This window comes from Pseudoselenomonas ruminis (assembly GCF_008271295.1).
In the GTDB taxonomy this organism is placed as follows: Bacteria; Bacillota; Negativicutes; order Selenomonadales; family Selenomonadaceae; genus Selenomonas_A; species Selenomonas_A ruminis.
Genome location: NZ_VTOY01000009.1, coordinates 1 through 57671 on the forward strand (window position 1 = coordinate 1; position 57671 = coordinate 57671).

Here is a 57671-nt window from a genome sequence, read left to right on the forward strand (position 1 = left end):
ATTTTTTTATTGTCCTCTTGACGGGGAGCAGTTCACTGGGCGTCATTTGGTATTATTTATTTTTCCTCGAGAAGCTCTACAAGTTCATTATAGTCTTGCTTGAGCTTATCAAATTCTTCTGCCAGCTGCAAGCAAGTCAACACCGCAATCTTGCGTTCATCAAAACTTCGCACTACCCGTGCCATCTGCTTCATGCGCTTATCGAGCTCTGCTGCCAGCTGGAGCATATGCTTCGGGTCATCGGTTTTCAGCGGATACGTATTGCCGTAGATTTCCACCAAGACCCGTTCCGCTTGTTTTTTTATCTCTTCTGCCATAATGTCCCTCTTATGCACGAAGTTCTGCCTGGAATTTTTCCTCAACGGCCTTGAGAATGCTGTTAAAGCCTGCATCGGCCTCCTCGTCGGTCAGCGTCTTGTCCTTGGACTGGAACTTGAGGTTGAACGCAAGACTCTTCTTGCCATCGGCCACATGCTCGCCCGTGTAAACATCGAACAGTGTTACGCCACAGAAGAACTTGCCGCCGTTCCTCTCAATGACCGTCTTGATTGCGCCCTCGGCCACCGACTCGTCGACAACGATAGCAAGGTCCCGCGCAATTGCCGGATATTTCGGCAGCGACTCATAATGGAAGTTCTTCGCCGTGTATTTCATCAGCGTCTCGACATCCATCTCGAAGAGGTAAACCTTCTGCTTGATGCCAAAGTTAGCGGCAACCGCCGGATGCAGCTCGCCCACCGTTGCGATTACTTCGCGGCCCTTCTTGAAGAGAGCCGTCTTGCCCGGATGCAGTGCGAAGTGCTCGCCAGCCTCAACCGTATAGCCGGAAATCGAGAGCGCGCGGAAGAGTTCCTCGACAATGCCCTTCATATCATAGAAATCAACCATCTCGTTGCTCTGGTTCCAGCCGAACGGATGACGGCGGCCCGTGATAAGGCCCGTGAGTTTTACGACCTCATCGGGAAGCTCCGTAACCGGCAGTGCCTTCGGATAGAATACCGGCGCCACATCGAACAGGCGGATATCGGTATTCTTGCGGGCAAAGTTGCGCACGGCATTTTCCATGATGCTCGTCAGCAAGCTCGTGCGGACCAGCGGTGCATCATCAGTCAGCGGGTTCATGATGGGGATAGCCTGACGCAGCATGCTGTCGGCCGGCACCTGCATCTTGTCAAACATCTCGGTGCTCGTAAAGCTGAACGACAGCTCCTCAGTCATGCCAAGGCTTGCGAGCACGTGCTTGATTTTATCGATGAAGTTCTGGCGAGCGCTCTGACGGCCCTGCATGACGCGGCCAAACGGCGTCGTCGACTGGATGTTGTCAAAGCCATAGATGCGCGAAACTTCCTCGGAAAGATCTTCCATATAAGTGCAGTCATTGCGCCAGGACGGAACCGTAGCCGTATAGACCTCCGCGCCTTTCTCCTCGATGGCAAAGCCAAGGCTTTCAAGAATCTCGACCATCTTAGCCCCAGCCAGCTTCGTGCCCAGGCGCTTGTTGATCTGCTCCGCCGTGAAGTCAATCTTGACCGGCTCTTTCGGCTGCGGATAAACATCGACGATGCCCTTCGTAACCGTGCAGGCGCCCATTTCCTGCAGGAGCTGGGCCGCACGGTCGAGGGCTCGCGGCGTATTCGTTACATCGACCCCGCGCTCGAAGCGGCCCGATGCCTCAGAATGCAGGCCGCAGCTGCGTGACGTACGGCGAATGTTCGGACCGTAGAACGAAGCTGCCTCGAGAACGACCGTCGTCGTCTTCTCGGTGACTTCCGTCTCGAGGCCGCCCATGACACCAGCCAGGCCAGCCGGCTTCTCATCGTCAGCGATGACGAGCTCCGTGCCCTTGGCTACCCGCGACGAATCGTCGAGGGTATGGAGGTTCTCGCCAGCCTTGGCGACACGAGCCGTCAGGTGATGGCCCTTGATTTCATCATAGTCATACGCATGCATCGGCTGGCCCAGCTCGATCATGACAAAGTTCGTGACATCGACGACGTTGTTGATGGCGCGGATGCCAGCCCCTTCCAAGCGCTGCTGCATCCATTCCGGCGACGGGCCTATCTTGACGTTCTTCAGCACGCGGGCCGAGAAACGGTCACAGAGGTCCTTGGCCTCGATATCAATCTTGACCATGTCCGCAGCACTTGCCGCATCGTCCTCGTTCACCTTGATTTCCGGGTAATGCGGCTCGTTACCCGTCAGCACAGCGGCCTCACGCACGAGACCCATGACGCTGAAGCAGTCGCCACGGTTGGCCGTGAGCTCGAATTCGAGCACGACATCGTCAAGGCCCAGCACATCTTTAGCCGGAACGCCAACCGGCGTATCAGCCGGCAGGATGTAGATGCCGTTCTTCTGCTCCTCCGGCAGCTTGTCGAGGTCCATGTGAAGCTCATCAGCCGAGCAGAGCATGCCGTTCGACGGCAGACCGCGCAGCTTGCCTTTCTTGATATGAAGGCCATTGGGCAGATGCGCGCCAATCATAGCCACCGGCACAATCTGGCCCTCTTTGACATTCTGCGCACCCGTGATGATCTGGATGAGCTCTTTTTCGCCCACATTCATCTGGCAAATCTGCAGATGATCCGAATCCGGATGTGCTTCGAGTTTTTCAATGCGGCCCGTGACGACCTTATCGAGTCCCTCATCCGCGCGAATGACGTTCTCGACCGGCACACCGGACATCGTATATTTATCGGCAAGTTCTTCTGCCGTTTCGTCAAATTTAATGTAATCGTTCAGCCATTTAATGGAAACCTGCATCGTATAACCTCCTCAATCTCAGAACTGGCTCAGGAAACGCATGTCGTTATCATAGAACAAGCGCAGATCATCGACACCATAGGACAGCATAGCGATACGCTCAACACCCATACCGAATGCAAAGCCGCTGACCTTTTTCGGATCATAACCGCTCATCTCGAGGACATGCGGATGAACCATGCCGGCACCGAGGATTTCCAGCCAGCCCGTGCCCTTGCAGACCTTGCAGCCTTCGCCGTGGCACATGACACAGGAAATATCGACCTCAGCCGACGGCTCCGTGAATGGGAAGAAACTCGGACGGAAGCGGACGCCGACATTCTCGTTGAAAATCTGATGCAGGAACAGCTCCAGCGTGCCCTTGAGGTCCGCGAGGCTGATCCCCTCGTCGATGACCAGGCCCTCAACCTGCGTAAACATCGGCGAATGCGTAGCATCGTACTCATCGCGGCGATACACGCGGCCCGGTGCAATCATGCGAATCGGTTTATTCGGTTCGTTGCTCTGCATTGTGCGGGCCTGAACCGGCGACGTCTGCGAACGCATAAGAATCTCTTCCGTGATATAGAAGGAATCCTGCATATCGCGGGCCGGATGATCCTTCGGCAGATTCAGCGCCTCAAAGTTGAAGTAGTCGCGCTCAATCTCGGGACCTTCTTCTACGCTAAAGCCCATGTGCACGAAAATATCCTTGATGCGCTCCAGTGTCAGCGTCAACGGATGCAGATGCCCCATCGGTACATTGCGGCCCGGCAGCGTCACATCGATGCGCTCACTGGCAAGACGTGCCTCGAGTTCCTTAGCTTCAAGCGTTTTCTTCTGCTCCCCGATGAGCGCTTCAATCTCGCCCTTGGCGGCGTTGACAATCGCGCCGACTTTCGGACGCTCCTCCGGGCTGAGGCTGCCCATGCCGCGCAGGATCGCGGTAAACTCGCCCTTCTTGCCCAGATATTTGACGCGGATATCGTTGAGGGCTGCCACATCGCTAGCGCCCTTGACGGCTGCGGCAGCTTCGGCCTTCAGCTGTGCAATCTTCTCTTCCATCGAATAACCTCCTACTATCAAAAAAGCCCTCGCCCCTTGCGCAACAGCGCACGAGGGGCGAAGGCATAAATTCGCGGTACCACCCTGATTTCTCACTCAAATGACTTTAACGCAGTCCTACGTCCGGCATTTCCTCCGAAAGACTCCAAAGCGAACGTTCAACCCACCACACCATCCCCTTTCCACCAGCCGGGGACTCTCTAAAGATGTTCTGCGAGCCTACTCTTCTTTTTCATCGTCACGATACGTTAAAGTGTAACATAGATACCAGCATTTTGCAAATCGCCAGCAGCAATCCCTATGATGTATTGAAAAAGCCAGCCAAAAGCCTTATAATGTAAATAGAAAAAGGCCACCGATAGACGGATTATTCCCTCGCTCGATGGTTAATGACTAAATATCTTTAGAAATAACCGCCGTTTTTCGAGGACAGGCGGTTATTTCTTTTTTACCTCTATAATGAGGAGCAGGAGAAGCAGGAGCTTCAGCGTGTCCGCATCTATCGGTAACACCTCCACTTCTGGTTGGCCAATCGACCGCGCTTACGCTTGGCCTCAAAGCACCTTTCTGCGAGGGTGTACGTTGCAAATAATCCGCCTACCGTATCTGGTGGCCTTGGCAGGCCAAGCCTGCCGCACACATTATATCATGCCCCGTCCAAGCGAACAACCTCAAAGTGAGTTGTTGCAAAAACAAAGCATACCAATTCATGATTTTATAGTGATGAATAATATTTTTTTACAAATGCCGCCATCAACATTCGACGCTGTCTAAGAAACTCTGCATAATCTTCATACGTCATTGTTGTTATTTTTTCTGGTATGGCATTCTCTTGCAAATTCATCCGCAATTGCGTTCTCTCAGTGATATTACCGATTTCTATCTTTTTAGTCTCACACTGTTTACTGATTTTCTGAAAATAAATATTAGGAGCATCATCACTAATCGCCTTATTGACTTGCGTATCCAAATAAGTATAGTTAGCTACCTGATTGTATTGGCTATTGCTTGTGATTCCATTACGCTTGAGGTAGGCCTTGGGGAAAATGTGATGGACATCGCCAGCAACATTCATCAAATCAGAAATCATCGTTCCATGCATGAATAAGGAATTGCTTCCCCGATTGATTTGTGCAGCCAAAAACGTATGAAAGGCGGGGCTACTTCCTGACGCTGTTTCCAACCGCTGAGGAAGCGTAATATCCCAATAAGTATCCGAAAGAACAGAAGCCTCGATCTCTTTCGCAAAGGTTAGAAACCCCTTTTCATTAATCATACGGATATCTCGGCTCATTACCGATTCTGGCGACCCCACATAACGGCCAGTTAGTGTCGATAAAACGAACCACTTTTGAACCAATCTCTTAATCTGTACTGAGGGAATTGTATTATCGTCCAACAAACGCAAATACAACATATAAGCAAAATCCAATGTCATTTGTGAGTTTAGCAGCTTACTAGATTTAAAGCCAGCACCTTTGATTGCCAGTACAAAGCCCTGGAAATTATTTTCATTTATGAACGCACGTATCCCTTCGCCTAAACGCCGGTATGAATCTGCAATAATATCTTCCCGGAATTCTTTCGTCTCAAAATCACGTCCAGATAACAGACTGACAAGATCTGCTAGTTTGCCACGGCTAAACTTATACATAAATGCCACGCGAAGCATATCGCCATAATCCGGTTCATATATTTCTTCATGGTCTTTAGCCAGCCATTTGATTTTATCTGCATACGGCGTAGCAATAAAATTTTCATCTTTAACCATCTGCGCATAAAAATCCGGTTTTACTGCCAAATGACAGAAATAATCTACAACTTTGCGCAGGAGATTTCCCTGATGAGCTGTATCCGAAGCCATTTTCGACATAACAAAGTCAGACTGGCTCAGTGATGTCCCTTTCGAATTAATTCGAATAAAAATTTCTGTTACCTCATCAATATCCAAAGACTGATCAAGTTCAATCACGCCAATTTGCCTGTCAGCAATCTTTTTGACACCAGTAATTGTCTCTGATAAATCATCAATATCCACCTCTGGATTATTGGCAGCATATTTATTTTCAAAGGCACGTTGCTTAAATCCCGCTTTAAATATCTCTGAAATATCCGGAATCCACTTCTTGTCCTTCAAGTGTGATGCATCCTGTACGGCAAAACGCTTAGATGAATCTTTTGCTTGTGGATTAAAAGCAATCTTAATGCGATCAAGATTAAAATCTTCATCCATCACCTTTTTCCCTGAAATAGCTGCCATTATAGCGGTAATACGCTGCTGACCATCAATCAAGATATGATTTCCACGTGACATACTACCATCCTTTGTACGTACATCCGGATTTTTCCAGGTGATGATATATCCAGTAGGATAGCCATTATAGAGCGAGTCGATCAAGTCGCGTACTTGGCTACGTCTCCAAACAAAGGGGCGTTGTATTTCAGGAATTACAAATTCCTCCGCATCAATCATCCCAAGGATTGAACCAATCCCCAATGAACGCAAGGTAAATTTTTCTGTTTGCATCCTATCTCCAACTTCCTGTTTTTAAATTCTGTCATGCTTTACCTAGGATAACTATTTATTCTTTAATTTTTGTAGTAATTTCTCCTTAATAGAACTTTTATAAAATTTGGCTTATCCACAAAAGAGCCGACGCTCTTTCTAAAACTTATCTCCTTCTGTTTCTTCCAGCAACTGCACTAACACCTTATAATCAAGATATCATCGACCAGATAGCCGCTCCCTTGTGTATGGAGGATATCGTAATTGGGAACAAGATACTCGTCGATGCAACCTGTTGCCTGAAGTTTTTGGTAAACCTGCTTAGGGGACAAATTCCACATATTCGCACAGGCATGAATCATATAAACAACAAATTCCATTGTAGTCTTGTTCATTTCCATTCCTCCTGCCTTAGTAAACCAATTATAATTTGCTGATAATAATTATACTATTTTTTCCTCTATTTAGAAAGATTTTATCCCTCGGCAAGAAGTTTTCTGCCCCCCACCAAAAGAGCCAGCAATCAGAGTTATCTAGTTGACCACTCTGATTGCCGGCTCTTTTTATCCTCTACCGATTGCTTCCCCTATTTATTTTGTTACCTAGTACCGCACCTGCTCCCGAAACGATTTCCAATCGATAAACGATTCGGCGTCGGGATGTTTGGTGTAGTAGTTTTGATGCTCTTCGGCGGCTTCGCGGAAAGTTTTCAGCGAGGTGGCTTTGGCGTAGCATTTGCGTACGGCTTTGCTGTTGGGGTCGTTGATGGTAAGGCCGGCCCCTGTTGCCGCTGGGGCTTTGCCGCGGCTTGCGAGGAAGTGCATGTAGAACTGCAAGTGCGGTTCGTCTTCGGCATCGGTGTACCAGACACCAGCGCGGAATTCTTTGCCAATCGCCTTGCCCTGGCCATCGGGACGGTATGGTGTCACGACGGCAAACAGGATATCCATGAGCATGGAGAGGTCCACTTTTTTCGGATTGTACTCGACTTCGATGCCATGCACCTCATCGTCGTTACCCTCTCCCGTCAGGTAGCCAACGCGCGTTGTTACGACGCCGGGCAGGCCGGAAAAAACCGCCTGCAACTCGTGGAAATCACCGCCCGAAAAGTAAATCTTTTTCGTATACATGCCTAGCGCCCGCCTCCTTTGTCTTCCCGCGGATGGAACAAATCGTCCTGCCTTGCGGCCGCCCGCTGCACGTCAAACATGTGGATGAGCTCGGCCACCGCCTGCGTCGGCGAAATCGTACCGCCAAGCACGGCCTCCTTGACCTCGGGCATCCTGCCCTTGATGACGGGGTCCTCGAGGAACAAATTGTGCAGATGCTCGTCAATCATGCTGTGCATCCAATCGAGCAGCTGTCCATCGCGGCGCTTTTGGAACACGCCGCTTTTCTTGGTCATCTGTTCAAAGGCCTGCATGACTTCCCAGAGTTCTTTGAGCCCGGTCTTTTCGATGGCTGAGGCCAGATACGCATGCGTAGGCCAGCCCGGTGTAGCCGGACGGATGTATTCAATCATGCGCTCGAACTCGCCGCGCGCCACTTTGGCCTTGGTGAGATTATCGCCATCGGCCTTGTTGACGACAATCGCATCGGCAAGTTCCATAATCCCCTTTTTGATGCCTTGCAATTCATCGCCAGCGCCGGTCAGCACGACGAGCATGAAGAAATCCACCATCGACCGCACCGTCGTTTCTGACTGGCCGACGCCTACGGTCTCGATGAGGATGATATCATAGCCAGCGGCCTCACACATCAGCATGGTCTCACGGCTTTTGCGGGCCACTCCCCCAAGTGTCCCGCCAGCCGGCGAGGGCCGGATAAAGGCCTCGGGCCGTCTTGAGAGCGTCCCCATGCGCGTCTTGTCGCCAAGGATAGAGCCCTTGGTGACTGAACTCGTCGGGTCAACGGTTAAGATGGCCACGCGATGCCCTTCATCGCAAAGCATGTTGCCGAGCGCCTCAATCATCGTGCTCTTGCCAGCCCCCGGCACACCGGTGATGCCGATGCGCAGTGCCTTGCCCGTGCGCGGCAAAAGCCGCTGGAGCACGCGCTGGGCTTTCTTGAAATGGCGCGGACTGTTGCTCTCGATGAGCGTGATGGCCCGCGACAACGTCATGCGGTCACCATTTGCCACGCCTTCGACATACTCGTCTTCGGTCAGCACCATGCGCCGCTTGGGCCGCAGTTTGCCGCTTTGGATGGCCGGATTGATATTGCCGACCGTCGTATCCTTGATGCCCTCGATGCCGCCCATGACTGAGCAGGCAAATTTTTCATCCTTTTCCTCTGGCACCCAGCTCGGCTTGCTGACCGAATATTTCTGTGCCATGCGTATTACCCCCCCTACTCTTCTGCGAGTTCTTCCTTCGCGCGGTCGATGAGCAGCGTCAGCAGCTTGCAGCCAGCCTCAGGGATATTCGTGCCTGGGGCAAAGATGGCGACGGCGCCATGCTCATAGAGGAAATCATAATCCTGTACCGGAATGACGCCGCCGATGGCGACCATGATGTCCTCGCGGCCGAGTTTCTTGAGTTCCTCGACGAGCTGCGGCAAAAGCGTGTTGTGACCAGCGGCCAGTGAACTGAAACCGACCATGTGCACATCGTTGTCGACGGCATCCTGCGCGGTTTCCTCCGGCGTCTGGAACAGCGGCCCGACATCGACATCCCAGCCCATGTCCGCAAAGCTCGAGGCGATGACCTTCTGCCCGCGGTCGTGACCGTCCTGGCCCATCTTGGCGACGAAGATACGCGGACGACGGCCCGTGAGCTCCTCAAATTCATCGGCCATGTGACGCGCTTTTTCCAGTGCGCTCTTGTTCGTGAACTCGGACGAATAGACGCCCGAAATCGTATGGATGACGGCCTGATAGCGGCCCGAAACCTTCTCGACTGCATCGGAAATCTCGCCGAGCGTACAGCGCACGCGGGCGGCTTCGACAGCACAATCGAGCAGGTTGCCGTTGTCACGGCTATCAGCGGCCTTCGTGATGGCTTCGAGCGCGCGGCGCACATCGTCGTCGTTGCGCTCACTGCGGCATTTTTCCAGACGCTCAATCTGCGCCTGACGCACAGCCGTGTTATCGATGGCGAGGATTTCGAGCGGGTCTTCCTTGTCGAGACGGTATTTGTTGAGGCCGACGATGGTCTCATTGCCCGAGTCGATTTTTGCCTGACGGCGGGCCGCCGCCTCTTCAATGCGCATCTTCGGCAGGCCCGTACTGATGGCCTTGGCCATGCCGCCCAAGGACTCGACTTCCTGGATATGCGCCCAGGCACGGCGGATGATTTCGTTCGTCAATGCCTCGACGTAGTACGAACCGCCCCACGGGTCGATTATCTTGCAGACGCGCGTCTCATCCTGAATGTAGAGCTGCGTGTTGCGCGCAATGCGGGCCGAGAAGTCTGTCGGCAGCGCGATGGCCTCATCGAGCGCATTCGTATGCAGCGACTGCGTATGGCCGAGCGCCGCGCCCATGGCCTCCATGCAGGTACGCGAAATGTTGTTGAACGGATCCTGTGCCGTAAGCGACCAGCCTGAAGTCTGGCAATGGGTACGCAGGGCCATGGATTTTGGATTCTCGGCACCAAACGATTTGACGATCTTTGCCCAAAGCACGCGGGCCGCCCGCATCTTGGCCACTTCCATGAAGTAGTTCTTGCCAATAGCCCAGAAGAACGACAGGCGTTTAGCAAACGCATCGACAGCCAGTCCCGCATTGATGCCCGTGCGCAGGTACTCGAGGCCATCGGCCAGCGTGTAACCAAGCTCGATGTCCGCCGTAGCGCCAGCCTCCTGCATGTGGTAGCCCGAAATCGAAATGCTGTTGAACTTCGGCATGTTCTTCGTCGTGTACTCAAAGATATCGCCGATGATGCGCATGGACATGTCTGGCGGATAGATATAGGTGTTGCGCACCATGAACTCTTTTAGGATATCGTTCTGGATCGTGCCCGCCATGATTGACTTGTCAACCCCCTGCTCGATACCAGACTGAATATAGAACGCGAGGATTGGCAGCACCGCGCCGTTCATCGTCATCGATACCGACATCTGGTCAAGGGGGATGCCCGAGAACAGAATGTTCATATCGAGCATCGAGCAGACCGAAACGCCAGCCTTACCGACATCGCCGAGCACGCGCGGGTTGTCGGCATCATAGCCGCGATGGGTCGGCAGGTCAAAGGCAATCGACAGGCCTTTCTGTCCGGCGGCCAGGTTGCGGCGGTAGAACGCATTGGATTCCTCTGCCGTCGAAAAGCCTGCATACTGGCGGACCGTCCAGGGACGGAATACATACATCGTCGAATACGGCCCGCGCAGACACGGCGGGATGCCGCTGGCAAAATCGAGATGATTCATGTGATCGTATTCGTCATGATTGTAGAACGGCTTTACCGGAATGTGCTCCATCGTGCGCGCAGTCATTTCGTCATAGCTGGCGCTGACCTGCTCTTCAAAGAGTTTCTGCCACTCTTCTTTCGTATGCTGCGGTGCCTCCCGCAGGTCCATGCTCGTAAAATCAGGATTCTTAAACGCTGCCATTATGCCATCATTCCTTTCTTCTGCTGCAGGAACTGCAGGATTTTGTAACAATTGGCCCGTACCGAAATGTAATCATCGATGCCCGCGGCGTTGTACGTCTCGAGCAAATCTTTCGGTGCGGCACCAGCCAGATAGACCGTTGCTTCTGGCAGCGCTTTATGAAGTTTCGGAGCTAAATCAGGAACGATGTCAGGATACGTCGCATCGGTCGAGCAGATGACCACAGCATCGGCGCCGGACTCAGCCGCAGCGGCCGCCGCCTCGTCCGTCGTCTTGAACCCATCGTTGCGCAGTACCTCAAACGCACCGACCTGCAAAAAGCCCGTCGTAAAATCAGCCCTTGCCTTATGCTGCGGAATCGGCCCCATATTGGCAAGGAAGATGCGCACGTTGCCGCCCTTTTCGGCCGCATATTGTTCCGTGCGGTGGCGCAGCGCCTCAAAGCGCTCGCTCCAGCGATGCGGCGCGATTTTCTCGACTTCTGGCACCGCGCCCTCTTGCGGCAAGGCGCCCCAGAGTTCCGGCAGCGTTGCGCCAGCCTCAGCGGCCGCAATCGCCGCCGTCACGCGATCGGTTGCCGTAGATAGTGCCGCGAGCTTTTCGTCGCGATACGCGCCGTCGATATCGGCAAGATACGCCTCGATGGCCTGCGCACGCTGCTTCTTGTTTTCTGCCCAGTCCTCGGTGCGCGGGTCGAGAAGTTTTTCAGTCATATTCGGATACATGTTGTTGCCGACGATGCGGTCACGTCTTAGCTCTGCGTTCTTGAACCGCTCGGCCAGCACCTCGCCGATGGCCTGCTGTGGCGTGCCCGCCTTTAGCGCCTCGACAATGCCGCCGGCGCTCTCGGCTTCCTGGAACGCCTGCCAGATTTTTTCCTTGACCTGCTTCGTCAGCGTTTCCACGGCCCACGAGCCGCCAGCGGGGTCAATCGGCTGCAAGAGGCCGAACTCCTCCTGCAGGATGATCTGCACGTTGCGCGCGATGCGGCGCGAGAACACGTCGCCCTTGCGAATCGGCTCGTCAAACGGCGCGTTCTCGAACGAATCGATGCCACCGACGACCCCCGAGAAGATTTCGGTCGTGTTGCGCAGCATGTTGACGTACGGGTCATAAACCGTCTTGAAGAAAAGCGCCGGCCTTGCATGGACGTGCATACGCTGTGACTCAGTATTGCCGCCAAAGGCCGCGATAATCTGCGCCCAGATTGGCCGCATGGCGCGCAGTTTGGCAATCTGCAGGAAGAAATTGGCGCCCATCGAAAAGCCGAACATGATTTGGCTCGCCGCCTCGTCAATGGAGAGTCCGCGTTTTTGCAATTCACGAAGATACGTGACGGCCGTATCAATCGTGTACGACGCCTCCTGGATATCGCTGGCACCGCCGCGGCTGTAAACATCACTGCGGACCATAATCGTGCGCAGGCCCGGGGCATTTGCCAGCGCCCACTTCGCACAATCGGCCATTTCCTCATAGCGGTTGTCAAGCGGTGCTTCAAGCGTCCCGCGCTCGGCGAGCTCGCCAATCGGGTCCGCGCCGATAAAGCCGCGCACCGCCTTCATATCCTTGCCCGAGGCCCGGCGCACCGCGGCCACCATTGCGAGCATCGGCAAGGCCGTCTGTCCGGCATAGATGTATAGCGGATGCTCGTCGAGCTTCAAGCCGTCGAGCAGTACATGAAGATCGTCAAGTGTCGTTACGCTGCAGCCCTCGTCGCCGGGCTTTGCCGCCTCGCGTGCATCCTGACCGGTGAGTGTTGACTGGTCAAGTTTGACATGATAAATCGTCGAGCCCTTTTCAAGCTCGTATTTTAACAGCTCATTGTTCTCGGCCGGCAGCGTTTCATCGCAGGCCTGCGCAATCCCCCAGGGCGACTTGATATAGCCGTTAGGCCGCGAGCCGCGCAGGAAATCATCCATGCCGGGGAAGGACGTGCGTGGAAGGATTTCCTCGGTCGTATTGCGGAAGTACATCGGGTCAAACGTGATGCCCTCGTAGGTCTTCGTGAACATCTTCTTTTCAAAGGGTGCTCCCTTCAGGAGCGTAATACAGTTCTCCTTCCATTCCTCATACGTCGGCGGGGTAAACTCGTCGAGCGGTACGTCGGGAAACTCGGTCTGCTGCTCGGCCTTCTTCAAGATGGCCTGCAGGTCAAGTTCCGACTCTGCCTGTGTCTTTGTGTCATTACTCATATACATTTCCCCCTTTAAAGGTAGAATAATATATGCTCCATTTCACCCGTCCAGGCAAAAAAAGAAGGTCTCGATCCTTCCACAAATCGAGACCCTTGCTGCAACAATGGCAGCCAATACATAGAACTGAATGAAATGTATGAGCAATTTCTTCCCCACAGAAGATTCCATGAGGAAAAACCTTTCGCCTAAAGTCAAGAACAGCGAGAATACATACCACAATGAGCCCATTTCCTGCTACTCGCGGAAATGGGCTCATCTTGAAAAACATTCAGTCCTAACGGTCAGGTAAACGCCTGACTCTTTCTAAACTAAATCGTCCAAGATCCCCATCCCCATCGCTCGCAGGTCAAACGGTGATCGTTAATCAGGCAGTTCTCCTGGCTCCAGTTCATCGCTCCTCCGCGCCTTCCCAAAGAGGCTTTTTCCCCCTCCAGTGACATATCTGCGGAGTTGCTCGCTGTTACAGTGGCGGGACCGCGCCGGATTTTACCGGCTTCCCTATTAAGTCTTGCGACACCTGATCCAATCGCGATATTCTTTTTTAACTGACACTTATTTTACTATTGTTTTCGCTTATTGTCAAATTTTATCGAAAAAAATCACAGATCAAAATCGTATCCCCCCCTGGGGCTTACAACTTTTGTGAAAATACTTTAAACTGAAACCGTATTAGGTCTTATCTATATCATATTTAATGTTAGGAGTTGATACTATGCACATTCCCGAAAACTATCTGAGCCCGTCCACCTGCGCCGTATTCGGTGCTGCCATGGCACCGGTCTGGTGGCTGGCCGTACAGAAAGTCAAACAGGAAGTTCCCAAGGAAAAGATGCCGATGCTGGGGATTGGCGCGGCCTTTTCGTTCCTCGGCATGATGTTCAACCTGCCGCTGCCGGGCGGCACGACGGGTCACGCAGTCGGCGCTGTACTGCTGGCCATCATGTTTGGCCCTTGGTCGGCCTGTCTGGCAGTCAGCATTGCCCTGTTCGTGCAGGCGCTCTTCTTCGGTGACGGCGGCCTGCTCGCCTTCGGCGCCAACTGCTTCAACATGGCGTTTGTCATGCCGTTTGCGGGCTTTGCCATCTATCGCGCCCTGAAAAAAGCCATGCCGGCCCATGAACTGATTGCCGCAGGCGCAGGCGCCTATGTCGGCATCAACCTGGCCGCACTCTGTGCCGCTATCGAGTTCGGTCTCCAGCCGCTGCTCTTTACCGACGCCGCCGGTCACGCGCTCTACTGCCCATATCCGCTTGCCATCTCGATTCCAGCGATGATGGTCGGCCATCTGACGCTGTTCGGTCTTGCCGAAGTCATCTTCACGACGGCTATCCTCGGCTATCTGAAAAAGGCTGCGCCCTCGCTTCTGGCCGATACAGCCCAGCAGGCAGGTGCCGGCCTGAAGACCATCTACGGACTGGTTGCCCTGCTGATTCTCGGCACGCCGCTCGGATTACTCGCCTCAGGCACAGCTTGGGGCGAATGGGATCCTGAGGAACTTGCCGAGCAGGACTTCCTCGGCTCGGCCCTCGGCTATACGCCAGCTGGCATGGAGGACGGCTTCTCCTTTGATGCCCTGTTCCCCGACTATGCCATCGCCGGTCTGCCAGAATCCTTCGGCTACATCCTTTCGGCTATCATCGGTACGGCACTTCTGATACTGACATTCAAGATCTTCGCGTCATTTATCCACACACCTACGAATTATGACGCCTCAATTGCCAAACACTAAGGGGCTTATTGCATGATAAAACTTCCACCATGGGTAACACAGGAAGAAAACTATCAGCCAAATCGGGACCGGGACTATTTCATCTCCCGGTCTCTTTTGCGTGTGATGACTGTGCTGCTCGCCATCCGCCAACAGGCAGAGCATTCCGCTTTGCGCCATATCTCGGCCTGCAGTGCGCTCTGTTTCCTGTTTTTCTGGCTGCTATTTTGCGTGACCGCGCATACGTCAGCGTTCCTGCTCTGCGAGCTCGCGCTGACGCTGGTGCTGCTCTGCCTGCTGCCCGGCCGTCTGGTATGGCCAGCGGTACAGGCCTCGCTTGCCGCCGCCTGCTTTTCCCTGCTGCTGATCCTGCCTGCTGCCCTAATCGGCAGCGGCCCGCTCGTCCTGCTGCTGCCCCTCAAGACCTTCCTGTCCGTTGCGGCCCTTAGCATCCTGCGCGCCATCCTGCCCTGGAATGAACTCACGTCGGCCCTGCGCAGGTTCCATGTGCCGCAGACCGTCATCTTCCTCTTAGACACCACGCTTCGCTACATCATCCTGCTCGGCGAAATCGCCCGCGACATGCTCATCGCCCTCAAGCTGCGCTCCATTGGCAAAAACCAGCACAAGCAGCGCGCCGCTGGCGGCGTGCTCGGCACCATGTTCCTGCGCTCTAAGGAGATGTCTGAAACCATGTACGAGGCCATGATCTGCCGCGGCTTTACCGGTGAATACCTTCCCGGACGTGAGCAGTCCTTCCGCCCAGGCGACAGCCTGCTCCTGCTGCTCATCCTGCTCTATCTCTATCTTTTCCTGCGACTGGAGGCTATCCTATGATTGACTTTGACGATGTCTGCTACGCTTACGATGGCGAGCCTGTCCTGCGCCACGCAAGTTTCCATATAAAAAAAGGCGAGACCGTCGTGCTGCGCGGGCCAAACGGCGCGGGTAAATCCACGCTGCTGCGCATGCTGAACGGTCTCATCTATCCAGAACTTGGTACTTATCAATTTTGCGGTACGGAAATCACTGCGGCCAAAATGCGTGAGCATCGCTACGCCAAATGGTTCCATCAGCAGATGGGTTTTGTCTGGCAAAATCCCGATGCCCAGCTCTTCTGTGGCAGTGTCGCCGAGGAACTCGCCTTTGGCCCTGAGCAGATGGGCCTTTCCACAGCTGAAGTCAAAAGCCGCGTTGAAGACGCGCTGGAGCTTCTCGGCCTTGCGCACTTGCGCGGCCGCGCGCCCTATACGCTCTCCGGCGGCGAGAAGAAAAAGACAGCGATTGCCTCCATCCTGACGATGAATCCGAGCATCTGGACCTTCGACGAGCCGCTAAGCGCCCTCGACGAAAAATCGCAGGCATGGCTTTGCGACTTCCTGCAGGCCTTAAAAGACGCGGGCAAGACACTAATCATCGCAACGCATGACGTTTCACTTGCCAGCACACTGGCCGATAAGACACTCACCATCCACGCCGACCATTCGGTCGAGCTGTCGGCGTAAAGCTGTGCGATCCACCTTGCCGCGGTCATTGAGCGGCATCTGCGGCAAGAACGTGATGACGCGCGGGACTTCGACCGGCAAAAGCGCCTGCCGGATGCTGTGGCGCATGGCTTTTGCTGTCACCGTCTCCTCCTTGACCAGGAAAGCCGCCAGCGTGCTGCCGCGCAAGCTATCGCTGACGGGCAGGACAACGGCCGCGCAGATGCCAGGGATTGCCCGCAGCTCATTTTCAAGCCGCAAGGTGCTGATTTTCACGCCGCCCTTATTGACCCAGGCATCGCGGCGCCCCGCAAAGATAAGCTCACCATCTTCATTGAGGCGGCCTGTATCCTTGACCGAAAACGGCACCGGCACACCGCTGACATGATACGGCGTATCGACATAGATAAGGCCATCACGCACCGTCACTTTGACGCCTGGAAACGGCCGGCCCAAATTGCACGGGTCACGGTCGGGGTCCTCACAGATGGCATACGTGATGTAGTTGAGCTCGCTCGCACCATAGTAGAGAACAAGCTCGGCCCCAGGCAGCAGCTGCTGCAGCTCGCGGATATTGCGCGCACTTAAAAGCTGCGAGCCCGTGAATAAACACCGTACCTTCGGCAGGACAGCCGGATGCGATGCCAGCAGCAGCTGCAGTTTCGTCGGAATCAGATAGATTACATCGACGTCCCACGCGCGCAGAAGCTGTCCCCAGCGGCGGCAGTGCATCCACTGACTCGTCACGATAGTGCCGCCCGCGTAGAGCACCGACTGCAGCGTATTGAGATTGCCGGTAAAGCTCAGACTCCCCTGCAGGAACAGCCGCGTTGCCTGCCCGACATGGAAGATGGGATTCTGCACAGGAAAAAAGCCCGCCCAGCTGTCATACGTGCGGTACATGACCTTGGGCGTGCCCGTCGAGCCCGAGCTCAGCACGCCAAGGATATCGGGTTCGCTATGCGGCACCATTTTGTTTCCAGTCCGTTTAAATGACCAGTCAAAATCTGACTGGTCATTTTTGTTTGCCGATAATACCAGCAGCCCCTGCAGACGATTCTCCTGCAAAATAGCCTGCACCTGCTGCGGCGGCAGGCCATGATGCATGAGGATTGGCCGCGCCTTTAGCGCCTGCAAAGCCAGAAAACCAGCCAGCTGGCCGGCAAACGTATCGGCCAGCAATAAAATATCGGCCCCAGACAGCTCCTTGGGCAGGCGTTCTGCGAGTTGACCAGTCAACTGCTGAACCAACATCAAAAACCGTTGATAGCTCCATTCCTCTCCATCCACAACGAGAAACAGTTTCTCCGGCTGGCGCGATGCCCCCTGTTGTAATAACGTATAATAATTCATTCTACCAGCTCCAATGCGATTGCTTCCCCCATACCGCCCGCACCAGCTATCGACAAGATGCCGCAACCGCCGCCTGCGGCCCGCAGGGACTCCACCAGATGCGCAAGCAGTATGGCACCCGACGCGCCATACGGATGACCATAGGCCAGCGCCCCGCCAAAGCGGTTGTAATTTACCACGCAGTCCGGATGCGCACGCTTAAACAATACATCGATGACCGCAAAGGCCTCGTTAAACTCGATGGCCTGCAAATCCTCGTAGCGCCAACCGAGCCGAGCCAGCAAAACATCGGCCGTGCGCATCGCTCCACGCGGACTCTGGGCGGGATTGCCGCCAACTGCCGCCGTCCCAACGATACGCGCAAGCGGCCGCCGTCCCTGACGCCGCACATAATCCCCTGATGCCAGCACCGCAAAGGCCGCTCCATCATTGATGCAGCAGGCCGTCCCCGCCGTAAGCGTCGTGCCTTCCCCCAAAAGCAGCGGCAGACGGCTGAGCAACCGCTGGCTCATGCGCGGACGGATGCCGTCATCTTTCGACCAGCCTTGAACCGGCACAATCCTATCCTTTAAGACGCCAGCCTTTACGGCAGCTGCCGCGCGCGCGTGCGACCGCAGAGCCCATGCTTCAAGCTCTGCGCGCGTGACGCCTTCCTCAGCCGCCACGCGCTCCGCGCCACGCAGCATCGTATCGGGCGCCATATCCCCAGGCGCAAACTGCGCCGTATAATATTCCCCATTACCATCCGGCACAAGTTTATAGCGCTCATCAGCGGGTGCATACGTCCGCAGTGGCTGCAGCGATGAGCTTTCCATACCGCCTGCAATCCACACATCGCCTTGACCACTTGCCACATTTGCATAGGCCATCGCCATAGCCGCGGCTGCTGACGCGCACTGCATGTCAACGGTGCAGGCTGGCACCGCTTCGGGAAGTCCCGCCAGCAGTGCCATAAGCCGCGTGATATTGCCGCCCGTACCAACGGCATTGCCGCCGAGGATGCCATCGACTGCCGTAAGACCGCAGCGCTGCACGAGTGATTTTACAACCTCAGCGCCCAGCACCTCGGGCCGTATCGCCTTAAACTTTCCGTTCTTGCCGACAATCGGTGTCCGTAGCACATCGAGTACATATACGTCCTGCATGCTTAAAGATTCTCAAGCATCTTATTGACGCGCACACCGATAAATGCCGCCAGCAGCGCCTTCATGATATCGCCGGGGATAAACGGAAATACCGCCATAATAAGCCCCTGCCACAGACCGACTTTCATGACGAGCATCATCGAGATAAGGCCGCCGACATAGGTGAGCGGCACACCGGCGAGCACAGCTGCCAGCGCATAACGGCGAAATGAAATGGCCTTGCCTTTGAGTAGGCTGACGAGCAGGCAGACAAACGGCCAGCCAAAGTAAAAGCCGCCCGTCGGCCCTAAGAGACGGCCCAGGCCGCCCATGCCGCCTGGGAATACCGGCAGGCCCACCGCACCTAAGAACACATAGGCCGCAATCGTAATAAACGTAAGCTTTGGCGGCAGCACGAGTGCCGTCACCGTCAGCGCCACCGTCAGCGCCGTCACGAGTCCCGGCGTGAACGGAAGCGGGAACGAAATAAATGCCGACACACAGCAGAAGGCCAAACAAAGTGCCATCTTCGTCAGCTGCCGCGTCGTAAATTTTTCTTCTGTTAACGTCATGGTTGTTTCTCTCTGCATGTCAAAAACCTGCCTTTATCCTCAAAAATAAAATCAATGCCTCGTTACTGCCAACGAAAAGCCGCCGTCATTTTCTCCTGCTGGAAAAATTTTCCCGCGGACCAGTCAACCAAAACAGTTCCGGCTGTCATCGCATGATAAAACCGCAGCGAAAGCAGCTTTTTTCCTGCCGGGCGCTCGCCTAGCAGCTTTTCCATGAGCAAAAGCCCCGGAATAACCGGCCGCTCCCCTTGATGAATCCAGTTCGTATCGCCAACGGCCTCCGTAAACGCCTGCACCGCTGCCGGTTCCACCTGCCAATTTGACAAGTCATTTTGACCGGTCAATTGACTTGTCAAATTTGACTTGTCAGGCAGCTGCTTTTGATAGCGGCCTAACAGCATCGTCACCTCAAGCACTTCCTTTCCAGCTGTGCATCGCACCTGGAATAATCCATGCCGGTCCTTTAGCACCTCCAAGCCAGCCGTCGCCACGGATTCATCCTCCATCAGCTGCCAATCGGCCCGCATGATAACTGCGCCAGCAAACCGTCCGCCTTGCAGGCGCGACAACGTCCGCGCCAGCTCGCGAAAAAAGTTTTGTTCCATAATGACCTCCCGCAAACAATTTTCATTATAAACATCTCCGCCTATATCGTCAACTAATTGTTTTCTCTTTGGTTTACCTTAAGTTTTTTCCTTTACTCTCTGCCTAAAATTTACCATTTCCCGATTTCCAAGAAACTTTTAAAGTTCTTCAAGGGTTGTTTTTAATCTTCCATGCTACTTTTAACTATGGACTTTATTTTTATAAAGGAGTGTTTCAATTATGTTCTGTAAAAATTGTGGAGAACAGCTCCCCGACAATGCCCTTTTCTGTAAAAAATGCGGCACAAAAGTCGTCGATACACTTTCTTCCCCACCCGCTATGCCGTCAAAAAAAATTATCCCAGCTAAACCATATTCCACGGGCAAAAAAATTATGCTGGGAATCCTCGTACTTATTATCCTTATTTTCGGCTCCATCGGAATCCATAACAAAAAACATGCCGAGGAACCGGCAGCACAGCCAACAGCCGAAGAACAACAGCAGCAGCCTAAGCAGGAGCAAAAAGAAACTCCGAAAAAGGCTCAGCCAGCGCCCAATACACCACAAATCGCGCTTGACGGCATTCAAATCAAAAAAAATTCCTGGGGTGAACCGCAGCTGCACCTCGATATCCGCAACACCGATGCCGAAAAGACCATCGATAAATATCGCATCGTTGTCTATGCCTTCGACAGTAACGGCCTGCTATTAAAGAGCAGTATCAATGAGGCTACCTGTTACCACGGCAGCGGTGAATCGCCAATTGCTCCGGGCGAAACGCTGAAAAACACCAGATCCTGGACCCTTCATGGCTTCGACAACGGACAAAAATTCCGGGCCAAGGTCATCTACCTCCACTACACAGACAACACCAAATGGAAAGCCGCCAGCGGCCAGGATATCAGTCTGACTGGCACCATCAGCTGACATTTTCCCCTTGCAAGCTTCTGCCCCAGCGGCAGAGGCTTTTTGTTTTCCCCCGCATTTCTGCTTTATCCTTTCATATATATTGAAGCTCGTTCCTTTTCCTGTTATACTTATGAATTAGGACTATCATATATAGATATCATTTATTTTAAAAGGAGTAACTTACCTATTATGATTTTAAATCGTAAATCTGTTGAACTTCTGGCACCAGCGGGCACTTGGGATGCGCTCGTAGCTGGTGTTGAATCCGGTGCCGATGCCTGCTACCTCGGCGGCAAGCACTTCAATATGCGCATGCACGAAGGCGACTTCAACTTCGACGATGAGATGCTCAAGAAGGCCATCGCCTACACCCATGAGCACGATGTCAAGCTCTACATCACGCTCAACAACCTCATCAGCGACGAAGAGGTTCCGGCCCTGCGCGAGTACCTCGCCTATCTCAATGAAATCAAGCCGGACGCACTGCTCGTCCAGGATTTTGCCGTACTCGAGCTCGTTCACGAAATGGGCATCGACATCCCCATCCATACGTCGGTCATGATGAACACGCACAACGAGCATGCCATCGAAAAACTCAAGGAATACGGCATCACGCGCATCGTCGTCGGCCGCGAGATGACGCTCTCTGAGCTCAGCCTGTTCCGCGAGCGCACGGGCATCGAGGTCGAGTATTTCATGCATGGCGATATGTGCATGAGCGAAAGCGGCCAGTGCATCCACTCTGGTGTCATCTTTGGCCAGAGCGGCAACCGCGGCCGCTGCCTCAAACCCTGCCGCTGGGCCTACTCGCTCATCGACGAGCAGACGGGGGAAGTCCTCGACAAAGACAGCGACGGCGCTTACAAGCTTGCGCTCAAGGACATGTGCATGTACCGCTCGATTCCGCAGCTTATCCAGGCTGGCGTCTTCTCCTTCAAGATTGAAGGCCGCATGCGCCCGGCACCGTTTATCCGCCGCATCGTATCCACGTACCGCAAGGCCATCGATGCCTATATCGCCGATCCGATGGGCTATAAAGTTGATGAAGAAGGCTGGAAGAGCCTCTATGAGAACCGTGCCCGCGACTTTACGACGACCTTTGCCTTCGGCTCCCCGACGAAACAGGATATCGGCATGACCGGCGAGCGCGAACCGCGCTTCTTCAGTGACGCCGTCAAAGAAGCCGGCTTCCAGGATGAAATCCTCAAAAAAGAGCGCGACATCAACAAAGAAAACGACGCGCACCGCACGCTGAGCGTCCGCGTCAATACCATCGATTCCGCCAAGGCAGCTGTCGATAACGGCGCTGATGTCATCTACGTTGGCGGTGAAGCCTTCCGCCCATTCCGTCCCTGGACGCTTTCCGAATACGCAGACATCATCGCCTATGCCAAGGGCAAGGCCAAGGTCGTCATCAACACGCCGCGCACGACCATGCGCCGTGAGTGTGGCGAACTCGAGCAGTTCCTGACGGCGATTGCTTCCCGTCCGGAGCTGGCCGCTGACGGCATCATGGTCAGCAACCTTGGCTCGCTGAAACTTGCCAAGCAGTACACGAAACTGCCGATCCAGGCCGATGTCTCGTTTAACCTCTTTAACCATCTGGCTGCCAAATTCCTCAAGGAAAACAGCCTCGTCATGGCCTGCTCTTCCCTGGAACTTTCCTTCGAGCAGTTGCGCGAAATCGTGGAAAGCTCTGAGCTTCCAATTGAGACAATCGTTCATGGCTCCTACGAATCCATGATTTGCGACCACAATATCCCGGGCATGTCCCTGCCGCATTATAGCGAGCTCGACAATCCGGAGGTTCTCGACCGCCGTTATGCGCTGCTCGACAATGCCAAGGAGAAACATTCCATCCGCATCGATCAGTTTGGCCGCAACCACATTTACTTTGCCAAGGATCTCTGCCTCTATCCGTATCTTAAAAAATTCAACGGCATCGCCTCCTACCGCATCGAGGCGCAGGACTACACGCCAGAGTTTACAGGCAAAGTCACAAAACTCTATCGCGAAGCGCTTGACGCACTGGCGAGCGGCCAGGAAATTGACCAGTCAAAACTCGCCGAGCTCCAGCAGGGCCCGCGTGAACTTGGTCTTGGTACCTTCCGCTTCCGCCAGAGCCGTAACTCCATCTAACATCGTTTTTACAACAACACCCTTCGGTAGTGATGTGCCGAAGGGTGTATTCGGAAAGGATACAAAAAATGGAAAAAAAGCACTACATTGGCCCTGAGGCCATCATCGAAAAGAAAAAGAAATACATCATGCCATGCCTGGCCCACTTCTACTCGAATCCGCAGCAGATGGTCAAAGGCTCGATGCAGTACCTCTGGGACAGCAACGGCAAAAAGTATCTCGACATGTACGCTGGCGTATCCGTCATGAACTGCGGCCACTGCAATCCCGAAATTACCGCGAAAATCAAAGAACAGGTCGATAAACTCCAGCACGTCTGCAACATCTACCTGACCGAAAACTTCGTCAACCTCGCCGAAAAACTCGCCGCAGTAACGCCGGGCGACCTGCAGAAATCCTTCTTCTGCTCCACGGGCTCGGAGGCCACCGAAGGGGCACTGCTGCTCGCCGAAGTCTACAGTGGCAACAGCGAAATCATCGCCCTGCGCCAGGGCCTTCACGGCCGCACGAAACTCGGCATGAGCGTAACGGGCCTTACGATGTGGCGCACGGCGCCGACGCCGGTCGGCGGCATCCACTTTGCCCCGAACCCAAACTGCTATCGCTGCCCGATGAACAGGAAATTCCCGGAGTGCGACTACGCTTGCGCCAATGCCATCGAAGACCTCATCAAGACGGCGACATCTGGCCACCCAGGTGCCTTCATCGCCGAGACGATTCAGGGCAACGCTGGCTGCGTTGTACCGCCGAAAGGCTACTTCAAGCGCGTCAAGGAAATCCTCGAGAAATACAACACGTTGCTCATCATCGACGAAGTCCAGACAGGCTTTGCCCGCACCGGTAAGCTCTTTGCCATCGAAAACTACGACGTCGTCCCCGACATCATGTGCATGGCCAAAGCCCTCGGCAACGGCACGCCGATTTCGGCCTTTATCGCAAGTAGTAAAGTCGCGGACACCTATACGCGCCCAGGTGCTTCGACGCTCGGCGGCAACCCAGTTTCCTCCGAAGCCGCACTAGCCGTTCTCGACTATATCGAAGAGCATAAGCTCGTCCAGAATGCCCAGGAGCGCGGCGAGCAGCTGCGCGCCGGCCTGCGTGAACTCCAGAAGAAGCACCCGGTCATCGGCGATGTCCGCGGTCTCGGCCTCATGGACGGCGCGGAATTCATCCATGCCGATGGCAGCGAAGCCCCCGAAATCCTTGACGATGTCTTAGAGACCCTCAAGGACCGCGGCTTCATCATCGGCAAGAACGGCGTTGGCCGCAACGTCATGGCCTTCCAGCCGCCACTTATCATCACCAAAGAAAACGTCGACGACGTACTGAACGCTGTCGACATGGTGCTGACCGAAAAAAATCTCTGATACCACACATAAAAATACCCCCGCTACATCGCAGCGGGGGTATTTCTATGTCATTTATTCAGCCTCATGCTCATGCACTTCGGCCTGCTCGTTTTTAAGTGCCTGAATTCCCTGCTGGAATTCTTCCATCGTGAGCGTGAAGTACGGAAGCGTTTTTAAGGCCTCATATACTTCCTGCTGGGATTTGGCACCATCAAGCTTTTCCCCTACGGACTCTTCCGTCAGGGCATGCAGCAGCATATGCTCGATTTCTGCTAGTTCCATTCTGTATTTCTTCCTTTCTACACTGCTGCCAGTTTGACTTGTCAATTGTCAAAAGTCAAATGTCAAGGTCAGACAGCGGCCTCAGCATCATCGTCATTGCTCGTGCTCTGGCGCGCCTCATACTCGGGCTGCTCTTCAAAGATGACCGTCGGCGCCAGATAGAACCCGTTGAAGCGCGTTGCACTGACGCTCGTATACGAGCCCATCTCCGTCACGAGCAGATTGTCGCCGACATGGAGCTCCGGGGCCATAAAGTCACGATAGAGCACGTCGATGCCGTCACAGCTCGGGCCTGCAAAGACCGACGGCTTCTTCTCGCCCTTGCCAAAGCAATGGAGCGGATACGTCCAATGGTCATACATGATGCCCGAGAAGCAGCCATAGATCCCCTCATCGAGGATATACCAAGGCGTGCCCGCGCGGTCCTTCGTACCGATGACCGACGTCACGAGATTGACGGCCGTGCCGCACATGTAGCGTCCCGGCTCGGTCCATACGGCCGTCTCCGGGAACAGGCGGTCAATCTGGCGGTTGATGGCCTGCATCATTGCCGCCAGGTCAACCGTAAGCCCGTCCGCATCGGGCACAGGGAAACCGCCGCCTATATCGAGATCGGTAAGGTGCATGCCGCGAGCTTCCGCCTCATCAAAAAGGTTACGAACTAAGAGCAAGGCCTCCTCATACGCCGCCGTCGACAGCGACTGGCTGCCGACATGGAAACAGATGCCCATCGCATGCAGGCCAGCTTTCTCGGCCTGTTCAAGCAGGTCCAGGGCCTCATCCATCGGCGCGCCAAACTTCGTATTGAGGTCGACGAGCGCCTTGTTGTTGCGAACCTGGATGCGCACGAGAACATCGGCGCCTGGCACGTATTTGGCCATCTTGTCGATTTCCGTCACGTCATCAAACGTGAACCGACGCACGCCATAAGTTGCGGCGGCCTGCAGGCCACGCACATCCTTTACGGGATTGGCATAAATCATACGCGAGCCATCGATGCCAAGCTCTGCCAGCGCTTCCATCTCGCCAGCCGAAGCCACATCGAAATGCGACCCGAGACCAGCCAGCAGCTTGAGGATTTCCGGCGTCGGATTCGCCTTCATCGCATAGTAGACACCTGCACTCGGCAAATGCTTGCGCATAAACTGGTAGTTTTCCTCAACTTTGTCCAGCGATGCCACGAGGAACGGCGTAGGAATCCGCTCTGCCATCTTGTTCATTTCCTTTTCGGTGAGTCTGAAACTCTTCATAACACATTAACACGACCTTTTTGTTAAATTTAAGACCACACAGTCTTATGAAAACATTTTATTACAATCCACACGGATACACAATATAAAATTGAATTTTTTTCGTCAGAATTTCGAATTCCTACATTAAAATTTGCACATTAGATACAAAGAGCGTATAATAGTTCCGTATTAGTTGAGAGAGGTGTACTATGGCTGATAGATTTTATGAATTAACGGTAGCGGGCTGCAAACGCTCCCTGCCAATCCTGAACGTCACGGATAAACTGGCCATTGCCGGCTTCATCATGCTCGGCGACCAGGAGCTCACGCTCGCCTGTGCCAAAGCGCTGGCCAAAAAAGTTCCGCCCGAAACGGATGTTATCCTGACGGCAGAGACGAAGGGTATCCCCCTTGCCGCCGACCTTGCGCGCGAACTTTCCATGCCGCGCTACATCGTCGCCCGCAAATCGGTCAAAGCGTATATGGAAAATGCCATCTGGGTGGAAGATATCTCCATCACGACCAAAGGCGTCCAGAACCTTTGCCTTGACGGCGTCGATGTCGACCGTCTCAAGGGCAAAAACGTCCTGCTGCTCGACGATGTCATCAGCACGGGCGGTTCCATGAAGGCACTGACGGAGCTTACCGAAAAAGCCGGTGGCAAAGTCATCGGCCAGGCCTGTGTACTCGCCGAAGGTGACGCCGCCAACCGCGACGATATCATCTTCCTCGAGCCGCTGCCGTTATTTGATGCAGAATAATAAAATCGGATAAAAAGAAGCCGCAAGGAGAAATCCCTGCGGCTTCTTTTTATCCGATTTTACAATCAGAACTTAACCGTTACACCAGCGCCAACGCCATTTTCGCGTTTGCCGTATTCCGGTTTGAAGTTGTGATAATTGACGTTGACATCAACATTGAACAGCAGGTTCTTGTTGACCCCAACCGTCGTCTCATTGAAGTCTTTGCCAGCAATGTAGGAAGCATAAGCCTCAAAGCCGAGAACTTTCGGCGTGCTTACAGCCACACCGCCAAAAGCCTGGTCTTTATCGCCCGGCAGATTCCAGCGATAACCGCCAATCATCTTGACCTCAGAACCAACGATATCATACTGGAGATAAACATCTCTATGGTCACCATACTGGTCGCGGTCTGCATACTGATAGCCTACCGTCATCTTATTCGTCACTTTGTGCTCGATGTAGGACTCATTCGTGCCTACACCAATAGCCGTCTCATTGGCAGCCATCTGGTTGATTGGAGCAGCCATAACCGCAGCGGAGCTCATCATCAGAGCGCCGAGAGTCAGCAGAGCTGTCTTTTTCATGGAAAAAATCCCTCCTAGAAAAATAAAACAAAAATACTCCTAATAGATTACTCGATTTCCCCGTATCTGTCAAACCGCATTTCCCCCATTGCCCTCAAGGCTGGCGAAGGGTGTCGTAAAGCTCCACCATCTCGCGGATCCACTTGAGTTCCTTGGCGCTCAAATCATGCCGGCGCTGCTTGCCGCCGGTCTTATAGTAAACGATATACGCAGAATCCGACTGCGCAATGCGGCGGTATGCCTCAAGGGTCTTTTTATCCGCATTCATCACATAATTCTCCGCCAGCCAGGACGCGTCCGAAGCCATGTGCTTGTGCAGTTTGGCGGGGTCAAGCACCAGCGTCGTAACCTGCCCGCCAGCATGAATATCCAGCCGGTCGCCAAATATCCAGCCCGTCTGCTCGGAGTCCGTGATGTCATAGAAATAATAAATGTCGTTTTTGAATACGCAGACGCCATTCCGCTCGGCTACAAACGGACGCAGATACACGCCGCTGGGTGGTTTAACCGGCCAGGGGTGCTTATAATAATCCACGCCGCCGCGCGTCTCTATCTCCATCGAATCAGACTGTTTCCGCGCTTTTTCCGGCTTTGCCGCCTCTTCTTTTGGCTTTTCCTTGGCAGCCGTCTCCTGCGCGGCCTTGCGCTCCGCCGCTTCCTCCTGAGCCTCCTGCTCAATCCTTGCCTGCCGCGCGTCATGTTGGATGCTGTAAGCATAATACGCCGCCCCGCCCATGACCATGATAAGCAAATAGAGAATGACCGCTGCTATGATAATCTGTGACTTTTTCAACCTGCTTCCTTCCCTAATTCAAATTCTTTTCCCTGCGAAGGTTCTGCAAAACTTCCATCATTCCCTGCCAGCAATTGTCGTTCTACGCAAAAAGGACATGACAAACTGTCATGCCCTTTTAGTTACTAATCAAAAATTAGTATTTAACGCTGGATTTGAATGCCAGGCTATCGCTAGCAGCGATTTCAATCGTAGCACCCGTCTGCGGGTTACGGCCCTGACGTGCGTTGCGATGAGCTTTTTTGAACGTACCGAAACCGATGAGACGGATTTCAGCGTCAGCCTTAACGCTCTCTTTAACCGTTTCGAGCAGTGCATCAACAACAGCCTTCGTATCTTTCTTGGAAACGCCAGCTGCTTCTGCAACTTTATCTACCAGTGCGGATTTGCTAAGTACTTCTTTTGCCATAGTGAGTTTGTCCCCTTTCACTTTAATAACAAGCGTATTATAGCGAATTATCTTGTAATAGTCAATTATTTTTCTAAAATTCGTCAGATTTCAGCCCATAGCCGTGCGTTCCGCCGCTGCCACAGCATCATTCAAAGCCGCCTCATAGCCAGCCTCAAATCCATCCTGCTCGCAGCTCTGTCCATAGTCCCGCAGCATATCCAGCACATCCTGCAATTGGTCATCGGTCCAATGGCTCATGGCGCACATCGTCCCCAGTTTATCGATGCAGGCAAGTTCCTTTCCCTGTGTAGTTACCGTCATCACAAATCTCCTTTATTCACTTCTTTTTCCAGCAGCTTTACCCCTAAAGCTGACACATTCAACACACCAAAAGTATAGCATGATAAAATAGCAAGAAAAAGTCTTGACATTTGCTTTGCCGAATTTATTTACTCTCCCCCAAAATTATGTTATCATGAAAAACAAATGAAAATACGGTTTTCACAGCTGAGACTGTAAGAGGAAAAACATTATGAACCTTATGATTGAAGCCACTATATTTCTAACAATACTCGCACTCATTTTAACTGGACTTCTCTATCGGGAGCATCGCCGCCGCATCAACCAATGGGATTTTTTCCTATGGATGAGCCGGACCGCTGGATTCTTTGTGTTCGACTACGACCCAATCAGCGACAAAATGCACCTTTCCCCCAGCTGTGCTTCGGTACTGCACCTGCCCGAAACCATCCAAGACTTCCGCACAGCGTCTAAGCGCTTGGATTCGCCCTTGGAAAAACTCGGCATTCATTTTCTCGTACAAGCTATCCAGAAAAATGACATCACGCAGGAGCTGTGCCTCACCTATGCCAACGACCGAACCTGCTTCTACCGCGTCAACAGTCATAAATTCTATGACAAAAACCACCTTGAGGTACGGCGCATTACCGGTTTTTTCTCGGACATCACCTCGCATACGGTAAAAGAGCAGCAGTTAAGGCAAAAAGCTGCCACCGACCAGCTGACGGGTGTCTACAACCGCGGTGCCATTCACGACCTTATCCGCATTGCGCTGAAAAAGGGCATCCCTGGCGCTTTCATCATGCTCGACATCGATTATTTTAAGACCATCAACGATTCATCCGGGCATCAGGCTGGCGACAAAGTCCTGCAACATGTTGTGCAGATTCTCCGCGAACACATCCGCCATACGGACATCATCGGGCGTATGGGCGGCGATGAATTCTGCCTCTACCTTCCCAACATCCCATCCAAAGACTACGCGCAAAAGCTCTGTGAACGAATCTGTGACACCATTCCCTCGTCCATCCACTACGGCACCGAGGACCATCCCGTCACCCTGAGCGTCGGCGGCACCATCACCCACCCCCAGGATACATTCACCAGCTTGTATTCCCGTGCCGACAACGCCCTCTACCAATCCAAACGCCAGGGCCGCAACAAAGTCACCATTGACGACTGCGGGCTTACGCCAAAGGTACACGACCAAAAAAACAACTGACACCAACAAAAAACAGTATCTCCTTTCAGTGGCTTACTCAAAAGGAATAACGGTTATATACAACAAATATATACTAATAATTAGGGAGGAACATTTTTATGAAAACATTACGTGTATTCCCCTTCTTATTTCTTTTGCTATGCCTATGGGTGAACGTAGCAATGGCCAAGTTTTACGTGCCCTTGAGTGATAGTTTAACAACGCAGGAGTTAATCCCAAAATACAATTCAAGGTGTGAGTACCTTCCAAAGCTCATGATATCTCCACATTATCGTTATGAAGAAAATTATTTATTCCATAACGGTCCCAAGGACAGCCTACTAAAAATATACCATTCTATTAATAGTACCGAAGACCTTGCCTCAAGGGTATGTATCGATGAAAATAACAAAATTGATTGCCTCATGGTATCCACAAAATTCCCCATTCACAGCGATTTTGACCTAGCCTTGATCACCGCCGATTTGTTATTTCTGCTAAACGAATACCAAGATGCCGATAAAATTGACAATCTTGTCATCGCCTGTCGTGAAAGCATTCAATCGCAACAAGAAAAAGTGATATGGTCTGAAAACAACCAACGTTACTACGAGATAATCCCCTCTATGGTATCACCTACCGGAGCCTCTTTTCATGGAGCAGCAAATGGACGCAAAATCGCAGGATACACAATAGTATTACAGGCATATATTGAATAATACTCTGGCGGCCACTTTTTCCGCCTTCATTACCTTGCTAAATCCATTTTTGCCCCCCCACCTACGAATCCATCCCTCAAAGCGCTGACAAGTCAAATTGACCGATAAACTGCGTACCTGCGTACCTGTGGGCGGGGCATTATAATAAGGGATGCCTCGATGCAAACCGAACATACGAATAGTCCATTGTAACATTATCGTATCCAGAAAGATTTTCCGAAGATGTATCGAAATTAAGGTGTTATGAAAATTTATATAAAATTATGAGGAGGCTATTCAATTGAAGCTTAAAGGATTAACCACTGCTGCATGGCTCTACGACTTGTATCGGGATAGTGGCAAACGTTGATCCTGCCTGAAATCTGGACTCGCCCACCAGAGGAAGACGCAAAAGCGCGCCATTGCTCTTGCAGCATGGCGCGTTTTTGTATCGGAGATAATATAGGAAAAATAAAAGAGTCTTACGGGTTACCAGCCTGAAGACTCTTTTACCAATGTAATTTAGTGTTCTACATCATTTATTCCTTTTGTAGCTTTATTATACCATCTCCGTCCAGCACTGACAAGTCAATCCAGCTCAATACTAGCAAAAGCATATCGCGAACAGATTTTGTGGCGAAGGAGGTACTGCCATGAAAAGAATAATTGTTTGTTTCATTTGTTTCGCTTTCTTTTCTACTGTTAGCTGTTATCACTCTACGGTAAATGCAGAACGCGTTTACTGCTCTACATCAGATAAAGGATTTGATTTTTTCATAGAAACTGATGAGCTTTTCGGAACAAGAAGCGGATTAACCTATGTCGGCGTATATACCAACAGAGGCGACCATTCGACTTGGTGTTTTCAATATTGGACTGGGGAATATATGTATCAAAATTGGCTGGGCGGCATAAATTCTTCTAATCAGCCTTCGCCATGGAGATATGTAAAGGATTACCCATTAGCCAACGATATATTATATGTCACACTGAAAGAAAAAACTAAACTTCGCGGCGAATAAGGGGATAAACAGCAAAGGAGTGTATCTATTATGAAAAAAATAACTGTTATTTTTTCAGCTTGTATTTTACTCTTATTAATGGCTACCTGCATTGCTGGCCCTTTTCCTAAACACTTAAACGGCGATAGTGATATTATTCAATTACAGCAAAATACTTATATCCGAAAAAGTAGTGTTAATGTAATAAAGTATGCACCCCCAGAATATACAATTTCCATTGAAGTTCTCGTAGGCGACTTTGACGGCAATATTACTAGTAAATATACAAGCAAATTTTTCTATGAGTATGATAATAAAAATATGTATTATCGAGAAACAGGCGAATGGATTTATATTCACCCCACCAGCTTTGAAGCCGTAAATACCGAAATGCGAAGTATTGGTGAAATGGCGTTTTATTTGGCGTATGGCATAAGATTTTTTAACTGCCTGGATGATGAGGTATACAGCAGATAGCCCCCATCAACAGATAAATAATTATATGGTAACATTCTTAACCATCTGTTTTATCATCCGACTCACCACGCTATTCTTACGAATAAAAAGGCAGCCCGATTTATTCGAACTGCCTTTTTTATTATCCCTATCCCTCGAGATTATGTTTGCTATGGGTATACCAATACATATATGGCTTGTTACCATACATCACTTTGTATTTCGTCTTCCCCTTGTTCCATGCAACAACGTTCTCTTTAATATCCATTATAATCTGAGCACGCGGTTCCGATATAATAACCTCCCTTGACGGATAGTCTTTTATCGCTTTTCCTTGAGCATCAATATATCGTCCAACACAAGAAAAATAAACAGCAGGATATTTACCATTGTCTGTATCTTTATTAAAGACAAAAGTCCAACATTCTTCCCGATATAAAATATTTTCCCCATCAATTTGGTTAGCTATATCATCTTCATTATAAACTTTAACATTTGGAATCAATCCATTACAAATCCCACCTTTTAAAGCATAAAAATCAAAATTATAACAAACCTCATTCACGGGAATTTCGATTCTTGACTCAACCCCATCAATATTAGCATGATAAACCTTCACGCCATTTGGACCATCTTCCGCTTTAATATCAGCCATGGCCATCGCCGTCATACCATTCAACAGCACTACCAGCATTAGGAGTATTATTTTTTTACCTAACATAATAATTAATCCCTTTGATCGGATTCTTAATCAATGCTACCAGCATGTATCATAAACACATAACATTGTTCCTCAGGCATATAATGTCGACTGACTAGATATGCCCTGTTGTCCGCTTCAGGTTTAGCAAATACTTTGTTTGTTTTTCCTTGTACAAGCATCTTAGTTTGTGCTGCTATAATTTTTATATCCTTATCCCCTAGGACATCAGACACGGAACATATCATAGCATAAGGAACTAATTCCATCATTACTTGATTCATATTCTGCTTCGGAATCATTACCACATAATTAATCACTTTACCATCACCGCTAGGGCTTACCTCAACGCCGCCCAATACACGGTTCGATTCATTAAAACTTATATATTTACTCGAACTATTCCTAGCTTTACTAAAGCTTAACGAAATCTCACATTTCGAACTTACCACCCCTACCATTCTATTGTATGATTTTATGATTTCAAACATATCCCGTGTATCATTGAGTGGCACTGGTACCGGACTGCATTCACCTCGTCCCCCAAAAGACATAGTTATCACGATTGCTACCGTCATTGCTGCTAATATTTTTTTCATTCGATCACCTCTGGTTTTATTATTCTCCATCTTCTTTTTAATCCCTCCTTAACCGAATAATAAAACCAGAACTATAAAGAAACCGTTTTGTCTTTCTGGCTTTTATACAACTGCAATCACACCACATAAAGCCCCTCCCATGACTAAGGCCTGCTAGAACTATTCACTAGCGGAATCGATGAAGCCTCGAGAGGGAGACATTCATACAGACAAAAAAACAGTAACAAAAAAGACCCCACGAAAACATCGCGAGGCCTTGATAGCACTAATGGTGCCGGAAGCCGGACTTGAACCGGCACGTTGTTGCCAACGGCAGATTTTGAGTCTGCTGCGTCTGCCAATTCCGCCATTCCGGCAAAATGACTTTTAAACATGCGTCATCAACGAATACTAGTATAGCATTGAGTGTTTGATTTGTCAAACACTATTTTTTATCTGGTTTATCCCAGCCCTTCGCCTGCACTTCTTCCCTTGTCTTTTGCTTAATCTGATCGCGGTATTGTTCTACTTCCAGACGAACAGCCTTTAAATCAGACTCATTATAATAATACTCTCCACAGCGTTCATTATAATCCCTTGCCATTTTGTTGTACTCCAGGGCTCCCGTCTCATTTCGTTTGTTCACGCAGGCTTTTAATTCATCGAGTTTGATGTCCATAAACGCCATCCAGCGAAGTTCTTCACGACTCCAAGTGCTCTTCTTACCTCTGGGGGGCTTGGTCATCTTTAGCGGCAAGCCCATCGCCTCTTGTTTCTGCCCGTCAGTCATTTCCTGCGCCGCTGAGGCATCAATATATTGGTAATACATCGGCTTGATTACATGAATCATAAGCAGGCTCAACATCAAACAAAATATTCCCTTGGCCAGGCCGCGCAAAATCTTTGAACCTCCTTGAGATTTCGCTGGCGCTTCCGACGCTTCCTCCTCCGTGGGCTTGACCTTTAAGGCCAGCCGTGCCGCCTCCTGCTGAAGCTGTTCATTCTTATCATCCATTAAGCATCCCTCTTTCTGCTATTTTGTTACACAGACAACTGCCCTTTCCAGTCGTCAAAAAAATTCCTTTTACAGGGTAAACCGTAATTCTTAGATGCTTATGCACTTCTGCTAAAAATCTGATAAAAATATCGCCGCCAAGCAAAAAAGCCCGCATAAAACGGCCAAAGGACTGCTTTATGCGGGCACTGCACTCCATCGGTTGATTTCAAATCTTAAAGGGCTGCACACCGCTGGCACTCCGGGTAGAGGTTTTTCTCCAGCCAGTTTGGCGAGATTTGACGGCTGCGTGGCATAAGCTCATCGAGCAGGCTGGTCTCTGCCCAAAGCAGCGCCTTGGTCTCATCCGCCAGCGTCGCAAATGCCTGCGGCGTTTTACCGCGCAGTTGTCCGCTTATGATTTCATCGACTTCATCTGCAGCTACCGCCGCTTTTTCCAGGGGGTGTTCCGCTGTCTCTGCCGCATCCAAGGCAAAAGCCAGCTCATGGGCAAACGTCCGGAGGCCTGTCTCTAAACTTCCAATCCGCGACGCGGGAATCCACTCCTCGAAATGCCGCTCTGACAGGAACTCACTTAGCCTCTTTTCCAATTTCTCGTGATCACACATACCAATACCTCCTTTGGGTGTCGTTTCGGCCTCCACCGATACGACCGGGAATGTCCTTGCTGGTGATACACTTCGACAGTAACCACGCCGCCACCTGTTCCCCTGTCAAATTTCATGTTACATGATTACACACTCATCCATTCGCATGATATATTTTCGCTATATTCTTTAAATTGTCAGCAGGAAATATTCCCCCTTGCGAGAATATTGGGAGTTAGGGGTAATAGGGACTCTCATCATCCACATTTTTTGAGAGTTGTTTAAAAAGAAAGGGGAAATTTTATGAACAAGAAGAAACTTTGCGCAGCACTGGTAGCTATGAGTTTCGTCGTAGGAACTGGCATGAGCATGAATGTCGATGCCGCCAGCCGCGCCGAAATCGCCAAAATCAGTGTAAAGGAAAACGGAAGCAACTTCCAGTATTGGAATAAAGATTCCGCTTCCTTCAAGGCTCTCACAAATTACGTCAAAGACGTAACCAACAAAAAGAGCAAGAATTATATTCCTGAAGAAGACCGCATTGCCGTATTCGATATGGACGGCACGCTGCTCGGCGAGCGCACGCCTTGCTATTTTGAGTGGATGATGTACCTCGAACGCGCCCTCAATGACCCCTCCTATACGCCATCCAAAGAAGACCGCGAATATGCGCTGGTAGTCAAAAAAGCGATTGAGAACCAGGCTATCCCGGAAGACATGGAAGGCAAAGAGGCAAAATCCCAGGCTTCCGTATTTGCAGGCATGACGCAGGACGAATACAATGCCTTCGTCAGGAAGTTCATGGAAACGCCAGCCGAAGGCCTGACGAACCTCAAACGCGGCGAGGAGTTCTATCTGCCAATGGCAGAAGTTGTCTCCTACCTCAAGAAGAACGATTTTGATATCTGGATTGTATCCGGCTCCGACCGTGACGCTCAGCGTGTGCTGATGGAAGGCGTCCTGCCCATCAAGCGTGACCACTTCATCGGTACCGATATCATGACGCTGGCTTCCGGACAGGGCAATACGGATGGCCTCGAATACGTCTACAACAAAGAAAAAGACACGCTTGTCCGCGGACAGTTTGTCCTCAAAGACGTCAAGATGAACAAAGTATCCAACATCGCCCGTGAAATCGGCCGTCAGCCGGTTCTCGCTTTCGGCAACAGTTCCGGTGATGCTTCCATGTTCAACTACACCATCAGCAAGAACAAATACAAGGCGCTGGCCTTCTCGCTCTGCTGTGATGATCTGGAAGACGACCTCGGCAACATCAAGAAAGCCGACAAGATGAAAGCGGACTGCCAGAAGAATGGCTGGATTCCGGTATCTATGCGCGATGACTGGAAGACCATCTATGGTTACAACGTAAAAGTTGCCAAATAAATAACGTACACGAAAAGGCCACGGCCCTGCGAATACCTCGCAGGGCCGTGGCCTTTATCTTCCCAAATCCTTTTTATTTAAGTTTTTCCCAGTAATTGATCCGCAGGGTATCCCCCGTGCGAATATCCCGTTTCAGCAACCATTCATTGAGTTCGCGGATGCCATCGATGAATTCGTGAATCTCCCGCGCCCCATAGGTATTTTTCTTCATATATTCCCGGGCGATGCTCTCAAGCGTATCGCCACTCTTAACCGTAACAGTCACTTCTACGAGATTCCAGTTTTTCCCGGCTGCTTCGGCGTTCATTCCCCCAAGGCTAATGAACAAGACAGCCATCGCTACGATAAATGCCTTCTTCATTTTTGGTTCCTCCAATCGAACATCTATACCTCTATACCATTAGTATAAATGTTCTTTCGAAGAAAATCAAGTATTTTGTCAGAATAATCTGTTGATTATTTCCTATTGCGCTGCCTTGGCCGACAGCGTCCGCTCCATGCACTCGCGAATGATGCGGGCATAGGCAGCACAACCGTCATCGTTCGGATGGATTCCATCCCGCGACAGCCATTCCGGATGCTTGGACACTTCCGAGTACCAGTCAACAATCGTGACATTCGAATGCGTGGCAGCCACCTTTCGCAGGTATTCATTGTTCGTATCCTGCCAGGTAAGACTCGGCCCGTAAATGTTGACCCAGAAAATCTTGCGTTCCGAGCCCAAAATCTTTAACAATTCCCGCGTCTGCGCTTCATAGCGTTCCTGTCCGGCAATCGGGCCATTTGTCCCGAGCGCAACGACAACAACCTTTCCCAGCCGTCCCTGCGCGGCCAAACTCTGTGCAACAGGAATGCCGCCGCCCACATAACGGGACACTTCACCATCTACGATTGCTCCAGGCAAAACCTTGCGCACATCGCCCGACGCGCCGAGCAGCACCGAGTCACCAATGCAGGCAACTCCCGTTAATTGCTGTGCCACCAGTTTTTCCTGATTCTCCTGCTGTTTTTTCGCCAGCTCAGCAGCCTCGGCGGCAGCACGGGCATTAGCCTCTTCCTGCGCCGCCTTCTGGGCTTCAAGCTTTGCCTTGAGCTCCGACGTCTTCTGGTCCGACGACGTAACAATCCCGTAACTGCCATAGCCCATAAGCGCCACGCCCGGCATCGTGACAATCAGAAAGAATACGCACTGGGCGACGATAAACGAGCTGCCAATAGCCGGTTTTTTCCGCTGCAGCAAAAAGTCTACCATGGCATCCGACCAGATGGTCAGCAAAACGATGGCGAGAAGTTCCAACGCCCAATACTCCGGCCATTTGGTCCAGCCCATGCGGTTGAACAAAAAGATTACCGGATACTGCCAAAGGAAAATGCCATAGCTGCGGCGGCCAATCCAGCCTAGCAGCGGGTTATCCAGTCCGCGGCCAAGTTCCAGACGATTGTCGGCCACCAAATGAATCAGCCAGCAGAACAGCAGCGTCATCACCAGCATTCCCCACTGGTAGGTCGAAGCGGCCTGTCCATCCATGACCGCAAACGCCGTAAACGTCACTGTGAGAATCCCAGCAAAGGCCAAATACTTCAACCAGCTGTAACTGTCCGAGCCAAACCGCAAGCCTGCCGGTTTCTTCGCGCCACGCCAAAAGCCCAGCGCCGACCCCAGCAACAGCGCATAGACGCGCGTGTCGGTTCCATAATACAGGCGCGTAACGTCCATATCCGGTTTATACGCCAGCGGCATGACAGTGGCCGCCGCCAAGCCCAGCAGCGCAAAAAACACCGCACCGCTCCGCTTGCCAAAGATGCTTGCCCAAAGGGTATAGATAAAGAACAGGACCGGCCAAATCAGATAATACTGCAGCTCAATCCCCAAAAACCAAAGATGCGTAAACGGCGACGCATTGGCCATCCGCGTAAAGTAATCCGCATTCTGCTCAATCTGCCACCAGTTGTTATACCCCCAAAGTACCGATTCAGCCTCGGGACGAATGGCCGCAATGACATCCGGCACCAGAAAATGAAACGCCCCAATCGTCGTGAGCATCATAATCAAAAGCGCCGGATAAATGCGCTTAATGCGCTTTCCGTAATAACGGAACACGCCAAACGAACCACTCTCCCAGCTTTTTACGCTTGTGAACGCCAGCAAAAAACCAGTCAGTACGAAGAAAAGCGAAACGCCCAAATAGCCGCCCTTAATCGTATCCGGAAACATATGAAAAAGCGTGACCCCAACAATAGCCAACGCGCGAAGTGCATCCAATCCCGCGATACGGTTCTGTCTGCCAATGCTTTGAAAAACTTTCATTCGATAAACACTACTCCTAAAACTTCAAGCTCCTAAACTTACCTTACGCATTATAGCATAACTTAATAAGAACGAAAAGAACACCTCCTGGGAAATTATTCCCAAGAGGTGTTCTCCTTCAAAGCCATTGTTCACTTACCGTCCAATCTACCGGCTTCGGTACAATATCATCCGAATGCAGGGGAAGCTCCAACGGTCTTAAATCTGCCGCCCGGGGTCTCCAGCGGCAGCGCCGTTCGGATTCACCGCTCTCCTTATCCGGTGCACTGATGCAGGACAGCTGACAGCTTCCCAGATCACGGATCCACCCGTCAATCTGGTCTGCAATGACAGCCAGCTGCGCCTCGGAAAACGCCGCATGTTTACGGCGAATGATTCCATTGCCGATTGCATCGAGCTCCACGCGCCCCGACACATCCTGCCAGGACGGTCCAAACGCATAAAGCTCATTTTCCCCCAAAGGCCCTATCCGCTCAATCCAAACCCGCATAATATCGCCCCTTTCACAATCCCAAGTGAACACCCACTCTTTTATACTGTGGTATTAGACATTTAAGGGGTAATATCCTGCTTAGTCGGACAAAAACTTTCGCACTGCCGGGCCATTGAGGTACTTACAAAGCCGTCCCTGATACTGGCCATTTGCCGCCATCGTGGCGGTGATGTTGTCGCGAATCTTCCACCAGCCCGTATGCCAATTGGAAAACAGCGTGTTCGTCTCGGGCGCCCGGCCAATGATGCGCTGCAAGACGATGTCAGGGGCCAGATGCTCAAGGAACGTGATGACGCGCGCCTCGTATTCCTCGCGCGAGACAAGTGTGAGCTCCCCTGCCTCATACTGGCGCGCCATCTCCGTGCCCTTGACGATGTAGAGCGCATGGAGCTTGACCTGATCGACGCCGAGCGCTGAGAGCACCTTGGCATCCTCGATGACATCGGTCCTATCATCCCAGGGAAGGTTCAGGATAAGGTGCGCACACGACTGCAGGCCATGTGCCTTGATGCGCAAAACCGCATCGAGAAACTCGCCGAGCGTATGACCGCGGTTGATTTTCTGCAGCGAACGGTAGTTAACGCTCTGCAGGCCAAGTTCCACGCAGATGTCAATGCCGAGCTTATCTGCTTCCTCGCGCAGCATCTCCAGATACTCATCGCTCACACAGTCAGGCCGCGTGGCAATGTAAATCGCCACGATATCCTCGCCAGCACCAGCCTCCTGCACCCAGCCCCGCAATGTTTCCAGCGGCGCATACGTATTGCTGAAGTTCTGGAAATACGGGATAAATTTCTTGGCCTTGTACTTTGGAATGATATGGGCCTTGTTCGCCGCAAGCTGCGCCGTAATTGTCATATCAGCTGGCAGATTCTCATAGCCTGCGCCAATCGAACCGCAAAACGTGCAGCCAGCCCCGCCATTGCCACATTCGCCAATGCGATTAGGTGATGTCAAATTACTGGTGGTAATACTTCCATCCCTGTTCGGGCACGTAACCGGCAAAGCCACCGGCAGCTTATAAACCTTCTCCCCATAACGTTCCTTTAAATAATCCGAAAAAGTCCGATATATATCATGTTCCATATCCTATCCCCCAGCGAATGATTTCCGTACTCATGCTGCCGTTGTCAGCGCTTTTAAAAACAACAGTACCTTTCCATCTTTTTGATTCCTATAAACATACCCGTCCGTTTCAAACTGCAATTTTTCATGCAGCCGGATGCTCGCAACATTGTCCGCCCTTACCTGGTCTTGAACAATGGCGAACCCTTTTTCTCGCACGCATTCCTCCAGCTGTGTCAAAGCCTTAAACGCATAGCCTTTTTTTCGTTCGCCTTCCCATACGTCAACACCGAAGGAAACAACGCTTTTGCTATGTTCAAACCACGAGCAGAACCCCACGATTTCATCGTCATGCACAATGGCCAGCATCGCAAACCGCCTGCCACAATGTGTTTTCTCGTTCCATTCGCGAATCAGCTGCTCAATTTCTGCCCGCGCTTTCGCAGGATATCGTTTTTCCTGAACAGCTGCCGCATCACGCAACGTAAAGTGCCTTAAAGCTATCATATATCTCACCACTAATTTATCTTTTTACAATCCAAACCAATCACTTCTTCGCCATACCATCGAGGTCTAGGCTTATCGTTTGATCTACCGGCTCTGCCGCCGTGTAGTCGAATAATACCGCCGTCCGTTGACTGGTCAATGTCTTGTCTTCTGCCTCCATTACATTGTAGGCAAAGATTTCGATATGGTACTTCTTGTTGACATCCCGCCAGTTGGTAAATTCATAGCCAGGCAAGTACTCGCGCACGCGGCTCGGGGCGCCTTTCCAGAAATCGGCCGTGATGTCCTGATAGTTTTGCCGGTTCCAGTCTAGATTTTCGGGGCGGATGCGGCCGCCGTCGGCCAGCAGGGCATCATAGCGCAGGAGATTGTCTAGTAGTTTCCTATCGAGCGCATAGGCCTGGCTCGCAAAGTCGCGCAGATAGCCGTAGAGATTTTTCGTACTATGGCCGATTTTATGGAAACCTTTTTCCTCCCACCAGTCAGTGAATTTCTGCCAGAACGCAAACGCATCGCCGTCCTCCTGCTCGCGGATGATATAATTGGCCGTCTTGCGGCAGCGGCCTGCATTATAGTAGAGCTCAAAAACCATCTCAAAGCTGTGGAACCAGCGGATTTCGCCATAGCTCAGCGCATCGGTCACGAGCACTTCGTAGGGCGCCATCGGCATGTACTGATAGCCATAGGGCGTTACGAGATTCATCATCGCCGCGCCCTTGAGGAATTTCAAAAAGCCCAGCTGCAGCATATCGGTCTGCAGTTCGTAGACATCGTTAAACGAGCGCTGGAACGACGCCATTCCTTCCCTGGGCAGACCGATGATGAGGTCGACATGCAGATGCATATTGTGAAAGCTCATGATGCGGTTGATATGCGCCTTGATGTCCGCCCAGTGATTGACGCGCGAGACGGCCTTCAGCACCTGCTCATTCGTCGACTGGATGCCGATTTCCAGCTGCACGCGTCCCTTGGGCAATTGTCCAAGCACCGTCAGCACTTCCTCGTCGAGGTAATCGATGGCGACCTCGAAATGAAAATTCGTGCGGCACGAATCCGGCAGGGCCAGCAAATATTTCAAAATCGGCAGGAAATGGCTCTTCTTCGCATTGAAGGTGCGGTCGACAAACTTGACCTGCCGCACATCATGGCGCACGAAAAAGTCGAGCTCGGCAAAAACGCGTTCCAATGGCAAGTAGCGCACGCCCGCCGTCGCACAGGACAGGCAGTAGGCACACGAAAACGGACAGCCGCGCGACGTCTCATAGTAGAGAATGCGCTCGCAGATATCGGCCATCTCGTCCTCACGATAGGCAAAGGGCACAGCGGCAAGATCTGCCACCGTCACATCATGGCCCTCATGGACGGTACCATCGGCGCCGCGCCAGGCGATGCCGCGGATTTCTGACTGGTCAAGCAGGGCATTGACTTTTGACCGGTCAAATTGACAAGTCAAAAGCTGACTTGTCAATTGGCGGATTGACTCCTCGCCCTCGCCGCGCAGCACATAGTCGACCATTGGGAAATCGCGCATAAAATCCGCCGTGCCATAGGATACCTCGGGCCCGCCGCAGATGATGACCGTATCGGGAAGCGCCGCCGGCAGCAGGCGCAGCAGCCGCTTTACGACCTCGATATTCCAGATATAGCACGAAATGCCAAGGACTTTCGGCTGCTGCTCATAGATTTCGCCGAGCATATCCAAAAGCTGATGATTGATGGTGAGTTCCAAAATCCGCGAGCCAGGCACGGCCTCGCGCAAATAGCGAATAGCCAGCGACGTATGGGAATACTTGGCATTGATGCCCAGCCATAAAATATCTTCTGTCAATTGTCTTCTCCTTACTGATACACCGTATATAACCTACTTATTCTACCACATTACGGTTGCGTGTGGTATGTGTTATAATAATATAGTTGAGAACATTTCTAAGCGAAAGGACGATACTATGACAAGTCAAAATAAATTAGCCCGCCGTGAGGATATTCCCGAAACGGCCAAATGGCACTTAAACGATATTTTTGCCACCCATGACGACTGGCAAACAGCCCGCGACGCTATCGAAGGCCAGCTTACGGAAATCAAACAGTTTGCGGGAAAACTCTCGGACCCGCAGCAGCTTTTAGACTGCCTGACCAAAGTCGACACGATGGAGATAAACCTTTGCGCGGTCTTTGCCTATGCGCGCATGATGGCCGACACCGATACGGCCAATCAATCGTATCAGGCCGATACCGCCAGCTGCCTGCCGCTGCTCGACCAGGCATCAGCAGCCTGCGCTTTCATCGAGCCGGAACTCCTCTCCCTGCCCGAAGAAACACTGCGCACTATGGCCGATAAGCTGCCAGGCCTTAAAAAATACCAATTCCGTTTCCAAGACCTGCTGCGCGGCAAGGAACATGTGCTGACGACCGAGCAGGAGGCCTTCCTTGCACGCACCGGCGAAATCCGCGCAACGGCCCGCAACACCTACACGGTCATGACCAATGCCGATATGAAGTTCCCCGACACCCTCGGCGAGGACGGCAAACTCACGACCCTTTCCGAGAGCCGCTACATGCAGTTTATCCGCTCCAAGGACGGCAAAGTGCGCGCCGATGCGTTCCACAAGCTCTTTACCACCTACCTTTCGTTCCGCAATACGTTTGCGAGCCTTTACAGCTCCTCGGTAAAAGCCAGCCAGTTTATCAGCACGACACGCCACTATCCCTCGATGCTTGAAGCGGCGCTCGACGCGGGCAATATCCCCGTAAGCGTCTACGAACAGACGATAAACGTCACCCACGAGTTCCTGCCCGAACTCCACCGCTATATGGAGCTCAAGAAAAAACTGCTCGGCGTCAAGGAACTTCACATGTATGACCTCTATGTGCCCGTTGTCGAAAAACCGAAAACACCTTACACCTACGACGAGGCCCGCACTATCTTAAAAGAGGCGCTGGCACCGCTTGGCGGGCAGTATCTAAAAGACCTCTTCACCGGTCTCGATGGCGGCTGGGTTGACCGCCTCGAAAACGAAGGCAAGCGCAGCGGCGCCTACTCCTGGGGCGTCTATGGCGTGCACCCCTTCGTGCTCATGAGCTGGCACGATACCTACGATGCCGTCTCGACGCTGGCCCACGAGATGGGCCACAGCATGCACAGCTTCTACAGCGCCAAGAATCAGGAATACACGAACTCCGAATACACGATTTTCTGCGCTGAGGTCGCCTCCACCACCAACGAAAACCTGCTGCTCGAATACATGCTGAAGCATGCGGATGAAAAGGACCGCCTCTATTATCTAAACCTTTATCTCGAGCAGATTCGCACGACGGTCTTCCGTCAGGTGCTCTTTGCCGAGTTTGAAAAACTCACGCACGAAGCCGTCGAAGCAGGCGAGGCTTTGACCGCCGACAACCTCGAAGGAATCTGGATGGACCTCAACCGCAAGTATTACGGCGAAGACGTCGTGCTCGACGACGAGCTGCGCGCCGAGTGGTCGCGCATCCCGCACTTCTACCGTCCGTTCTACGTCTACCAGTACGCGACCGGCTATGCGGCCGCCATGACGCTCTCCGAGAAAGTCCGCACGCAGGGCGAGCCAGCGCAAAAGGCTTATCTTTCGTTCCTCGCCAGCGGCGGCAGCGACTACTCCATCAAGCTGCTGCAAAACGCCGGCGTCGACATGACGAGCCGCGAGCCGTTTGCCATCACGTTTAAGAAATTCTCCCACTGTCTCGACCAGCTGGAAAAAATCATCAAATAATTCAGCCTGTCAAGGTTTTTTACTTGCATCAGCAAAAAATTTATGCTAGAATACTTGTATTGTGTTGTTAGGGGTAACTATGCTCCTACGTTAAGGAGGTGTAACACATGGCAAGTGTTTGCGAAGTTTGTGCAAAGGGTCAGCTGTCTGGTAACAACGTCAGCCATTCCCACCTGAAGACGAAACGTGCTTGGAAACCGAACATCCAGCGTGTCCGCGCTGTTGTTGACGGCGAGGTCAAACGCGTCAACGTCTGCACGCGCTGCCTGCGTTCCGGTAAGGTTCAGCGTGCCCTCTGATTTGCGCATAATATCAAAAGCTGATATATCATAAAGAAAGCGAAAGAGCTCGTCTCTTTCGCTTTCTTTATTTTTATCGATAGTTTTTAGCCGCCAAAAAACGCATGAGCCTGGCCGCAGTTGCGGTCAAACTCATGCGTTTTTTGAATTCCCGTTTATCTTTTGCCTCTTAAATGCTAAGGGGCATCACATCTTCCAAGACGCAGCGGCACATCACCGAGGCGCGGTTTGGTTCCTTCATCTTTTTGCAAATGGTATAAACGTGTTTTTTGACGGTGCTCTCCGCGCTGTTCACGCGTTCGCTTATCTGGCGGTTCGACCAGCCGCGGCACAGGAGTCCCGTTATCTGTATTTCGCGTTCCGTCAGCCTAAAGCGCTGTTTTAACACCGTCCGGATTCGCTGATTCCTGTCATTCTGCGGATGAAACGCATATAAGCGCTGGGCAATATGCGGCTCGATGCAGCGGAGCTTCATCAATTCCTGTTCCGTAAAATTCCCCATCTCTTTGGGGCGAAGCAGTCCGAATTTTCCCAGCAGCAGATCATTTTTTACCAGCCACAGCTTGCAACTGTAATGCATGCCGATAGGCTTGCGCACCTGCTGATAAAAATCCGAGCTCTCCAAAAACTCCTCGCTTAGCACATCCGTATCCCGGAACACCAGCGACTCCCTGCGCCACTCCAGCGACCGGTATGGATACGATTTCCCCAGGCGCAGAGCTCTGGCCGCCATTTCCTCAAAAGATGGCATCGTGAAACTCCATTTATAGCTCATCGGCCGAACATGGCGTTTATCATCGTTTTTGTTCAACAGGATAAACGAAACCCCGCAGGCAAACGGAACCAAGCTTTCCAAGGCCTCAAAAACAGCCTGCCGGTATTCATCGACACTGGCCTCATAACATTTCAGCACAGCCATCGTCATCACATGGCATTCATTCTCATCCAAATAAAGCATATCCCTTGCCTCTCCCGTCTCATCTCATTCTCATTTCATTATAACGCCATTATCCCTATTTTGCTATAACGAAAATCCTCTGTCCCGCTTCCCTCAACCGCCATCTTTCCCACAAAAACAAAGAAGCGAGCCCTTCAAGGCTCGCCCCAAAAAACATATAATCCCCTATACCACTCAGCTTCCCCAAGCCTCATAGCAACCACCGGAGAATCGTCAATCTCAACGTACAAGATAACAATTCATCCCTCTTAATCCAATCCGATGGCTCCTCTATTATAAAGAACCATTTCTGTCTTTACAATTCATCGGTAGTAGGAGATATTCGTTTTTCTACCACTTTAGTAGTAGAATTCAAGCAAAATCTGCCCGCTTATTGAGCTCCTGCCGGATTCGCCGCCAGTCGGGACAGTATTTATCCATCCGCGCCTTAAACGCCGGGCCATGATTGGCCACCCAGAGGTGCGTGAGTTCATGCAGCATGACGTATTCAAGCGCCTCGGGCTTGTACTTAGCCAGCTGTAAATTGAGCCAGACGCGGGTCTTTACGATATTGCAAGTGCCCCAGCGCGTCTTCATATTGCGGATGCGGCATTCAGCGGCTTTCTTACCAACGATGGCTTCACAGCGCGGCAAGAGTTTTGGAATCGCCTGTTCGAGCTGGCGGCGGTAAAGACCGTTGACGATTTCCCGCCGCTGTTCTACGGTCGCATACGATGGAACCGTGAGGATTATCCGCGTTTCCTTGCAAAACACCGACGCCTGCCGGCTGGCCGAATCGCGCACGACAAGGTCATAATACTGCCCCCAAAGCGGGACTTTATCTCCCGTCTGATATTGACGAGTCAAATTTTGACTTGTCAATTTTTCCCGCATGGCCTGTTGCTTTTTCCCGACCCACTGCCAGTGTTTGGCCAAAAAATCCGTGACCGCCTCACGCTTCATGCGCAAGGGCGCCGTCACTTCAATGCGTCCATCGGGCTTCTGCACGCGCAGGTACATATTCTTGATTCGCTTGCGCTTTACATATACGACCTGCCCCGCAAAAGGAAAGATTTCCTCACGCATATCAGTTCCGGCGCTTTTCGGCTTCGTCAAAGATTGCCTGCAGTTCCTCGCCTGTGAACTCGTATTTCTCGTTGCAGAAATGGCAGCAGACTTCGGCATGGCCATCGTCGACGAGCGTCTGGAGGTCCGCCTTGCCAAGGCTCAGCAGTACTTCGCTGATGCGCTCTTTCGAGCACTGGCACTTAAATGCCAGATCCGTCGTCGTCATGTAGTTGACCTCAAAGCCCTGCAGGAGCTCGGCGATGATGCCCTTGGCATCGAGACCGCGCTCGACCATATGCGAAACGGAGTTTACCGTGCGCAGGTTAGCTTCGAGCTTATCGATGCACTCGTCGGTGGCATCAGGCAATGGCTGGATGATAAAGCCGCCCGCGCCGATGCACTTGAAGTCAGGATTTACGAGGACACCAAGGCCGACGCTCGACGGCGTCTGCTCGGAGACATAGAGATATTTCGTGAGGTCGTCGGCAATCTCGCCATCGGTGATTTCCGTACTGCCCGTAATCGGGTTCTTGAGCCCCGTAAAGCGCGTGACCGAAACCATGCCTTTGCCGACACCGCCGCCGACATCAATCTTGCCGAGGCTGTTGAGCGGCAGGTTGACATGCGGCTCGTCGATGTAACCGCGCACAAAGCCCTCGGGCGTTGCATCCGCCGTCACCTTGCCGAGCGGGCCGTCGCCATCAAATTTTATCGTCAGCGCTTCTTTGTTCTTGAGGTTGGCCGCCATCAAGAGCGCCGCCGTCATCGTGCGGCCCAGGGCGGCAGCCGCTACCGGATAGCAGTCATGACGGCAGATTGCCTCGTTGACGAGGTCCGTCGTAACGGCCGCATAGATGCGCACGCCCTCAGCCGTTGCTTTTACTAAATGGTCTTTCATGGTTATTTCCTTTTTCCAATTACATTGTATACTGCATCAATACTTCATCAGTATCGATATCGTAAATCTTAACCGTGCGATCTTCGAGCACCGCATAGGTATTGCGGCCGTCTTCGCGCTTTGAGAGCGCCGCTGACCCCGGATTAAGGAACACGGTCTTGCCGCGCTTTTCGAGCACTGTCGTATGGATGTGTCCACTGATAAAGAGGTCAGCCTTCAGATGGGCCGCCATCTTGTCCTTTTCCGCATCGGTCATGACGCTGTCGCCATGGGTGACGATGATACGCAGGCCATCGTAAACGACATAGGCATACGGTGCCTGCACCGGCAGTTCCAGGCAACTGGCGTCGACCGACGAATCGCAGTTGCCCTTGGCGATGATGACCGGCACCGGACAGCTGTTGATTTTGGCGACGAGCCCGGCCGGATTGTAGTCGGCCTTCATCGGATTGCGCGGGCCATGATAGAGCACATCACCAGCGTGCAGAATCATATCGGCATCATGAAAAGCCTTGTCAAACGCCGTCTGCCAAGCGCCTTCATGACCGTGCGTATCACTGATAATACCAATTTTCATCGTAAACAGCTTCTTTCTTAAACGCGATTAACCAATCTTCTTGAGCAGGTTTGCCATTTCCATAGCGGCCATAGCACTGTCGGAGCCCTTGTTGCCAGCCTTCGTGCCAGCGCGCTCCACAGCCTGCTCGATGTTCTCTGTCGTCACGACGCCGAAAATCGTCGGCACGCCCGTCTGCATGCCAACCTGTGCCGTGCCTTTGGAAACCTCATTGCAGACATAGTCGTAATGCGTCGTCGAACCACGGATAACGGCGCCAAGGCAGATGACGGCGTCGTATTTGCCGCTTTCGGCCATCTTCTTGGCAACGACTGGAATCTCAAACGCCCCCGGAACCCAGGCGACGTCGATGTCGTCATCGTTGGCCTCATGACGGTGCAGCGTGTCAAGCGCGCCGCCTAAGAGCTTGCTCGTGATGAACTCATTGAAACGAGCTACGACGATACCGAATTTCAGACCTTTTGCTGTGATATACCCTTCAATTACATTTGCCATGATCTATTACCTCCTAAAATATCTTTACTTCAACGTCTCATCGTTCAAGAGATGGCCCATCTTGACCTTCTTGACCGTCAGATAGTTCTTGTCGAATTTATTCGCATGAATCATCAGCGGCACGCGCTCAGTAATCGTAAGGCCATAGCCCTCAAGACCAGCACGCTTAGCCGGATTGTTCGTCATCAGCCGGATGCTCGTGAGGCCGAGATCCGCAAGGATCTGGGCGCCAATGCCATAGTCGCGCAGATCCGGCGCAAAGCCGAGTTCGACATTGGCCTCGACCGTATCGCGGCCCTTGTCCTGCAGGGCATAAGCGCGCATCTTGTTAGCAAGGCCGATGCCGCGGCCTTCCTGGCGCATGTAGAGCACGACGCCCTCGCCGGCCTTTTCAATCTTCTCAAGCGCCGCATGGAGCTGATCGCCGCAGTCACAGCGCATCGAGCCTAACGCATCGCCCGTCAGGCACTCGGAATGAACGCGCACGAGCACGTCTTTCTTGCCTTTGACATCGCCCTTGACGATGGCCAGATGGCATTTGCCGTCGAGCTTGCTCTCGTACGACTTGATGCGGAAATGACCGAACTTGCTCGGGAAATCGACGTCAGCGACCAGCTCGACAAACGATTCCGTGCGCTTGCGGTACTCGATGAGTGCCTGCACCGTAATCATGTGCAGGCCATGCTCCTTGGCAAACTCGATGAGTTTCGGCGTGCGCATCATGTGACCATCGTCGTCCATGATTTCACAGCACAGACCAGCCGGATAGAAACCTGCCAGCCGCGCAAGGTCCGTCGTCGTCTCCGTATGACCGGCACGGCGCAAAACGCCGCCCTCAACCGAGCGCAGCGGGAACACATGGCCCGGACGGCGGAAATCCGACGGACGCGCCTTCGGGTCTAAAAGCTTACGGATCGTCAAACAGCGCTCGTAAGCCGAAATACCCGTATCTGTCTCATGCGCGTCAATCGAAACCGTGAACGCCGTCTCGTGATTGTCCGTGTTGTTGACAACCATCTGACCGATATTGAGCTCATCGAGGCGCTTGCCGTCAATCGGCGTACAAATGAGCCCCTTGGCGTATTTAGCCATGAAATTGACGTCTTCGGGCGTCACCGTAGCGGCGGCGACGATGAGGTCGCCTTCGTTCTCGCGGTCTTCATCGTCGACGACGACTACCATCTTGCCATTCTTGATATCCTCAATGGCCTGCTCTACTGTTGCAAAATCTGCCATAATCTTTCTCCTTCATCTTAAAAACCGTTCTCGAGCAGAAACGCCCGCGAAAGCCCGCCGGCATTTTTCTGCGTTTTGTTCCCGTCCAGCATCTTTTCGACGTATTTGCCGAGCACATCGGTTTCAATATTTATCGTACTGCCCGCCTTCTTGCTGCCAAGGTTCGTGACCTCACGCGTATGCGGGATAAGGCTGACCGTAAAATCGGTATCGGTTACAGCCGCCACGGTCAAGCTGATGCCGTCAAGCGCCACCGAGCCCTTCTCCACGATATAGCGCAGAAGTTCCGAGCCCGCCGCTATCTTCATCAGGATGGCATTGCCTTCCTCTTTAAAGGAAACGATCTCGCCCGTGCCATCGATATGGCCGCTGACGATATGGCCGCCGAGGCGGCTCGAGAGCGTCAGTGCCCGCTCGAGGTTTACGGGACTACACTTGGAAAGCTCCGCAAGCGACGTGCGCCGCACGGTCTCGGGCATGACATCGGCCGTGAAATGATTCTTGTCAAACGAAGTCACGGTCAAGCAAACGCCGTTTACCGCGATGCTGTCGCCTAAAGTGGCATCTTCGACTACCTTCTGGCAGTCAATGGCAAGCTGGCCGCCGCCAATGCGCCGGATTCTGCCAACCTCTTCAATGATTCCTGTAAACAACGTCTCACCTCCGCGCCACATAACCTGTGAGCAAAATATCGCCATCCATTGGCTCGGTCGTCACACGCGCAAGTTCTACGGCATCGGCGAGACTTACAAAGCCCTCGCCCTCGACCGGAGTCAGCGCCTCACGGCCGCCGATGAGTTTGGGCGCGATAAACGCCTGAACCTTATCGACAAGGCCAGCCGCAAGCAGCGAGAAGTTCACACGGCCGCCGCCCTCAACAAATACCGAGCAGATTTCACGCTCACCAAGTTTTGCCATGAGCGCTTTAAGGTCAACGTGCTCGCCACTGCCTGCCGTGATAATCTCGACGCCAGCCTCCTTTAACGCCTGCACGCGCTCCTTAGGCGCCTGCTCAGTCACGGCGACAATCGTCGGCGCCGCCCCGTCCGTCACGACTTTTGCTGTAAGCGGCGTGCGCGCCTGGCTGTCGACGATGATGCGGATGGCATTTTTCCCCTTACGGCCCGGAATCCGCGTCGTAAGGCTCGGATCATCTTTCAGCACTGTGCCGATGCCAGCGAGAATGCCGTCGTAAATATCGCGCAGCTCGTGGACGCGCCGCCGCGACGTTTCATTCGTTATCCACTGCGACTCGCCCGTCGCCGTGGCAATCTTGCCGTCGAGCGTCATGGCTGTCTTGAGCACGACAAACGGCATCTTCGTCGTAATCCACTTGAGGAACACTTCGTTTAACGCAATGGCTTCTTCTTCAAGAACTCCACAGGTAACTTGGACACCGGCATCTTCCAAAATCTTGATGCCCTTGCCGGCTACGAGCGGGTTCGGGTCGCGCATCGCGATGACCACGCGGGCAATGCCCGCCTCGGCCACAGCCTTGGCACAAGGGCCCGTGCGGCCATAGTGCGCGCAGGGCTCAAGTGTCACGTAAAGGGTTGCCCCGCGCGCAAGGTCTCCCGCCATGTTCAGCGCATGAACCTCCGCATGGGGCGTGCCGGCCTTCCGGTGCCAGCCCGCGGCCACGATGCGCCCGTCCCTTACAATCACGGCACCGACGAGCGGATTGGGCGACGTGCGCCCCTCCGCATTGCGGGCCATCTGCAAGGCCACGCGCATAAAATCTTCATCCTGCAATCGTATCACCTCAGATTCCTTCATCTTAGGTTTGTGATTGAGACCAAAAAAGCCAGCGAAAAGATTTCTCTTCTCGCTGGCTTAAATCGCATGCAAACCAACATGCCTTTTCTCGTCCCGACTATACGGTCGGCTCCGGAATCTCACCGGATCATGCTCCCAAGGGCTCGCGGGCTATACCGCCGGTGGGGAAATGCTCCCCGCCTCAAAGACAAATCTCATGTCCTATTATAGCACGCCTTTATCCTTTCTATCAATAGAATATCTCGGCCTTAGAATTTGAACTTCGCCGTCGCATCCTGCAGCTCCGTCGCCATATTGGCCAGCGACTGCGAAGCCGAGGCAATCTCCTCCGTCGAGGCCGACTGTTCTTCCGTTGCGGCCGAAATCGTCTGCGTATGGGCAGCCGTCTTGCTGCTGACCTCGTCGATTTCCTCCATCGTACCGACAATCGAGCTGGCGCCGTCGGAAACCTTATGCACGCGCAGGTTCATGGCCTCAACCTCATCTTTGATGTCATGGACTTTTGCGATAATGCGGCCGAACTGCTCGCCGACCTCGCGGATTGCATCGGTGCCAAGCTTAATCTGCTCCGTGCTCGACTCCATCGAACCGACAGCCTGGTTCGTATCACTTTGGATCGTCGTGATATGGCGCTTGATGTCCTCGGCGGCTTCCTGAGATTCAGCAGCCAGCTTGCGGACCTCTTCAGCAACGACCGTAAAGCCGCGGCCCTGCTCGCCGGCGCGCGCCGCCTCGATAGCTGCATTGAGCGCCAAGAGATTTGTCTGCTCGGCAATGGCTGAAATCGTCTCGACAATCTTGCCAATCTGCTCGCTGTTCTTGCCGAGCTGGGCGACAATCGCCGCCGACTCCTGCGATGCCTTTTCAATCAGGACCATCTTGTCCATGGCATCCTGCATGAGCTTGCTACCTGCCGTCGCCGTCTCATTCGTCTCGTTCGTGCGGTCGTTGACATGTTCCATGCCTTTTGCGACATCGTCGATATGGCCGACGACTTCCTCGACGACATTCTTGGCATTATCGACGCTTTCCGCCTGGTCGCTGACGCCCTGCGCCACATCGCCAACCGATACAGCCACGCTGTTGGCGGCCTCAGCCGACTGCTGCGCACTGGCCGTGAGCTCCTCCGAGGATGCCGCTACCTGCTCAGCAGCAGAACTCATCTTCTGAATGAGATTGCGGATGTTCTTGTTCATCGTATTGAACGCCTGCGTGAGCTGGCCGATTTCATCGGCACTTTCCACCGGAAGGTCGGCCATGCGCAGATTGCCATCAGCCAGCTGAACCGCATGCTCGTTGAGTCCCAAAATCGGCCGCGTGATTTTCTGGGCAAAATACTGGCAGACAAACATCATCAGCGCAAAACCAACGAGCGTCAAAAGACCAAATACCCAACGCATATGCTTGAGCGCTGCAAATACAAAATCCTCCGGCACCGCAATGCCGATCAGCCATTCCGTCGAAGGCACCTTCGCATAGGCAAACACGATATCTTTACCATCACTGCTCGTCGTAAAGTAACCGGATTCCTTCCCCTGCATTTCCTTGAAATGCTCGCCAAAACCATCGACCTCAGCAAAATTCTGCATAGGTTTGCCAAGGCCGGCCGTCGCGAGGATGTTGCCCGTCTTCTCTAAGATGATGCCCTGGCCTTCGCCATGGTACTCGATATTCTTTACCTGCTCATCGAGTGCATCAAGCGAAATATCGTTGCAGACCGCACCGATAAACTGGCCGTTGGCCTTTACCGGCGCGATAGCCGAGATGACGTGCTTATTCGTGATGGCATCGACATACGCATCGGTGAATTCCACCTTGTCGTCCTTCTTGGCCTGCTGATACCACGGACGTTGCGTCGGGTCTTTTTGACCGGTCAGATTGCCGCCCGTCGAGGAAGCGAAATACTTATCCTCCATGCCGAGCGTGACACCTATGACATCGGCCTCCGACGATGCCGACTGCAGCGCGGCATTCGTCTGCATGCTGGCCTTGTCCCCATTATAGGCCGTCATGACATTGGCCGTATGCGCCGTTGACGACTGCTTCGCCATGAGCCAGCCATCCATCTCGGACACCTCTTTGGCCACTACCGCCCGCAGTTCGTTATCGACGCTCTGCTCCAAATCCGCGCTTGCCAAAAAATACCCGGAGATGGACACTATCGCCATCAGCGCACCTACGATACCAGCCAACACAAAAAACTTTTGTCTAATTCCCATTTCTCTTGCTCCTTTTTGTAGTAGTATTTATAAAAACAGTCTCCTTGGACCGTTTCTACCTGCTGTAACTAATGCTGTCATTTAGTTGCTTGATAAAAGTAAATGATCCCTTTACAACAAAATCCGAGTTGCGCGATCGCAACCCGGATTTAAATGCTCCTATGCTTAAGGCAAATTATCCGCATCGTAAGAAATTGTCCATCAGCAGCATGAGGCATCACGTTTCATTTACATCGTAACAAAACCGCCATAAATCCCATAGATATTTTATTAAGACAAGATTATAGCATACTGCAAAAACAAAAATAAGAAAACCTTTACTAGAAATATAGTATACATGCTTTAGACAAATGTATTTGTTAAGAGTTATTCGCCCCACACCTCCTGCGCAATCTCTTTAACCAGTGCCAGCTTTGCCCATTGCTGAGCTTCCGTCAGTTTATTGCCGATTTCACAGGAGGCAAATCCACACTGAGGACTTAGGCACAGCCGCTCCAAGGGGATATATTTCGCTGCCTCATGGATTCTGGCGATAACGGCTTCCTTATCTTCAAGCTCGGGCTTTTTCGTCGTGATAAGTCCGAGTACCACTTTTTTATCCGGCGATACCTTAGCCAGCGGTGCAAAGCCGCCAGACCGCTCATCGTCATACTCCAGATAGAGCGCATCGACCTTTTCCTCGGCAAAAACGTAATCCGCTACCGAATCATACGGGCCGCTGGTAAAGAAGGTCGAATGATAATTTCCGCGGCAAATATGCGAATTGATAACCATATCCGACGGTTTCGCTGCTAACGCCAGATTGTTCACCGCCAAGAGCTGTGCTTTGACATCCTCTAAATCCAGCCCCAGCGCCTGATAACGCTGCTGGGCAGCATCGCCCACCACAGCTCCCCAGGTACAGTCATCAAACTGCAGATTGCGGCACCCCGCCTCGTAGAACTGACGAATGACCTGCTGATAGGCCTCCCCAATATCCTGGATAAGCAACTCGTTATCCGGATAGATTTTCCGCGTCGATTCGATGTTCTGCGGGATGATAAACTGCTGAAACATCTGCGCCGGTGCCGGAATGGTATATTTAGCCACGGTCTTTTCATCTTCAAACTGCTTGAGGAATTTGAAGTATTCGACAAACGGATGTGGCTTCGCTTTTACTTCCCCGACGAGCCAGGTTTCCTCAAGGTCTGCTACCTCGCCGTTAAACTGCACACCACCGCCAGCTTTATGATCCACGCCTTCAAAGCCCCACATGAAGTCCAGATGCCAGTAAGCTCTGCGAAACTCCCCGTCGGTAATCACGTGAAAGCCGGCCGCCTTTTGCTTGGCGACCACCTGCGCCACCGCTTCATCCGTCACGGCGTCAAGTTCCTGCCGGGTGATTTCCCCGGCTTTGAACTTTGCCCGTGCCTGTTTCAGCTCGGCCGGGCGCAAAAAGCTTCCCACAAAATCATAGCGGCATGGTGTCTTTATTTTACTCATAGTAATCTTCCTTTCTTTCGGTCCTTCCACCTTGTACCCTATCTTAAAAAATCAGCGCCCGGCTGTAAAATATGAAAAACCCAGCCCGCGCCATAGTTATTTTCTATGAGGCATGGTATAATTACAACGAAATATTTTTCAGGGAGATTATCATGACACTTAAACAACTGCGCTATGCCGTTACCGTTGCCGAAACCGGCAACATCACCGAAGCCGCCAAGAAACTTTTCATCGCTCAGCCGAGCCTCACCGCCGCCATCCATTCCCTCGAAGAAGAATACGGCATCACCATCTTTTCCCGCTCCAACAAGGGCATCGAAATAACGCCTGCCGGAGACGAATTGCTCGGATATGCCCGCCAAATTTTGGAGCAGGCCGACCTCATGCACGAACGCTATATCGGCAAATCCCCCATCCGGCAGCATTTCTGCGTATCCTCCCAGCATTACTCCTTCGTCGTCGAAGCCTTTGTCGGGCTCATCCGCCAGTTCGATGGCGATAAATACGAGTTCCACATGCGCGAAACCCAAACGTACGAAATCATCGACGATGTCGCGCACATGCGAAGCGAAGTTGGCATCCTCTATCGCAACAAGTTCAATCGCTCCATCATCACCAAGACGCTAAAAGACAACCAGCTCACCTTTACGCCGCTGTTCACCGCCAGTCCGCACGTCTTCGTCGGCAAAAACAGTCCGCTCGCACAAAAGGACCGCGTCACCCTTGACGACTTAAAACCTTTCCCGCGGCTTTCCTACGAACAGGGCAGCCACAACTCCTTTTACTTCTCCGAAGAAATCCTAAGCACCGAAGACTGCGATAAAGAACTCGTCGTCTGCGACCGCGCCACCCTCTTCAACATGGTAATCGGCCTCAACGGGTATACCATCTGCAGCGGCAGCATCAGCGAAGAGCTCAACGGTTCCAATATCGTAGCCCGGCCGCTTGCGGTCGATGACTATATGGAAATCGGCTACATCCTGCCAAAATCCACGCGTCCCTCGCGCCTCACCTTGGAATTTCTCGACATCTTAACGAAGCTGACCGCCAAACTCGATACCCGCTGCCAATAAAAAACGGACCAGGCTTTCGCCTGGTCCGTCTTTTCTTTTGCGTCAGAAATTCTCCGCGTGGATTTCAAAATAAGTCTGCGGGTGCTGGCATACCGGGCAAAGCTTCGGCGCTTCCGTGCCAACCACAATATGACCGCAATTGCGGCACTCCCATACCTTTACTTCCCCTTTCTTAAACACTTCACCGTTTTTGACATTTTGCAGCAGCTTGCGATAGCGTTCTTCATGATGCTTTTCAATCTCGCCAACCATACGGAATTTCTTGGCAAGCTCGGGGAACCCTTCCTGTTCCGCCGTTTCCGCAAAACCTTTGTACATATCCGTCCACTCATAGTTTTCGCCATTAGCGGCATCTTCGAGATTTTCTTCCGTATTGCCGATTCCTTCCAATTCCCGAAGCCACATCTTCGCATGATAGGACTCATTGGCAGCTGTTTTCAAAAACAACTCGGCAATCTGCTCCGAACCATCCTTCTTCGCCACCGAGGCAAAGTAGGTATATTTGTTGCGTGCCTGCGATTCCCCGGCAAAAGCAGCCTGTAAATTCTTTTCCGTCTGCGTTCCCGCATATTTGCTCATAGCTCTCCTCCTAATCCATCACACCATCATACTTCGGCCTTCCAAAGGCCATGAAGATTGCAATACGCATAAGCGGCCACCACTTCATCGCCAGCACTCAGGGCAAAGACTGCCTCAGGCGCATCATCCGGAGTAAGGTGTGCCATCTGCGCGCCCTGTTTCGTCTCCAGATGAATCCACTCAATGAAGTGTTCGGGCGTCATCGGATGCGCCACGCTTCCGACTGACACCTTCACCGAAGTTCCGTCCATCACGATTACCGGCACATGCTTTTCCTGGGCCGCATCTGTGGTATTTGCCGTAAGCTCCGCCATCGCCTGTCCGCAGCACGAAAGCTTTCCACCGCCTTCCTTTACCACGCCGACAATATTGCCGCACAGCTTGCAAATAAAGAACCGCTTTGCCATAAAACCGCCTCCCGCCAAACTATAATACACACATCGAACGAAGTAGGACAAAAGACCGCAATATAGTTGCGTAAAATCTTTTTCCTGTATTGTAACACTTCGACATTTTTCGGCCGCTTCCTGCCAGCGCGAAAAAAATCTACGCCCAGCAGGTTCCGGCCAGCAAAATCGCCTTTATTTTAACAAGCCATTCTGATACGCCAGCAATAACTTATAGAGATCGCTGATTTCCTCTTTGATGGCCCGGCCTTCGTCGGCGTCTCCCACCGTCGTCCGG

The 57671-nt window shown here is 52.3% G+C and carries 57 protein-coding genes, 1 tRNA gene, 2 riboswitches and 1 other annotated feature (1 of these 61 running past the window's edge); of the genes, 15 read left to right on the forward strand and 43 right to left on the reverse strand.

From position 1 onward, the window contains the following. Positions 1-56: 56 nt before the first annotated feature. The 9 genes from FZ040_RS10010 to FZ040_RS10050 all read right to left on the reverse strand — a co-directional run bounded on the left by FZ040_RS10010 (position 57) and on the right by FZ040_RS10050 (position 13056). A complete protein-coding gene (locus tag FZ040_RS10010) occupies positions 57-317 on the reverse strand; it encodes a cell division protein ZapA (protein WP_149171853.1) in 261 nt (86 codons plus the stop codon). 10 nt (positions 318-327) lie between these two features. After that, entirely contained in the window at positions 328-2763 is a 2436-nt protein-coding gene (gene pheT, locus FZ040_RS10015; RefSeq protein WP_149171854.1) for a phenylalanine--tRNA ligase subunit beta, read from the reverse strand. 18 nt (positions 2764-2781) lie between these two features. Further along, on the reverse strand, positions 2782-3807 hold the full coding sequence (gene pheS / locus FZ040_RS10020; protein ID WP_149171855.1) for a phenylalanine--tRNA ligase subunit alpha: 1026 nt from the start codon (positions 3805-3807) through the stop codon (positions 2782-2784). 50 nt (positions 3808-3857) lie between these two features. Then, positions 3858-4052 (reverse strand) — a binding site (T-box leader). Between the two features lie 470 nt (positions 4053-4522). Further along, the gene (locus FZ040_RS10025; protein ID WP_149171856.1) at positions 4523-6334 is read right to left on the reverse strand and encodes a GmrSD restriction endonuclease domain-containing protein; all 1812 of its coding nucleotides are present in this window, start codon (positions 6332-6334) and stop codon (positions 4523-4525) included. Positions 6335-6510: 176 nt separating this feature from the next. Next, positions 6511-6708: a DUF3791 domain-containing protein gene (locus tag FZ040_RS10030; RefSeq protein ID WP_149171857.1), complete on the reverse strand. Its 198-nt coding sequence runs from the start codon at positions 6706-6708 to the stop codon at positions 6511-6513. 207 nt (positions 6709-6915) lie between these two features. Continuing rightward, positions 6916-7443 carry a peptide-methionine (S)-S-oxide reductase gene (locus tag FZ040_RS10035; protein WP_149171858.1) on the reverse strand — a complete coding sequence of 176 codons (528 nt, stop codon included), beginning with the start codon at positions 7441-7443 and terminating at the stop codon, positions 6916-6918. Between the two features lie 2 nt (positions 7444-7445). Then, complete coding sequence (gene meaB, locus FZ040_RS10040) at positions 7446-8648, reverse strand: methylmalonyl Co-A mutase-associated GTPase MeaB (protein WP_149171859.1); 1203 nt, start codon at positions 8646-8648, stop codon at positions 7446-7448. 14 nt (positions 8649-8662) lie between these two features. Further along, a complete protein-coding gene (gene scpA / locus FZ040_RS10045) occupies positions 8663-10864 on the reverse strand; it encodes a methylmalonyl-CoA mutase (protein WP_149171860.1) in 2202 nt (733 codons plus the stop codon). Beyond that, complete coding sequence (locus tag FZ040_RS10050; RefSeq protein ID WP_149171861.1) at positions 10864-13056, reverse strand: methylmalonyl-CoA mutase family protein; 2193 nt, start codon at positions 13054-13056, stop codon at positions 10864-10866. Before FZ040_RS10050 ends, scpA begins: the two co-directional genes overlap by 1 nt. A gap of 353 nt (positions 13057-13409) precedes the next feature. Further along, a riboswitch (cobalamin riboswitch) is annotated at positions 13410-13595 on the reverse strand. A 176-nt stretch (positions 13596-13771) separates the two neighbouring features. On the opposite strand from FZ040_RS10050, the gene cbiM reads away from it, so the two are divergent. From cbiM to FZ040_RS10065, 3 genes are read left to right on the forward strand one after another with little or no spacing between them, the layout of a single operon-like run. Next, positions 13772-14788, forward strand: a complete 1017-nt coding sequence (gene cbiM / locus FZ040_RS10055) for a cobalt transporter CbiM (RefSeq protein WP_149171862.1) — start codon at positions 13772-13774, stop codon at positions 14786-14788. Between the two features lie 12 nt (positions 14789-14800). Continuing rightward, positions 14801-15604, forward strand: a complete 804-nt coding sequence (locus tag FZ040_RS10060; protein ID WP_222930960.1) for an energy-coupling factor transporter transmembrane component T — start codon at positions 14801-14803, stop codon at positions 15602-15604. Next, complete coding sequence (locus FZ040_RS10065; RefSeq protein WP_149171863.1) at positions 15601-16272, forward strand: energy-coupling factor ABC transporter ATP-binding protein; 672 nt, start codon at positions 15601-15603, stop codon at positions 16270-16272. Before FZ040_RS10060 ends, FZ040_RS10065 begins: the two co-directional genes overlap by 4 nt. Here the strand turns inward: FZ040_RS10065 and FZ040_RS10070 are convergent. Genes FZ040_RS10070 through FZ040_RS10085 form a run of 4 tightly spaced genes read right to left on the reverse strand, consistent with a single transcriptional unit; the run spans position 16201 to position 19905 of the window. Then, on the reverse strand, positions 16201-17604 hold the full coding sequence (locus tag FZ040_RS10070; protein ID WP_149171864.1) for an AMP-binding protein: 1404 nt from the start codon (positions 17602-17604) through the stop codon (positions 16201-16203). The two genes, FZ040_RS10065 and FZ040_RS10070, sit on opposite strands and share 72 nt — an antisense overlap. Then, positions 17601-18749 carry a thiolase family protein gene (locus tag FZ040_RS10075; protein WP_149171865.1) on the reverse strand — a complete coding sequence of 383 codons (1149 nt, stop codon included), beginning with the start codon at positions 18747-18749 and terminating at the stop codon, positions 17601-17603. The genes FZ040_RS10070 and FZ040_RS10075 overlap by 4 nt, the downstream gene beginning before the upstream one ends. A gap of 2 nt (positions 18750-18751) precedes the next feature. After that, positions 18752-19318, reverse strand: coding sequence for a biotin transporter BioY (locus FZ040_RS10080; RefSeq protein WP_149171866.1), 567 nt, complete (start codon positions 19316-19318; stop codon positions 18752-18754). Between the two features lie 44 nt (positions 19319-19362). Further along, a complete protein-coding gene (locus FZ040_RS10085) occupies positions 19363-19905 on the reverse strand; it encodes a hotdog family protein (protein WP_149171867.1) in 543 nt (180 codons plus the stop codon). Between the two features lie 220 nt (positions 19906-20125). Between FZ040_RS10085 and FZ040_RS10090 the strand changes: the two genes are divergently transcribed. From FZ040_RS10090 to FZ040_RS10100, 3 genes are all read left to right on the forward strand, one after another. Beyond that, on the forward strand, positions 20126-20812 hold the full coding sequence (locus FZ040_RS10090; protein WP_149171868.1) for a zinc-ribbon domain-containing protein: 687 nt from the start codon (positions 20126-20128) through the stop codon (positions 20810-20812). A 171-nt stretch (positions 20813-20983) separates the two neighbouring features. Further along, a complete protein-coding gene (locus tag FZ040_RS10095) occupies positions 20984-22933 on the forward strand; it encodes a peptidase U32 family protein (protein WP_149171869.1) in 1950 nt (649 codons plus the stop codon). 68 nt (positions 22934-23001) lie between these two features. Further along, on the forward strand, positions 23002-24300 hold the full coding sequence (locus FZ040_RS10100) for an aspartate aminotransferase family protein (protein WP_149171870.1): 1299 nt from the start codon (positions 23002-23004) through the stop codon (positions 24298-24300). Between the two features lie 54 nt (positions 24301-24354). Here FZ040_RS10100 and FZ040_RS10105 read toward each other — a convergent pair whose 3' ends face one another. Together FZ040_RS10105 and FZ040_RS10110 are read right to left on the reverse strand one after the other, a co-directional pair. Next, a complete protein-coding gene (locus tag FZ040_RS10105; RefSeq protein WP_074514709.1) occupies positions 24355-24564 on the reverse strand; it encodes a hypothetical protein in 210 nt (69 codons plus the stop codon). Positions 24565-24632: 68 nt separating this feature from the next. Continuing rightward, on the reverse strand, positions 24633-25814 hold the full coding sequence (locus tag FZ040_RS10110) for a type III PLP-dependent enzyme (RefSeq protein ID WP_149171871.1): 1182 nt from the start codon (positions 25812-25814) through the stop codon (positions 24633-24635). A gap of 191 nt (positions 25815-26005) precedes the next feature. Here FZ040_RS10110 and FZ040_RS10115 point away from each other — a divergent pair, with 191 nt between their 5' ends. Continuing rightward, a complete protein-coding gene (locus FZ040_RS10115) occupies positions 26006-26557 on the forward strand; it encodes a phosphoribosyltransferase family protein (RefSeq protein ID WP_149171872.1) in 552 nt (183 codons plus the stop codon). 65 nt (positions 26558-26622) lie between these two features. Here the strand turns inward: FZ040_RS10115 and FZ040_RS10120 are convergent, their stop codons facing one another. The 4 genes from FZ040_RS10120 to FZ040_RS10135 form a co-directional block, all read right to left on the reverse strand. After that, complete coding sequence (locus FZ040_RS10120) at positions 26623-27123, reverse strand: hypothetical protein (RefSeq protein ID WP_149171873.1); 501 nt, start codon at positions 27121-27123, stop codon at positions 26623-26625. Positions 27124-27217: 94 nt separating this feature from the next. Then, positions 27218-27916, reverse strand: coding sequence for a hypothetical protein (locus FZ040_RS10125; RefSeq protein ID WP_149171874.1), 699 nt, complete (start codon positions 27914-27916; stop codon positions 27218-27220). A gap of 136 nt (positions 27917-28052) precedes the next feature. Continuing rightward, a complete protein-coding gene (locus FZ040_RS10130) occupies positions 28053-28325 on the reverse strand; it encodes an HU family DNA-binding protein (protein WP_033169776.1) in 273 nt (90 codons plus the stop codon). 90 nt (positions 28326-28415) lie between these two features. Continuing rightward, on the reverse strand, positions 28416-28628 hold the full coding sequence (locus FZ040_RS10135; RefSeq protein WP_149171875.1) for a hypothetical protein: 213 nt from the start codon (positions 28626-28628) through the stop codon (positions 28416-28418). A 211-nt stretch (positions 28629-28839) separates the two neighbouring features. Between FZ040_RS10135 and FZ040_RS10140 the strand changes: the two genes are divergently transcribed. From FZ040_RS10140 to FZ040_RS10155, 4 genes are all read left to right on the forward strand, one after another. Continuing rightward, on the forward strand, positions 28840-29829 hold the full coding sequence (locus tag FZ040_RS10140; RefSeq protein ID WP_149171876.1) for a GGDEF domain-containing protein: 990 nt from the start codon (positions 28840-28842) through the stop codon (positions 29827-29829). 98 nt (positions 29830-29927) lie between these two features. Then, the gene (locus FZ040_RS10145) at positions 29928-30527 is read left to right on the forward strand and encodes a hypothetical protein (protein WP_149171877.1); all 600 of its coding nucleotides are present in this window, start codon (positions 29928-29930) and stop codon (positions 30525-30527) included. Between the two features lie 632 nt (positions 30528-31159). Beyond that, complete coding sequence (locus FZ040_RS10150) at positions 31160-31528, forward strand: hypothetical protein (protein ID WP_149171878.1); 369 nt, start codon at positions 31160-31162, stop codon at positions 31526-31528. Between the two features lie 30 nt (positions 31529-31558). Beyond that, positions 31559-31984 (forward strand): hypothetical protein, encoded by a 426-nt coding sequence (locus FZ040_RS10155; RefSeq protein WP_149171879.1) that lies wholly within the window; start codon positions 31559-31561, stop codon positions 31982-31984. A 127-nt stretch (positions 31985-32111) separates the two neighbouring features. On the opposite strand, the gene FZ040_RS10160 is transcribed toward FZ040_RS10155, so the two are convergent. The 5 genes from FZ040_RS10160 to FZ040_RS10180 form a co-directional block, all read right to left on the reverse strand. Then, complete coding sequence (locus tag FZ040_RS10160; protein WP_149171880.1) at positions 32112-32684, reverse strand: hypothetical protein; 573 nt, start codon at positions 32682-32684, stop codon at positions 32112-32114. A gap of 26 nt (positions 32685-32710) precedes the next feature. Further along, positions 32711-33292, reverse strand: a complete 582-nt coding sequence (locus FZ040_RS10165) for a hypothetical protein (RefSeq protein WP_149171881.1) — start codon at positions 33290-33292, stop codon at positions 32711-32713. A gap of 239 nt (positions 33293-33531) precedes the next feature. Continuing rightward, a tRNA-Leu gene (locus FZ040_RS10170) sits at positions 33532-33618 on the reverse strand. Between the two features lie 68 nt (positions 33619-33686). Continuing rightward, positions 33687-34256, reverse strand: coding sequence for a hypothetical protein (locus tag FZ040_RS10175; protein ID WP_149171882.1), 570 nt, complete (start codon positions 34254-34256; stop codon positions 33687-33689). Positions 34257-34471: 215 nt separating this feature from the next. Next, complete coding sequence (locus tag FZ040_RS10180) at positions 34472-34864, reverse strand: hypothetical protein (RefSeq protein WP_149171883.1); 393 nt, start codon at positions 34862-34864, stop codon at positions 34472-34474. 282 nt (positions 34865-35146) lie between these two features. Here FZ040_RS10180 and FZ040_RS10185 point away from each other — a divergent pair, with 282 nt between their 5' ends. Beyond that, complete coding sequence (locus FZ040_RS10185; protein WP_149171884.1) at positions 35147-36229, forward strand: HAD family hydrolase; 1083 nt, start codon at positions 35147-35149, stop codon at positions 36227-36229. Positions 36230-36302: 73 nt separating this feature from the next. Here FZ040_RS10185 and FZ040_RS10190 read toward each other — a convergent pair whose 3' ends face one another. From FZ040_RS10190 to FZ040_RS10215, 6 genes are all read right to left on the reverse strand, one after another. Then, positions 36303-36590, reverse strand: coding sequence for a LysM peptidoglycan-binding domain-containing protein (locus FZ040_RS10190; RefSeq protein ID WP_149171885.1), 288 nt, complete (start codon positions 36588-36590; stop codon positions 36303-36305). A gap of 102 nt (positions 36591-36692) precedes the next feature. After that, positions 36693-38537, reverse strand: a complete 1845-nt coding sequence (locus FZ040_RS10195) for an acyltransferase family protein (RefSeq protein WP_149171886.1) — start codon at positions 38535-38537, stop codon at positions 36693-36695. Between the two features lie 118 nt (positions 38538-38655). After that, a complete protein-coding gene (locus FZ040_RS10200; protein ID WP_149171887.1) occupies positions 38656-39027 on the reverse strand; it encodes a hypothetical protein in 372 nt (123 codons plus the stop codon). Positions 39028-39108: 81 nt separating this feature from the next. Next, on the reverse strand, positions 39109-40116 hold the full coding sequence (mnmL, locus tag FZ040_RS10205; protein ID WP_149171888.1) for a tRNA modification radical SAM protein MnmL/YtqA: 1008 nt from the start codon (positions 40114-40116) through the stop codon (positions 39109-39111). A 30-nt stretch (positions 40117-40146) separates the two neighbouring features. After that, positions 40147-40602 carry a GNAT family N-acetyltransferase gene (locus FZ040_RS10210; RefSeq protein ID WP_149171889.1) on the reverse strand — a complete coding sequence of 152 codons (456 nt, stop codon included), beginning with the start codon at positions 40600-40602 and terminating at the stop codon, positions 40147-40149. Positions 40603-40642: 40 nt separating this feature from the next. Beyond that, positions 40643-42430, reverse strand: coding sequence for a B12-binding domain-containing radical SAM protein (locus tag FZ040_RS10215; protein ID WP_149171890.1), 1788 nt, complete (start codon positions 42428-42430; stop codon positions 40643-40645). Between the two features lie 118 nt (positions 42431-42548). On the opposite strand from FZ040_RS10215, the gene pepF reads away from it, so the two are divergent. Further along, the gene (gene pepF, locus FZ040_RS10220) at positions 42549-44348 is read left to right on the forward strand and encodes an oligoendopeptidase F (RefSeq protein WP_149171891.1); all 1800 of its coding nucleotides are present in this window, start codon (positions 42549-42551) and stop codon (positions 44346-44348) included. Between the two features lie 107 nt (positions 44349-44455). Beyond that, complete coding sequence (gene rpmB / locus FZ040_RS10225) at positions 44456-44647, forward strand: 50S ribosomal protein L28 (protein ID WP_033169802.1); 192 nt, start codon at positions 44456-44458, stop codon at positions 44645-44647. A 169-nt stretch (positions 44648-44816) separates the two neighbouring features. Here rpmB and FZ040_RS10230 read toward each other — a convergent pair whose 3' ends face one another. The 10 genes from FZ040_RS10230 to FZ040_RS10275 form a co-directional block, all read right to left on the reverse strand. After that, positions 44817-45605 carry a helix-turn-helix transcriptional regulator gene (locus tag FZ040_RS10230; RefSeq protein ID WP_149171892.1) on the reverse strand — a complete coding sequence of 263 codons (789 nt, stop codon included), beginning with the start codon at positions 45603-45605 and terminating at the stop codon, positions 44817-44819. Positions 45606-45956: 351 nt separating this feature from the next. Then, positions 45957-46700, reverse strand: coding sequence for a M48 family metallopeptidase (locus FZ040_RS10235; protein WP_187620305.1), 744 nt, complete (start codon positions 46698-46700; stop codon positions 45957-45959). Further along, positions 46672-47550 (reverse strand): Hsp33 family molecular chaperone HslO, encoded by an 879-nt coding sequence (hslO, locus tag FZ040_RS10240; RefSeq protein ID WP_149171894.1) that lies wholly within the window; start codon positions 47548-47550, stop codon positions 46672-46674. The genes FZ040_RS10235 and hslO overlap by 29 nt, the downstream gene beginning before the upstream one ends. A 19-nt stretch (positions 47551-47569) precedes the next feature. Then, positions 47570-48127, reverse strand: a complete 558-nt coding sequence (gene yfcE, locus FZ040_RS10245) for a phosphodiesterase (protein ID WP_149171895.1) — start codon at positions 48125-48127, stop codon at positions 47570-47572. A gap of 27 nt (positions 48128-48154) precedes the next feature. Beyond that, positions 48155-48622, reverse strand: a complete 468-nt coding sequence (gene ribH, locus FZ040_RS10250) for a 6,7-dimethyl-8-ribityllumazine synthase (RefSeq protein WP_149171896.1) — start codon at positions 48620-48622, stop codon at positions 48155-48157. 24 nt (positions 48623-48646) lie between these two features. Then, positions 48647-49858 carry a bifunctional 3,4-dihydroxy-2-butanone-4-phosphate synthase/GTP cyclohydrolase II gene (locus tag FZ040_RS10255; protein ID WP_149171897.1) on the reverse strand — a complete coding sequence of 404 codons (1212 nt, stop codon included), beginning with the start codon at positions 49856-49858 and terminating at the stop codon, positions 48647-48649. Between the two features lie 17 nt (positions 49859-49875). Beyond that, positions 49876-50511, reverse strand: a complete 636-nt coding sequence (locus FZ040_RS10260) for a riboflavin synthase (protein ID WP_149171898.1) — start codon at positions 50509-50511, stop codon at positions 49876-49878. A 4-nt stretch (positions 50512-50515) separates the two neighbouring features. Further along, positions 50516-51610, reverse strand: a complete 1095-nt coding sequence (ribD, locus tag FZ040_RS10265; protein WP_439653919.1) for a bifunctional diaminohydroxyphosphoribosylaminopyrimidine deaminase/5-amino-6-(5-phosphoribosylamino)uracil reductase RibD — start codon at positions 51608-51610, stop codon at positions 50516-50518. Between the two features lie 100 nt (positions 51611-51710). Next, a riboswitch (FMN riboswitch) is annotated at positions 51711-51827 on the reverse strand. Positions 51828-51882: 55 nt separating this feature from the next. Further along, complete coding sequence (locus tag FZ040_RS10270; RefSeq protein WP_149171900.1) at positions 51883-53853, reverse strand: methyl-accepting chemotaxis protein; 1971 nt, start codon at positions 53851-53853, stop codon at positions 51883-51885. Positions 53854-54219: 366 nt separating this feature from the next. Beyond that, complete coding sequence (locus FZ040_RS10275) at positions 54220-55335, reverse strand: 5-methyltetrahydropteroyltriglutamate--homocysteine S-methyltransferase (RefSeq protein ID WP_149171901.1); 1116 nt, start codon at positions 55333-55335, stop codon at positions 54220-54222. A gap of 152 nt (positions 55336-55487) precedes the next feature. Between FZ040_RS10275 and FZ040_RS10280 the strand changes: the two genes are divergently transcribed. Further along, on the forward strand, positions 55488-56408 hold the full coding sequence (locus tag FZ040_RS10280; RefSeq protein WP_149171902.1) for a LysR family transcriptional regulator: 921 nt from the start codon (positions 55488-55490) through the stop codon (positions 56406-56408). Between the two features lie 42 nt (positions 56409-56450). Here the strand turns inward: FZ040_RS10280 and rbr are convergent, their stop codons facing one another. From rbr to FZ040_RS10295, 3 genes are all read right to left on the reverse strand, one after another. Next, entirely contained in the window at positions 56451-56987 is a 537-nt protein-coding gene (gene rbr / locus FZ040_RS10285) for a rubrerythrin (RefSeq protein WP_149171903.1), read from the reverse strand. A gap of 26 nt (positions 56988-57013) precedes the next feature. Continuing rightward, positions 57014-57394 (reverse strand): desulfoferrodoxin family protein, encoded by a 381-nt coding sequence (locus FZ040_RS10290; protein ID WP_149171904.1) that lies wholly within the window; start codon positions 57392-57394, stop codon positions 57014-57016. 174 nt (positions 57395-57568) lie between these two features. Next, positions 57569-57671, reverse strand: the final stretch of a protein-coding gene (locus FZ040_RS10295; RefSeq protein ID WP_149171905.1) for a fructose-1,6-bisphosphatase. It continues 1811 nt past the right edge of the window; only the last 103 of its 1914 coding nucleotides appear in the window; the start codon falls outside the window, past its right edge — the gene reads right to left on this strand; it ends in the stop codon at positions 57569-57571.

Bases quoted from the DNA above. Each gene is read 5' to 3' on its own strand.
- FZ040_RS10030 (WP_149171857.1), bottom strand. From the start codon at position 6,708: ATGAACAAGACTACAATGGAATTTGTTGTTTATATGATTCATGCCTGT.
- FZ040_RS10050 (WP_149171861.1), bottom strand. From the start codon at position 13,056: ATGAGTAATGACACAAAGACACAGGCAGAGTCGGAACTTGACCTGCAG.
- FZ040_RS10290 (WP_149171904.1), bottom strand. From the start codon at position 57,394: ATGGCAAAGCGGTTCTTTATTTGCAAGCTGTGCGGCAATATTGTCGGC.
- FZ040_RS10130 (WP_033169776.1), bottom strand. From the start codon at position 28,325: ATGGCAAAAGAAGTACTTAGCAAATCCGCACTGGTAGATAAAGTTGCA.
- scpA (WP_149171860.1), bottom strand. From the start codon at position 10,864: ATGGCAGCGTTTAAGAATCCTGATTTTACGAGCATGGACCTGCGGGAG.
- FZ040_RS10010 (WP_149171853.1), bottom strand. From the start codon at position 317: ATGGCAGAAGAGATAAAAAAACAAGCGGAACGGGTCTTGGTGGAAATC.
- FZ040_RS10025 (WP_149171856.1), bottom strand. From the start codon at position 6,334: ATGCAAACAGAAAAATTTACCTTGCGTTCATTGGGGATTGGTTCAATC.
- cbiM (WP_149171862.1), top strand. From the start codon at position 13,772: ATGCACATTCCCGAAAACTATCTGAGCCCGTCCACCTGCGCCGTATTC.
- FZ040_RS10075 (WP_149171865.1), bottom strand. From the start codon at position 18,749: ATGCAGGACGTATATGTACTCGATGTGCTACGGACACCGATTGTCGGC.
- FZ040_RS10165 (WP_149171881.1), bottom strand. From the start codon at position 33,292: ATGGAGAATAATAAAACCAGAGGTGATCGAATGAAAAAAATATTAGCA.
- FZ040_RS10280 (WP_149171902.1), top strand. From the start codon at position 55,488: ATGACACTTAAACAACTGCGCTATGCCGTTACCGTTGCCGAAACCGGC.
- rpmB (WP_033169802.1), top strand. From the start codon at position 44,456: ATGGCAAGTGTTTGCGAAGTTTGTGCAAAGGGTCAGCTGTCTGGTAAC.
- FZ040_RS10070 (WP_149171864.1), bottom strand. From the start codon at position 17,604: ATGAATTATTATACGTTATTACAACAGGGGGCATCGCGCCAGCCGGAG.
- pepF (WP_149171891.1), top strand. From the start codon at position 42,549: ATGACAAGTCAAAATAAATTAGCCCGCCGTGAGGATATTCCCGAAACG.
- meaB (WP_149171859.1), bottom strand. From the start codon at position 8,648: ATGGCACAGAAATATTCGGTCAGCAAGCCGAGCTGGGTGCCAGAGGAA.
- FZ040_RS10110 (WP_149171871.1), bottom strand. From the start codon at position 25,814: ATGAAGAGTTTCAGACTCACCGAAAAGGAAATGAACAAGATGGCAGAG.
- FZ040_RS10150 (WP_149171878.1), top strand. From the start codon at position 31,160: ATGAAAAGAATAATTGTTTGTTTCATTTGTTTCGCTTTCTTTTCTACT.
- FZ040_RS10175 (WP_149171882.1), bottom strand. From the start codon at position 34,256: ATGGATGATAAGAATGAACAGCTTCAGCAGGAGGCGGCACGGCTGGCC.
- FZ040_RS10160 (WP_149171880.1), bottom strand. From the start codon at position 32,684: ATGTTAGGTAAAAAAATAATACTCCTAATGCTGGTAGTGCTGTTGAAT.
- FZ040_RS10100 (WP_149171870.1), top strand. From the start codon at position 23,002: ATGGAAAAAAAGCACTACATTGGCCCTGAGGCCATCATCGAAAAGAAA.
- FZ040_RS10255 (WP_149171897.1), bottom strand. From the start codon at position 49,858: ATGGCAGATTTTGCAACAGTAGAGCAGGCCATTGAGGATATCAAGAAT.
- FZ040_RS10035 (WP_149171858.1), bottom strand. From the start codon at position 7,443: ATGTATACGAAAAAGATTTACTTTTCGGGCGGTGATTTCCACGAGTTG.
- FZ040_RS10065 (WP_149171863.1), top strand. From the start codon at position 15,601: ATGATTGACTTTGACGATGTCTGCTACGCTTACGATGGCGAGCCTGTC.
- FZ040_RS10105 (WP_074514709.1), bottom strand. From the start codon at position 24,564: ATGGAACTAGCAGAAATCGAGCATATGCTGCTGCATGCCCTGACGGAA.
- FZ040_RS10275 (WP_149171901.1), bottom strand. From the start codon at position 55,335: ATGAGTAAAATAAAGACACCATGCCGCTATGATTTTGTGGGAAGCTTT.
- FZ040_RS10120 (WP_149171873.1), bottom strand. From the start codon at position 27,123: ATGAAAAAGACAGCTCTGCTGACTCTCGGCGCTCTGATGATGAGCTCC.
- FZ040_RS10190 (WP_149171885.1), bottom strand. From the start codon at position 36,590: ATGAAGAAGGCATTTATCGTAGCGATGGCTGTCTTGTTCATTAGCCTT.
- FZ040_RS10210 (WP_149171889.1), bottom strand. From the start codon at position 40,602: ATGATAGCTTTAAGGCACTTTACGTTGCGTGATGCGGCAGCTGTTCAG.
- FZ040_RS10060 (WP_222930960.1), top strand. From the start codon at position 14,801: ATGATAAAACTTCCACCATGGGTAACACAGGAAGAAAACTATCAGCCA.
- FZ040_RS10090 (WP_149171868.1), top strand. From the start codon at position 20,126: ATGTTCTGTAAAAATTGTGGAGAACAGCTCCCCGACAATGCCCTTTTC.
- FZ040_RS10155 (WP_149171879.1), top strand. From the start codon at position 31,559: ATGAAAAAAATAACTGTTATTTTTTCAGCTTGTATTTTACTCTTATTA.
- FZ040_RS10095 (WP_149171869.1), top strand. From the start codon at position 20,984: ATGATTTTAAATCGTAAATCTGTTGAACTTCTGGCACCAGCGGGCACT.
- FZ040_RS10200 (WP_149171887.1), bottom strand. From the start codon at position 39,027: ATGCGGGTTTGGATTGAGCGGATAGGGCCTTTGGGGGAAAATGAGCTT.
- FZ040_RS10085 (WP_149171867.1), bottom strand. From the start codon at position 19,905: ATGGAACAAAACTTTTTTCGCGAGCTGGCGCGGACGTTGTCGCGCCTG.
- FZ040_RS10195 (WP_149171886.1), bottom strand. From the start codon at position 38,537: ATGAAAGTTTTTCAAAGCATTGGCAGACAGAACCGTATCGCGGGATTG.
- FZ040_RS10270 (WP_149171900.1), bottom strand. From the start codon at position 53,853: ATGGGAATTAGACAAAAGTTTTTTGTGTTGGCTGGTATCGTAGGTGCG.
- FZ040_RS10180 (WP_149171883.1), bottom strand. From the start codon at position 34,864: ATGTGTGATCACGAGAAATTGGAAAAGAGGCTAAGTGAGTTCCTGTCA.
- mnmL (WP_149171888.1), bottom strand. From the start codon at position 40,116: ATGGAACATGATATATATCGGACTTTTTCGGATTATTTAAAGGAACGT.
- yfcE (WP_149171895.1), bottom strand. From the start codon at position 48,127: ATGAAAATTGGTATTATCAGTGATACGCACGGTCATGAAGGCGCTTGG.
- FZ040_RS10185 (WP_149171884.1), top strand. From the start codon at position 35,147: ATGAACAAGAAGAAACTTTGCGCAGCACTGGTAGCTATGAGTTTCGTC.
- FZ040_RS10145 (WP_149171877.1), top strand. From the start codon at position 29,928: ATGAAAACATTACGTGTATTCCCCTTCTTATTTCTTTTGCTATGCCTA.
- FZ040_RS10230 (WP_149171892.1), bottom strand. From the start codon at position 45,605: ATGCTTTATTTGGATGAGAATGAATGCCATGTGATGACGATGGCTGTG.
- FZ040_RS10115 (WP_149171872.1), top strand. From the start codon at position 26,006: ATGGCTGATAGATTTTATGAATTAACGGTAGCGGGCTGCAAACGCTCC.
- FZ040_RS10140 (WP_149171876.1), top strand. From the start codon at position 28,840: ATGAACCTTATGATTGAAGCCACTATATTTCTAACAATACTCGCACTC.
- ribH (WP_149171896.1), bottom strand. From the start codon at position 48,622: ATGGCAAATGTAATTGAAGGGTATATCACAGCAAAAGGTCTGAAATTC.
- pheT (WP_149171854.1), bottom strand. From the start codon at position 2,763: ATGCAGGTTTCCATTAAATGGCTGAACGATTACATTAAATTTGACGAA.
- pheS (WP_149171855.1), bottom strand. From the start codon at position 3,807: ATGGAAGAGAAGATTGCACAGCTGAAGGCCGAAGCTGCCGCAGCCGTC.
- FZ040_RS10135 (WP_149171875.1), bottom strand. From the start codon at position 28,628: ATGACGGTAACTACACAGGGAAAGGAACTTGCCTGCATCGATAAACTG.
- FZ040_RS10080 (WP_149171866.1), bottom strand. From the start codon at position 19,318: ATGCAGAGAGAAACAACCATGACGTTAACAGAAGAAAAATTTACGACG.
- hslO (WP_149171894.1), bottom strand. From the start codon at position 47,550: ATGAAAGACCATTTAGTAAAAGCAACGGCTGAGGGCGTGCGCATCTAT.
- rbr (WP_149171903.1), bottom strand. From the start codon at position 56,987: ATGAGCAAATATGCGGGAACGCAGACGGAAAAGAATTTACAGGCTGCT.